Here is a 41,014-nt window from a genome sequence, read left to right on the forward strand (position 1 = left end):
GACTAGACATGATTGTAAATGCTATTCAAAAAATTGGATTTTATAGCAATGATTTCTCCTTGTGTCTCAAAATATTCAATAAAACTACTAAGGAACTTAAAATATGAAAAAATTATCGTGTACAGAGGTAATTAGCATAACTAGATAGAAAATGATAAAATAAACAAGGTAGAGTGGACTTTTTTAAGGGCTTTGAACTTAGCTATGATAAATGTAACAAAAACATATTTGCCAGATATTGAAAAATATAAACAATATATTGATCAAATATATAGTCGTGGACAAATTACTAATAATGGGCCTCTTGTTAAGGGATTGGAGCAGCGTTTAGCCGATTATCTAGGAGTTAAAAATATTGTTCTAGTTTCTAATGGGACAGTTGCTTTAGAAGTGGCTTATAGGGCTTTAGATGTTAAGGGATTTGCTATTACGACGCCGTTTTCTTTTGTTGCTACAACTAGTTCTTTAGTTGCTAATGGTGTTAAGCCAATATTTGTTGATATTGATAAGACGACATTTAATATTGATGTAAATAAAATAGTAGGTCAAATAACACCAAATACATCAGCGATAGTTGCTACACAGGTGTTTGGTAACCCATGTGATATTGAGTCGATTGATAGGATTGCTAGAGAGTATAATTTGAAAGTGGTATACGATGCGGCACATGCTTTTGATGTCAAATATAAAGGTGAGAGTGTTCTTAACTTTGGAGACATATCAACCTTAAGCTTTCACGCTACTAAGCTTTTTCATACTATTGAAGGAGGGGCGCTTGTAACAAATGATGATGAAGTTGCTGAGAGAGCAAGATTTTTGATAAACTTTGGCATCAAAAATGCTGAGGAGATTCCTCATTTAGGTACTAATGCAAAGATGAATGAATTTGAGGCAGCTATGGGGTTGTGTGTGTTGGATGATATAGATATTATTTACAACTCTAGAAAGAACATTGCAGAAAGGTATAAAGCAGAATTAAAAGATCTAGTTCAGTTCCAAAAGTTTAACCACTATGCTACGGAGAATTATAGCTATTTCCCAGTATTATTTAAATCAGAAGAGAGTCTTAAGAAGGTACAAAGTGCTTTGAATGAGAAGAGTATTTTTCCTAGAAGATATTTTTTCCCTTCATTAGATACCCTTAGCTATATTGAACCAAAACAGTATATGCCAATATCTAGAGATATATCAAGACGAATAATGTGTTTACCAATTTATTATGGACTCGAAGAAAATGTTCAAGAGCAAATAATATCAACTATTAAGGGAAATTTATGAAAGTTGCAATAATGCAGCCTTATTTTTTTCCATATATTGGCTATTGGCAATTGATCAATATGGTAGATATTTTTGTGATATATGATGATGTCAATTTTATTAAGAAGGGTTATGTCAATAGAAATAATATTTTACTTAATAATAAGCGATATAGAATTACTTTAGAGCTTTTGGGGGCTAGCCAAAATAAGCTTATTAATGAAATTTCTTTGGGCAGTAATGGATCTAATATACTGAAAACAATTAAGCAAGCGTATTCTAAAGCTCCGTATTTTAGTAATGTTTATGATTTATTGGAAAAAATAATGACCAATGAAGAAAAAAATCTAGGTTTGTTTTTAGAAAAATTGATTAAAAATGTATCTAGTTATATTGGTATAGATACTAAGTTTATAAGATCTAGCGATCTTCGCAAGGATAATGATCTTAGAGGGCAAGATAAGATATTGCAGATTTGTCAGCTATTCGATGCAGATACTTATATAAATGCAATTGGTGGTAAAGAGCTTTATGATAAACAATCATTTTTTGATAAAGATATAAGTCTAAGTTTTATAGAGTCTGAAATTGTTGAGTATCCGCAATTTGGTAATGAGTTCTGTGCATATCTTTCAATTGTAGATGTTTTGATGTTTAATAGTGTTAGTGAAATTAAAAAAATGCTTAATAACTATAAACTTGTATAAGAGAGAATTATGGCTAAAGTTATAATCTTTGGGGTTGGTCAGATAGCTGAGATAGCCCATTTTTATTTGACTAATGATAGTGAACATGAAGTAGTTGCTTTTACAGTAGACAGAGAGTTTCTGTCTATAAAGGACTTTCATGATTTGCCAGTAATAGCTTACGAAGAATTATTGGAGAGATATCCACCTAGTGATTTTAAGCTTTTTATTCCTATTAGTTATAAAAAAGTAAATAAGCTTAGAGCAGAAAGATTTTATGATGCTAAAGCAAAAGGCTATGAATGTGTAAGTTATATAAGCTCGAGAGCAGTCTATTATAATACTCCAGTAGGAGAGAATTGCTTTATATTAGAGGATAATGTTATTCAACCCTTTACGGAGATTGGAGATAACTGCATTTTATGGAGTGGTAATCATATCGGACATCATAGTAGGGTGGGGAATCACTGCTTTATAGCTTCTCATGTTGTTGTATCTGGTAGTGTAACAGTTGGTGATTATAGTTTTATTGGCGTGAACTCAACTGTTAGAGATAATGTGATACTGGGAGATAGTAATGTAATAGGTGCTGGTTCGGTTATTCTCTCTGATACTAATACTAATTCTGTATACTCTCCAAAAGAAACTGAGAAATCAAGAGTTCCTAGTAATAGATTAAGGGGAATATGATGAAGTGGCAGAAAAAAGGATTAATTTATGCTCCAAAAGGTGAATATTCGTGGAATCAGTCACATGCTTCTGTGCCAACGGTATACAAGGTAAATGAAAATATATTACGTGTATATTTTGCTACAAGAGATACCAAAAATATGACTAATATATCGTATATTGAAGTGAATGCTGATAATCCCAATCAAATACTATATATACATGATAAACCGGTTATTGTTCCAGGTAATGCTGGGATGTTTGATGATTGTGGTGCAATGCCATCTCATGTTATTGATGTTGGAGATGAGGTATGGATGTATTATCTCGGGTGGAATGTTAGAAATACTATTGCTTATCATAATTCGATTGGGCTTGCGATTAGTCAAGATGGAGGTGTTACGTTTAAAAAATTATCTGAGGGTCCTCTTTTTGATAGAAATTATATTGAGCCTTATTACAGCGCAGTTCCATATATTTTAAGAGAAAATGGTATTTGGAAGATGTGGTATCTTTCAAATACAAAGTGGGTTGAGTATGAAGGTAAAAGTGAACCTTTTTATCATATTAAATATGCTGAGTCGCATAATGGTATAGATTGGAAAAGGGAAGGTAGGGTAGCTATTGATTATAAAGATGAAGCTGAGTGCGGTATAGTTAGGGCATGTGTGCTTAAGGATGATGAAGTCTATAAAATGTGGTATGCTCATAGAAATTTACATAACTATCGCACAGACAAAAATAGTAGTTATCGTATAGGCTATGCTGAGTCATCTAATGGTATTGACTGGAGTAGGAAAGATAGTGAAGTGGGAATAGATGTTAGTGATGCTGGATGGGATAGTGAGATGATAGAATATCCATTTGTCTATGATCACAATGGCAAGAGATATATGTTTTATAATGGTAATACTTTTGGTAAGACAGGTTTTGGATATGCTGTTTTGGATGATAGTGAATATTAGTTATATAGATTGTATCTTGTTATAATGCTTTTTTAAATGATAAATATATAAATGTGCGTAGCTACTGGCTTTATTATTGCATCGGAATTGTTTGGGGTAGTTTATGGTAAAAATAGAAAAAGATATTATGAAAGACTGGAGTGAAGATGCTAAACCTTTGTTAAGCGTGTATTGTGCAACTTATAATCATGAGAAATATATTAGTCAGGCAATTGATAGTTTCTTGATGCAAGAAACAGACTTTCCATTTGAAATAATTATAAACGATGATTGTTCAAAAGATAACACAGCTAAAATAGTTTCTGAATATTATGCTAAATACCCAAATATTATTAGACCTATATTTCAAACTGAAAATCAGAATAGTATAGGTCTAACTCCATTTGTTGATATAATGATGCCTATATCAAAAGGTAGATATATTGCGACTTGTGAAGGTGATGATTATTGGACGGATCCTTTGAAGTTACAAAAGCAGGTTGATTTTCTTGAGAGCCACCCGAACTTTATGGGTTGTGTGCATGCGACTAGGATAGTAGAAGAATATGAAGAGACACTTGATATAATACCACACAATGCTCACAAAGCTGATGTTTTTACTTTTGAAAACTACTCAAAAGCCGAGTGTTACTTCCATACAAGCTCTTGTGTATACAGATATGAAAGTAAGTATAAATCACAAGTAGATGAATATTTTAAATATGCCTGTGGAGATTGGTATTTCTCAATGGTATTTTCGAGTTTTGGTCCAATAAAATACATTGATGAGGTAATGTCTGTATATAGGATTCATGGCCAAGGTATGTGGAGTACAAAAGCTAAAGATGATAAAGAATTTGCTAATATATTGTTATGTATTAAAGCCGCGGATGTTTTCCCTGAAAAATATCAGCAAAATTTCTATGAAATAATTTTGAATTCTATTAAATGTAATAGTATGAATGTAGATAAGCTTTCAGAATTTTTAATGGGGCATCTTAATTCTGAAAATATACAAAAAATAATGAGAGTTTTACTAAAAGCTATTGGTGATATGCAGTCTAATATTAGCAAGCATATAAGTACTATTAAGGAGTGTAATGATTATATAAAAGTACTAGAGAAGTCTCTAGATTATGAAAAATCAATAACGTTGTATAAGCATATGAAATTAGTACTGCGTAAGTTTTATAATAAGATTGTGAGAAAAGTATAGTTTATTATTGCTGATGTCGTAGTCTTTAATCTGAGTGTGTGATTTCTCTGGAAGGTAGTTTGATGATAGAGTTATTAAAATTTAAAGTTTACGGGGATGATAGAGGTTCTCTTGTATCATTAGAAGAAAATAAGAACATCCCTTTTGTGGTTAGAAGAGTATATTACATTTTTGATACAAAGTCGGATGTTCGTAGAGGATTTCATGCTCACAGAGATTTAGAGCAAGTTTTGATATGTGTGTCTGGTAATTGTAAGGTTTTGGTTGACGATGGTAGCTCTAAGAGAAATATTCTACTTGATAGCCCTGATAAAGGTTTGATGATATCTGGATTAATCTGGAGAGAGATGTATGACTTTTCTCCTAACTGTGTGCTTATGGTTTTGGCAAGTGAATTGTATGATGAAAATGATTATATTAGGAATTATGATAAATTTTTAAAAGAGGTTGCTCATGAAAAAGACTAAAAAACTTGTTATAGTTGGAGTGGGTGAAACGGCTTTAATTGCATACCAATATTTTAATTATGATTCTGAATATGAGGTTGTTGCATTTAGTGTTAACCAGCAATATATTTCTGAAAAAACGATGTGTAATTTGCCTGTGATTCCCTTTGAAGAATTAGAGCAAGTATATTCTCCTGAAGAATTCGAAGTCTATGTTGCTATTAGTTCTAGCAAATTAAATAGAAATAGGACTAAAATCTATGATGAAGTTAAAGAAAGAGGGTATGTTTGTGCAAGTTATATAAGTTCTAGATCTTTCGTGTGGAGAAATGTTGAAATTGGTCAAAACTGTTTTATATTTGAAAATAATACATTACAACCATTTGTTAAAGTGGGTGATAATGTAACTATTTGGAGTGGTAATCATATTGGTCATAATACTATTATAAAAAACAATTGTTTTATATCTTCTCATTGTGTTATTTCGGGATTCTGTGAAATAGGTGATAGTAGCTTTCTCGGAGTAAACTGTACTATTGAAAATAATATTAAAGTTGCAAAAGATAACTTCATCGGAGCTAGAACTCTTATACAGAAAGATACCCCTGAAAAAGCATTTTATCAAGAGAAACAAACAGATTTGTCTAAAGTGGATAGTCATAGATTATTTAGGATTAAGGAATAAAAAACTATTATGAAATGGGAAAAAAAAGGGTTGATTTATACACCCCCTAAAGATAACAGTTGGAGAGATAATTCAGCATTAACACCTACAGCATATTTGTTAAATGATGAGGTTATTAGAATATATGTGAGTTTTAGAGATACTAAAGGAGTGGGAAGAATAGGATTCGTAGATGTTGAAGCAAAGAATCCATCAAAAATAATACAGATTTCTAATAAGCCAGTGCTTGATGTTGGACAACGAGGTATGTTTGATGATAATGGGATGATCCTTGGTGATTTAATTAATGTGGATAATAAAATTTATATGTATTATGTTGGATTTCAAAAAGTTGAGAACGTTAAGTTTTTAGCATATTCAGGCTTAGCAATTAGTCATGATAATGGAGAATCTTTTATAAGATATCAGCAAACTCCTATACTTGATAGAACTCAGGAAGCTCTTTATATTAGGGCAATACATTCTGTAATATATGAGGATGAAAAATTTAGAGTTTGGTATGCAACAGGTAGTGGTTGGGAGAATATAAATGGGGTCGATTATCCACAATATGATATAAACCATATTGAGTCTGATAATGGTATTGACTTTTCTAATCAAGGAATTAAATGTATTGAGAATAATAATCAAAATAAAGAATATAGAATTGGTAGACCAAGAGTATATAAGTATAAAGACAAATATATAATGAATTTTACATATGGAACAACTGATGGTAGATATACAACTGGTCAGGCAGAATCTTTAGATGGTGTAAGCTGGCTTAGAGACGATTATAAAAGAGGTATAGATTTATCAGAAGATGGGTGGGATTCTGTACATTTAAGTTATCCATCTGTTATAAAAACTAATTATGGAACATATATGTTTTATAATGGTAATAATATGGGGCTTGATGGTTTTGGTTACGCAAAGTTAGTAGAGAATTAAATGAAATTGATTAGATATACTACAGACAAAAAAAAAGATTGGGATCTATTTGTAGCTAATGCAAAAAATAGCCATTTTATGTTTTATAGAGATTATATGGACTATCACTCTGATAGATTTAAAGACTTTTCCTTAATGTTTTATGATGAAAAAGGAAAAGTATTAGGACTACTTCCAGCAAATATTAAGGATGATGTTTTGTATTCTCACCAAGGCTTAACATTTGGAGGTTTTTTAATAGATACAAATTTAAAAACAAAAAGTATGTTAGAGCTTTTTGATGTTTTAAAAGAATATCTTCTGAAGCAACGCATTAAAAAAATTATCTATAAATGTATTCCATATATATATAGTGGTTTGCCAGCGGAAGAGGATCGTTATGCTCTTTATATTAATGAAGCGAGTCTTATTAGGCGAGATGTAACAACGACAATCTTGCTGGATAATAAGATTAAGTACCAAGAGCAAAGAAAGAGAGCTATAAAAAAAGCTTTTAAAAATGGACTCATCATTGAAGAATCAGCTGATTATAATTCTTACTGGAGTATACTTAGAGATGCATTGAAACATCAACATGATGCAACGCCTGTACATAATGAGGATGAGATTAAAAGATTAGCACAACTATTTCCAAATAATATAAAATTATTTGTAGTAAAAGAAAGTGAAAAGATTTTAGCAGGAACAGTTATATTTGAAAATTCAGATATAGTCCATACCCAATATCTTGCTAGTTCTGAGCAAGGTCGAAAAGTAGGTGCTTTAGATTTTGTCCTAGACTATTTGATTTCTAATAAGTATAAAGATAAGAAATATTTTGATTTTGGTATTTCAAATGAGGATAATGGAAAATACTTAAATGAAGGTCTTATTGCTCAAAAAGAAGGTTTTGGTGCAAGAGCTGTTGTACATGATTTTTACGAGATAAGGGTTTGAAAGATGATCAAATTTCTTGATTTACAAAAAATAAATAATTTATATCAGCAAGAATTAAAAGATGCTTGTGCTAGAGTTATTGATAGCGGATGGTATATTCGTGGTAGTGAATGTGAAAAGTTTGAAGAAGAGTTCGCTAATTATTGTGGTACTAGGTACGCTATTGGGGTTGCAAATGGCTTAGATGCTCTTGTATTAATTATTAGGGCATATAAAGAGTTAGGAGTTTTTAAAACTGGAGATGAGATTGTAGTTCCAGCTAATACTTATATTGCAAGTATTTTAGCTATATCTGCTAATAATCTAGTACCTGTGTTAGTAGAACCTAACATAGATGATTATCTATTAGATGCAGATAAAATTGAATCAGCTATCACAGCTAAGACAGTAGCTGTAATGCCAGTACATCTATATGGCCAAACTTGTCAGATGGACAAGATAAGTACTATAGCAAAGAAACATAATCTTAAAGTGATAGAAGACTCTGCTCAATCCCATGGCGCATATTTTGCTGATAAGATATCAGGCAATCTCGGAGATGCTAGCGGTTTTAGTTTTTATCCCGGTAAAAATCTAGGTGCACTAGGAGATGCAGGGGCTGTGACAACTAATGATAAAGAATTAGCAAATACTTTATCAGCTCTAGCAAACTATGGTAGTCATGAGAAGTACAAGAATCTATATAAGGGTACAAATAGTCGTCTTGATGAAATTCAAGCAGCTATGCTAAGAGTTAAATTAAAATATCTTGATATAGATATACAAGTTAGAAGAGAGATTGCGGGGTATTATATATCTAATATTAAAAATGATAAAATCATCCTACCAATTCAAAACTCTCAATTAAATATTCAAAACTACCAAAACCATGTTTGGCATGTGTTTGTAGTTAGAACAGCAAATAGAGATAAATTACAAAAATATCTACTAGATAATAACATTCAAACAGTTATTCATTACCCTATAGCTCCACATCATCAAGAGGCATATAAAGAGTTGTTAAATGATAGTTATCCTATTAGTGAGCAGATTCATGAGCAGATACTAAGTTTACCAATTGGACAACATTTAAGCCAAAATGATATAAAAGAAATAGTGAGAGTTATTAATGAGTATAAATAATCCTTTAGTCTCAGTTGTCGTACCTGCGTATAATCATGAGAAATATATTGCTTACACTATTGATTCAATTGTTAAGCAAACATATAAAAATATTGAGTTGATAGTAATAAATGATGGTTCTTCTGACCAAACGGCTGATGTTCTTAGAAAAGAACTAGACAAAGTTTCCTATAGATTCTTTAATGTATTGTTTATTGACAATAAAGATAATCAAGGCGTAGTTAAATCATTAAATGAGGCACTTTCTCATGTGCAGGGAGAGTATGTATCTTTTTGTTCATCTGATGATACATTATTGCCAAATAATCTGGAAGAGCTAGTTAAATTTTTGTCTAAGAATGATGATTATGTGTTAGCAGTTGGTGATAATGAAATTATTGATGGTCAAAACATTCGTTGCTATTGGGATATTGAACAAAAAAATGTATACAATGCTACAGATTCCGTATATAAGACATTTGCTAGTCTGTTGAGACATAATCGAAAAGACGTAGATTTCTTGTCAACCAACTTTGGTAAATATCAAACTTTTTTAATTGGGAACTATATACCTAACGGATTTGTTATCAGGAAGCAGGTTCTTTACGATAAGATGGGAGGATATCCAACTAATTGTCGACTTGAGGATTTAGGATTGCATTTATATTTGTCGAGATACGGAAAGTATAAATTTATTGACCAGCCATTAGCCCAGTATCGCTGGCATGATGAGAATACATCGCATAAAAGTGAAAAAATGCTTAGAGATACTATTGACACATTAAATACGCAATGGGACTATGCAAATAAAAAACTTGGATTTGAATTTCTATCTAAATTGTTTATCAAGCATCCGCTTTACAAGGATTTGTTATATGAGCTATGCAGATTATTCCCTGCAGAAGCAGCTTGTGAGATTAGGAAGTATAGCTTTATGATAGAGGATAAGAATATCAATCTGGAGGAGTGTAACTCAATACTATCAAGGTGTGAGATGGATTTAGAAAATTATAAAGCTGAAGTTAATAGTATATATAATTCTTTAGGTTGGAAGTTGATGAGACCATTCCGTATATTAGGTAACGTCATTATTAGTAAAAAGAATTTTTAGATCGTTAATGTTATGCTTTATCTATATATAGGAGATATAAGAAATATAATTAAAAGTACTAAAGCTTAATAAGTTATTTTAGTCATTATTCTAATCTGCTGTTATATATAGATTATGAAAAATTAAAATATTGGTATGGTTATAAAAGGCAAGTTAATAAAATGAAAATGGCATCGTTGTTTCCAGTAGGAAGTACTAGAAGAGAGGTTGTTAGTAAAATATATCGTAAGTTTAGGCCGAGAAGTGAGTCTGAGCTTATTAGACAGGGGTTTTTAGCAGGATCAAAAGCATTTGATGAAAGTAAAGAAACTATAATACTAGTCTCGCATCAGTCGTCAGCGACTGGAGCACCTCTTTTAGGACTTAATATAGGTATGTCTCTAAGTGAGAAGTTTAATCTTATCCATTATGTGATGGACAAAGCTGAAATACATGATGATTTTAAAAAAGATTGTGCCTTACTGATTGAAGAGTTAGGTGAGAGCACTAAAAGTACATCATTAAAAATTTTAAAAGAAGTTAGCAGAGATTTTTCAATAAAAGCTGTTATTGGTAATTCAGTAACAACTTATTCGGTTTTAAGTAGTGCTAGTGACCTAAAGCTACCAACCTTATCGTTAATTCATGAATTTGCAGGTTATGTTGAATCAGCAAAGATAATGTTAGATACAATTATTGAGGCAGATAGAGTTATAGTTCCGGCTGAAATTATCAAAGCTTCAATAATGGAGCAGTTAGCCAAGGCTGCTATGATTTTTAATGAACCGTCAAATATTGTTATACAACCTCAAGGTAAACTTCCATACATACCTAGTAGCTATGGTAGTCCAGATAGTGTCGAGCAGATATTGAAGAAGATAGGTGTTCAAGATAGGAACGATTATAAAATAATTGTTGCGGCAGGTTCTGTTCATATTAGGAAAGGTGTGGATTTGTTCATATATCTTTCAAAATACATAAAGAAATACTATGATGGTAAATGTAAGTTTGTTTGGGTTGGGAGTGGACTTAAGGAATCAGATTGTTCATTTTCATTTTTATTAAAAAGAGAAGTTAAGAGTTTGGGGCTAGAAGATGACTTTGTATTTTTAGGTCATCAACAAAATTTAGATAGTATTTTATCTATAGCAGATATGTTTTGTTTAACCTCTAGAATGGATCCTTTTCCAAATGTTGTAGTTGATGCTCTTGAGGCTAATGTTCCTGTTGCATGTTTTAGAGGGGCGTCTGGATCTGTAGAATTTCTTGAGAAACATAACGCAAAGGCAATAATTGTAGATTATTTAGATACTCACCAGCTTGGGTATGAGATTGCTAAATACCTTAAAAAAGCTACGGTTGTGGATACTCATAACTCAGAAATAGTTAAGCAACATCTTGATTTTGGTAAATATGTTGATTTTTTAATTGAGCAGATAGATATTTGCGAAAAATATAATGCTGAAAATCAGAATATTTTAGCAAATATTGAAAAATCAAAATATTTTGATCGTGAATATATTAAGCTTTCTGAGTTAGAAGATAACTATGAGTTTTGTTATGTTCAGTCTGTTTATCACTACATACTAAGTCAACGTAAAGGATTATATCGTTTGACTCCAAATCCATGTGCTGGCTTTTCAACCTATAAATGGGCACTAGAAAATGATTCTTACAATAAAGTTCCATTCTATGAAGCTATAAAAAATAATGTTCATTCTACACATGAGTGCCATAAGACGCCTTTTAATTTTGAGACAAAATATAGTGGCAAGTTTGCAGTGCATTTACATCTGTATTATGTTGATTTAGCTGAGGAATTTAATCAATATTTTAAGAATCTACCTACAGGATATGATCTGTATATTACAACTGTTGGGGATGAAGATATTTTGACTATTAAAGAAATGTTTAGAGATAGCGGTGCTAATAATATAGAAGTTATAAAGGTTGAAAATATTGGTCGTGATGTTGCGCCAATGATATTTGATCTTAAAAAAATAATATTTAATCGTAAATATGATGTTATTGGCCATTTCCATAGTAAGAAATCTGTAGGTGTTGCAAATAATTTAGGAGATAGATGGAGAAAGTATCTATTAGATAATCTAGTAGGTTCTCAAACCATAGCAAACTCTGTTCTAAGTTTGTTTGAAAATGAGAAAGTGGGTCTTGTTTTTGCTGAGGATAGGCATTTTATGGATATGGGAGATAATAAGTCATATATCGATGAGTTAGGTGCTATGCTAGGACTACCAGAAGTAAATGAGACTCCGTTGTTCCCATTAGGAAATATATTTTGGGCTAGGGTTGATGCTATTAAAGACATGTTTGAGTTGGAAAAGGATATAGTGATACAGCCAGAGCCTCTTCCATATGATGGCAGTTTCATGCATGCGTTAGAGAGAATGACGCCAGCTGTTGTAAATAAGAATGGCTATAAGTATGTAACAGTTTATAAGGATGGTACATCGTGGTAGTCGGAGGAGGTCAGTTAGCTCAAGCATTTCATAATTACCGAGACAATGATAGTGTCGTTATTTTTGCTAGTGGGGTTTCTAACTCTAACTGTACTGAGCAAAGAGAATTTGATAGAGAAAGAAAACTTCTCGAAACTATAATCAAAGATAATTCTGATAAAAAGTTTGTATATTTTAGTAGTTGTGCATTATCGGCTGAAGATTATCCTAAAAACTCATATTATACTCATAAAATACAGATGGAAAGCATTATAAAGAAGCTTTCAAATAAATATTTTATCATTAGGCTTCCGCAACTATTTGGAAATTTAAAATTACATAATACTCTAATAAATTATATTTATCATGCTATTAAAAGTAATAATATAATGAGTGTATATTCAGATGCATATAGATATGTTATTGAGATAGAGGATGTCAGGACGTTTGTTGATTCATATTTGGCAAATGGTGCTCTATGTTCTACTATTGATCTTGCTAATCCATATAGATATAAGATTTTAGAGATTATAGAAACTTTTGAAAGTCTTCTTAACAAAAAGGCTAACACTGTAATTATACAGAAACAAGATAAATATATTTTAGACCTCAGTAAGCTTAATAGGTATATCCAGGAAAATAATATTAATATAGAGTTTGGAGAAGATTATCTAAAAAACAAACTTTATGAAAAAATAAAAAAGATAAATGGCGTATAGAGTAATACTAGCGAGTTATTTAATCTTATTGTATTTATGATTATAATGTCTAGCATATATTTATCTAAGTTTTATAAGTAATGTCTAAATTAAGAAGTGAGAGTCAAATATTATCACATTGGCAAAATAATAAACCAATATTGAGTGTTTGTTGCACTGCATATAATCAAGAGAAATATATTGAAAAGGCTTTAGAAGGTTTTTTATCTCAACAAACAGATTTTCCATTTGAAATAATCATAAGTGATGATTGCTCGACTGATAGAACTACAGAAATACTTAATAGTTATCTTGAGCAATATCCAAATATTATTAGATTAGTTTATCAACAACAAAATCAATACTCAAAAGGGGCTTTGCCTATAAGAGACTTTATTTTACCCGTCGTCAGAGGTAAATATATAGCATTGTGTGAAGGAGATGATTATTGGACAGATTCTACTAAATTACAGCAGCAAGTTGATTTTTTGGAGCATAATCCTGAATTTATGGGTTGTGGTCATAATACAAGATTTTTAATTAATGGAGAGTTGACTGATAGATTATTTGTAGATTCTAGTAATAAGAAAGATAGTTATAAATTTGATGATTTTATTGATTCCGCCTACTTGCATACAACATCTTTAGTTTTTAGATATGATGCACATAAAAGTCAGATTAATGAATACCTTGCTAAATACTCATCTGTTAAACGTAATGATGTATATATGTTGTTGGTATTTTCAAAATTTGGCTCAATAAAATATATAGATAAAATCATGTCTGTATATAGAATGAATGATGGTGGTATATGGAGTGGCGCGGATGAGCAAGCACAGCTAATTATGTTTTTGCATGGTTGTGTAGATTTTAGCTATATATTTGGTGAGGAGTACAGAGATAAATTTCTTTACTCATTCGCTAATACATTAAGTGAAAGTATAGGTGCTACTACACCAAATTTTATGTCAGAAGTATTAAAAGAATTCTCAATAAGAGATTTTGAAGTTATTGTAGAGAGTTTTGCAAGATTTAAAAAAAGAGATAATGAGACTATTAGAGAATGTAGTGAGTATATTGAGTTTCTTGAAAAGCAAGTTAATGATAATAGTATCAAATCACTGATTATAAAGTTTGTTAAAGTAAGTGGGCTTTACAATATTTTTGAGAAGCTAAAGAGATAAGATAGATAATTATTTTAAAAATGAAATGAAACAATTATTTTATGTAGTATTATTATTTATAAGTGCAACTTTGAGATTAATACATTGAGTCATATAAAGTACAGAAAAGATATAGATGGTTTAAGAGCATTAGCAGTATTGTCAGTAATATTTTTTCATTTGGATATAAGCTTTTTTAAATCAGGCTTTTTGGGTGTAGACATTTTTTTTGTAATATCAGGATATCTTATAACTTCAATAATTATCAGAGATCTTCAAGAAGGACGTTTTTCTCTTAAAAATTTTTACTTAAGGAGAGCTAGAAGGATTCTACCAGCATTAATCGCAGTTCTAGTATTTTCTAGCTTCTTCGCGTGGTTGGTGCTGTTACCAGCAGAGCTAAGACAGTATGCTAAAACAATGGTGAGTGCATTAGCATCGGTCTCTAATATATACTTTTATAACTCTTTATCATTTGGCTATTTTGCTTCAGATGCATCTATAATTCCTTTATTACATACATGGTCACTAGGCATTGAGGAGCAGTTTTATTTCTTTTGGCCAGTAATGTTGATATTTGTATTTAACCTTGGCATCTCATGGAAGCAAAACGAAAGCTTCGGTGTAAAATCTAAAATGTTAGTAGCTACTCTGCTACTTTTTTCATTTTCTTTGTATTTTTTTTTCTATAAAAGTGCTCAATCATATTATTACTTCCCTACCACAAGAGCATTTGAGCTTTTAGTAGGTTGTTTAGTTTCTGTTTATAGTTTAAACAGAAAGCCTATACAAACTAGTTTTTTTGCGAATATGTTGAGCGTGATAGCTCTAATACTTATGCTAGTGCCAATATTGTTTATAGATGTTCAATATCCAAGTTGTTGGATGTTGGTAGTTTGTATTGGCGCTGCTTTATATATTTATGCTGGCTTTTCTGCTATAGAATTACCATTGGTAAATAAATTTTTTTCAATTAATATTGTTGTAGCTATAGGGCTCATATCTTATTCTTTATATCTATGGCATTGGCCAATTATTGCGTATGTCAACTATTTGAGTATAGAGAAAACTACAGTTGTAAAAATAGTCATATTGTTATTAAGTTTTGTTTTATCTATTTTTTCATATTATCTTGTTGAGAAACCATTAAGATTTAAATATAAATTTTCTATATTAAAAACTCTTGGCTTATTATGGTTATTGCCTATGATTGTCGCTATTGCTTTTGCATTAAGCACTAAATATATTCCAAATTTTGGATTTAATAAAGCAATAGGAGACTTTAAAATTGTTTCTCAGCATGAAGATGGATCTTTTGTTTATGAATATCCAGAGTGGCAATCAAAGCATAAGCTTAAGTATGACAGTATTTGGCAAGATCAAGGATATAAGAATACAGCCGAGCTTAGCTCTTTGATTAAACATCACTATGATGTTGTAATATTTGGTGACTCGCATGCAAAAGTTGCAGCACCAATGATAAGTAAATGGACAGCTGATTTGAATATGACTATGCTTGTGGCCGGTGGAACTCAGCTAGCTGTTTATAATATGATCCAAGATAAGAAAGTCGAAAAGTATATCGAAGTATTGTTGGATAAGACACAACCTAAGTATTTTGTACTAGCAGGCTGGTGGAATTCATATACTGTTCATGCCAAGCTTCCAAAAGATAACAAAGCTTTATTTTTTATGGACAGAATAGTAAGTATGCTTGAAAAGAGAAATATTCAGCCTGTTATTTTGTTGGATTGGCCTTCGCTTAAAGGAATGACTCCTGCTTGTGGAATGACAAGAGTTGATAAATGGCTGGGAATAGATGGATGTGGTAGGCCTTTGTCTGATATTCTAGCATCACAAAATATTGAGCTTAACTATATAGGTTCATTACAAGAAAAATATAAAAACTTGATAGTGATAGACCCTAAAAAAGTTATATGCAAAAATGGCTATTGCTCTAATCAGATTGATGGTGTAATACTTTATCTTGATGGTATGCAGATGGATTATTATGGACTTAATAATGCGCACCTAAATGATTATGGCTCTTATATGATTGGAGATATATATCTAAAAAGATATGGTAATCCACTGTCATAGTAAGTTATCTAATAAGATTTAGAAATGCTGTGTAGTTAATTAAATCTTTCTCTTTATGTAAGTTTTGATATAATCTTATAATTATATGTCTGAGATAAAAAATAAAAGGTATTGCTGAAGGGTATGAGATATTTGAAAGAGTTTTATAGGTTTGTAAAGCATTTAATAAATAATAGAAAGCTCATAATGATTTTGGCTTACAATGATTTTAAAGAAGAATTTCTAGGATCGTACCTGGGTATTGCTTGGGCTGTGATTAGACCAGTTATGTTTATATTCGTAATATGGATTGTTTTTACATATGGTATTAAGCCCGGAGGAAGTGGAGGTAGCTCAGCAATAATATTATCTCTGCTAACGGGTATGATTCCATGGTTCTTTTTTTCTGAAGCATTGACAAAAAGTTGTGAAGCCATAATTGCAAATGAATTTTTAGTAAAAAAAGTTGCATTTAGTGTGAATATATTACCACTGGTAAGTATATTGTCATGCTTTATAATTCACATGGTGTTAGTATTTGTTATGATGTTTGTGTTTATTTTGTATGGTCATTTTCCAAGTTTGTATTGGTTGCAGCTACCATATTATTTTTTATGTAGTATGTTGCTATTATTGGGTTTAGGGTGGTTAGCTTCTGCTATAAGAGTTTTTGTAAAAGATACTACAGAAATAGTTGGATTAATTACTCAATTTGGATTTTGGTTTACACCAGTTTTTTGGTCTCCTGATGTAATTCCTGAGAAGTTTAGGTTTATTATAGATTTTAATCCTATGGCCTATATTATTCAAGGGTTCCGTAATACATTTGTTGATGGTGTATGGTTTTGGCAAGACTCAAGACAGACAGTAATATTTTTAGTAATGATGATTTTTATACTTTTGGGTGGAGCTATAGTTTTTAAAAGACTAGCTCCTCACTATGGAGACGTTATTTAAATGAAAAAAGATATTGTAATAAAATTACAAAATGTGTCGAAGAACTATAAAATTTATGATTCTGCTAGAGATCGTGTCAAAGAAGCTTTCAGTATTACAAGGAAAAAATACTATAAGAATTTTTGTGCCATCAAAAATGTAAATTTAGAAATCAAAAAAGGTGAGGTTTTAGGCATATTTGGATTAAATGGTGCTGGTAAGTCAACTTTGTTGAAAATGATTGCAGGTGTTGTTACACCATCTTCAGGAAGAGTTAATGTTAGTGGTAATATAAATGCTATGTTAGAGCTTGGGGGTAGTATAAATCCAGAGTTGACAGGTGAGCAGAATATTAGATTTAGTATGGATTTAAATAAGGTAGCAGAGTCTGATAGAGAAAAGATTATCAAAGAAATTGTTGATTTTGCTGAAATTGGTAATTACATTAGTCAACCAGTAAAAAATTATAGTAGTGGTATGCAGGCTAGGTTAGGCTTTGGTATAGCTACAGCAGTGAAGCCAGAGATACTAATTGTTGATGAAGTCTTGGCTGTTGGTGATGCAATTTTTCAAAATAAATGTTTCGTTAAGATTAGACAGTTGTTAAAAGGTGGTACTACAGTTATTTTTGTATCTCATAATGTTGGGCTTATGATAGAGTTTTGTAGTAGAACAATTTTTTTACATGATAAGGAGATACTTCTTGATGGAGAGCCTAGGGAAGTTGCTAATTACTATCAAAAGGCACTGTTTAGCCCTGATAAAGAAAGAGTCATAAGAGAAATTAAAGCATTGAATGGAAATGTGCAGGAGGGTGTATCATTGTATGATGATCACAATGCTGAAAAAGAAAATCATGGAGATTTGTCATTGAACAATGATTCTAATACTGAAGAAAATGATGTATTAATTAACAATATTTGTGTTTGGAATGATGCTAAGGGTGGGAATGCAAGCTTTTTAGAGACTGGATCAGATTATACTGTTGATGTTGATGTAGTTTTTAAAAGAAACTATAAAAAAGTTAAGATTGATTTTTCTGTTCAGGATATCACTGGTAAAAAGTTGTCAATTTTCAATTCTTACTCAGAAGATAATGTAATAACAAATATAAATGTTTCAGATAGGTATAGTATTACTAACCAGTTTAAGTGTAGTTTGCTTAATGGCCAATACTCTATTGAGGTTAACTTTTTAGATATAAGTGATGAGCGCTATGATGATTCTTTAAAAATATCTAATAACAAATTTAAGTTTGATGTTGGTGTTATAGGTAAGGAGAATGTTATTAAAGTTAAGAAACTTTAATATATAATCTTGTTTCTAATAAAAAGAGTAAAAAAATGAAATTTTCTATAGTAACAGTATCATATAATTCTGAGAAATATATTGAAGAAACTATCTTGAGTGTAATCACTCAAAGAGGTGATTTTGATATTGAATATATTCTTGTGGATGGTAAATCAAAAGATAGCACTTGTGATATTATCCAAAAGTATGTAGATAAGCATAACAAAGGTGAGCTTGATATTTATTGTAATAGTCTCGATATCAAGTTTATATGTGAGAAAGATGATGGCATGTATGATGCTTTATCAAAGGGGTTGTCGATAGTAACTGGTGATATAGTTGCATATATAAATTCGGATGATTTTTATCTACCAAATGCCTTTAAAGCGATAGCTGCTGAGATGAAGAAACACGGCGAAAAAGCACAGTGGATAAATGCTAAAAATACCTGGTACAACAAGGATGGTATTATTGAAAACTCTATGCTGCCTCTAGTACCATCAAGAAAAAGAATTCTAAAAGGTATCCATGGTACGAGTTTGCCATCGATACAACAAGAGTCAACTTTCTGGACAAAAGCATTACAAGATAAAATGGATATGAAAAAGTTTGCTGAGTATAAACTTGCAGGTGACTTTTTTATGTGGCACGAGTTTGCAAAACATGCAAACTTACATATATGTAATAGTAATGTTTCGGGCTTTAGACATCATGAAACTAACAAAAGCCATGATCTAAGCGGTTATATGAATGAGTTTTATGATATTGTTGGCGGCAAACCAAGAAAGAATATTTTTGATCTGTGGCATATTTTTATATATAAGTTTTATGTCAAATATACTTCAGATAATATGATTAGAAGACACAATGAGTATGTTAGAATATTCAGACATATAGGCTACAAGCTTAGTGAAAAACTAGGTAAGAAAAGTTGCTAATATATCTTAGGAGCTATCCTTGTTAAATTCTCAAACTCAAAAAGCTAATTATCCTTGGGTTACAGTTATAACAGTTGTATATAATGCCAAAGAGCTTCTAGAAGAAACTATTTTAAGTGTATTAAACCAGACATATTCAAATATTGAGTATATTATAGTTGATGGTGGTTCTACTGATGGTACGCTTGATGTTATCAAAAAATATCAAGATAAAATTACTAAGTATATCAGCGAGCCAGATCAAGGTATTTACGATGCTATGAACAAAGGTATTGCACTAGCTAAAGGACAATGGTTAAACTTTATGAATGCAGGGGATAGCTTTTATTCTAATGATGTTTTACAGAAGGTATTTGAGCGCAAATTTTCTCAAGATATATCGGTTATATATGGTGATACTGATGTTGGTCATAAAATCTTAAAGTATAAATCTGACTTGAACCTACAAGATATGGAGCTAGGAATGATGTTGAGCCATCAATCTACTTTTTATAGGCTAGATAAAGCAATAAAATACAATCTTAAATACAAGATATGTGCAGATCAAGATTTTACAATGCAGTACTTTAAGCTTGGTAAAAAATCTAAATATCTAGATATGACTATTTCTAAGTATGATCTTGATGGTATATCATCACAAAATTTGAATAAGATTCTCAAAGAAAAATTTCAAATAAATAAATCTTATAATCTTTCGTATCTGCCTGTAATCAAGAGTTACATTATTTCTTTGTTAGTTAAGCTGCGAAGCTACTTTAGGGGTTACTAAAAGCTAGTATTGTTATATCATATAGTTAGATATAGATTTAAATAAAGGCAAGATAAATATCATGTATGATTATGTCATAGTCACTCACATCCCAGCTTTTTATAAGGTTAACTTGTATAATCAGTTAGCTAAGAAGCTAAATATCTTTGTTGTTTTCTTAGCCTCGAATACAAATGAAAAAAGAGCAGATGATTTTGTTGGTTTAGATAATGTATCTTTTGAGTATCAGGTTTTATTCTCAGGCAACTTACAACAGCGAAACTCTTCAGCAAATATCAAAAGATTAAGAAGTATTTTAAAAAGTATTCAATATAAAAGAATGTTAGTAAGTGGTTGGGATTTGCGTGAGTTTTGGTATGTTATATTTGCTAATCGTAAAAACAAAAATTGTCTAGCTCTTGAGTCAACTATTAATGAAAGTAAGGCTACAGGAATACAAGCATTAATAAAAAAAATATTTCTATCGCGAATAGCTACAGTTTTTGCATCTGGTACTCTTCATCGAGAATTATTACTAAAACTTGGATATCGTGGTGATATAAGAATTACAAAAGGTGTTGGTATTATCAATAAACCAAGCTTCAATAAAGAAGTAAGAGAATATCACAAAAAATTTCTTTATGTTGGAAGATTATCCGCGATTAAAAATTTAAAAATATTAGTTCAGGTATTTAATAGCCTAAAAGATTATAGTCTAACTATAATCGGAGAGGGCGAGCAGAGAGAGTATTTACAAAAAAATGCTAATGATAACATTGTGTTTAAATCAGCTATTGAGAATAAGAAACTTAAAAATGAATTTCTTAGTCATGATGTTTTTGTGCTACCTAGCTTGGTTGAACCATGGGGATTAGTAGTTGAGGAGGCGTTTTATTTCGGTTTGCCTGTGATTATTAGCCAAAACTGTGGAGCTAGAGATATTGTCAAAGATAATATAAATGGTTATTGGATAGACCCACAAAATATTGAAGGACTAATTTCATTAATCCGAGCAATTAACTCAGATAAATATCATGAGCTTATCACTGGTGTGGAGAAATTCTCTCTAAATGCAAAGGATATTGAGCAAGTTGAGGCTTATTTATGAAAATTTTGATTGTCCATAACCGCTATCAGTCAAATAATATTGGTGGTGAAGATATAGTTTATGATAATGAGTTAAAGTCTTTGCGAGAATTACATGGCGAAGATAATGTTTTAGCATATCAGGTTTCTAATGATCATATTAGCAAATTTAGCTTATTATTTGGGATATGGTTTTCACGCAAGCACTATAGAAATATTAAAAAAATAGTTAGAGATAACAATATTGATATAGTCCATGTGCATAATTTTTTTCCATTGTTGACACCAAGTGTTTTTAAGGCTGCAAAAAAATCTGGTGCTAAAGTGGTTCATACACTTCACAATTACAGACTATGGTGTATATCTGGTATTTTGTATAGAGATGGCTTTGGTGCATGTGAATTATGTACCAAAAGTAAATTGCCTATTTTTGGTATAAAAAATAAGTGCTACAGGAAATCGCGATTACAAAGCTTAGTTGCTCAGGTCGCATTTAGTTTTTATAAGCTCTTCAAAATGTTTAAGAATATTGATTATTATTTCGTGTTGACTGATTTTCAAAGGCAAAAGGTCAAAGAACTTGGTATTTCAAACCATAAAATTATCCTCAAACCAAATAGTATCTCTTTGGCTGTAGATCAGCATACTCAAAAGACTAAACAAAACTATATTTATGTAGGTAGGCTTGAAGAATCCAAAGGCATATTTGAGCTTCTTGATACATGGAGTTCCCTAGATGATAAGTTTGTGTTGACAGTGGTTGGCGATAGTCCCGATAGTGATGAGATAATTAATAAATACTCATCTAAAAATATTATTTTTAAGGGGAAATGTACTAGGGAAGAGACGCTATCTTTGATTTCACAATCGAAGTATCTAATCCAACCAGCGCTACTGTATGAAACATTTGGCTTGACGATAATAGAGGCTATGAGCTTTGGCGTTCCTGTTATTGGTTTTGATATTGGTACGCGTAGAGATTTTATCAAAAATAGAGAAAATGGCTTCATAACTACAAAAAATGACTTACAAAGAACTATACAAAACTCTTACGACTATAGTAACTATGAGCTAATGAGTCAAAATGCAAAAAATACTGCAAAGCAATATCAAAATGACTATATAATAGCTAAGCAGTTAGAGATTTATAAAAATATTTTAGAAGGTTGATAGTTTGAAAGTATCGATAATTACAGTTTGTTACAATTCTGCAGAGACTATTGAAAAGACAATTCAGTCAGTAATTTCACAAAGCTATCAGGATATTGAATATATAATAGTTGATGGTGGTAGTTATGATGGCACTTTGGATATATTAGCAAAGTATCAGTCTAAATTATCAAAAGTGGTGAGCGAATCAGATGATGGTATCTATGATGCTATGAATAAAGGTATCGCTTTAGCAACTGGGGATATTATTGGTATCTTAAATAGTGATGATTGCTATAGTAATAGTGATGTTATAGACAGTATTGTGAGCGCATTTAGGCAAAATGATAAAGATATGCTTTTTGCGGATTTAAAATTTGTTAATGAAAATAATAAAATTCTGCGCTATTACTCAGCTAAGCGTTTTACTCCAAATAGATTGAAGTTTGGAATTATGCCACCGCATCCGACACTTTTTGTCAAAAAAGCTATTTATCAGAAATATGGAGTCTACCGTTTAGATTTTAAGATTGCTGCCGATTATGAGATTTTTGTGAGATTCTTGCTTGTAAATAGACTTTCGTATACATATTTAAATAAATGTATAATTAATATGTTGGTAGGTGGGGTTAGTACTAGTAATTTGCAGAGTAAAAAGATTATTAACCAAGAAACGATTAAAGCTCTAGAGCTAAATGGTATCAAGGCAAATTATTTGTGTATTTCGACTAAGTATGTCACCAAAATACTAGAAATACTGAAAGGTCGACTGTTAAACTATTATAAGAAAAACTAAATTTATAAGTATATAAGATTATTTCGGGAGATTTGTGTGGAAAAAGTAGTTATAAAAGATGTTATTAACTCTAGTGGTGTGAAGTTCGGTACTAGTGGGGTTAGAGGCTTGGTTGTAGCAATGACTGATAAAATTTGTTGGCTATATACTAAGGCTTTTATTCAATTTTTGGAGCATAAGTATTCAATAACCAAAGGTACAAAGGTTGCTATAGCTCATGATCTACGTGATAGTAGCCCTAGAATAACTAAAGCTGTGATTAAGGCCGTCAAAGATAGTGGCTATGAGCCAGTGTACTGTGGAGAGATCCCATCTCCAGCTGTGATGCTATATGGCATAACTAATCAAATACCATCAGTTATGGTTACAGGTAGTCATATTCCAGAAGATAGAAATGGTATCAAGTTTAATACTCCTTATGGTGAAGTTCTCAAAGAAGATGAGGAAATGATTGTCAACCAAGTGATTACGGTTGAAGATACTACTTTTGATGTAAATGGGATGTTTTTGCAAAAAATAGAATTACCAAAAATTTGTAATCAAGCACATGTACAGTATGTGGATAGATATTTGGATTTCTTTCCACAAAATTGCTTGTCAGGTAAGACTATTGGATTGTATGAGCATTCATCTGTAGGGCGTAGGATAGTCAAAGAAATTCTTGAAAAGTTAGGTGCTAAAGTTATCTTGCTAGGATTCTCAGAAAGATTTGTATCTGTAGATACCGAAGCAATTCGTCAAGAAGATGTGAAGCTTGCAAAGCAGTGGGCTAGCGAGTATGAGATTGATAGTATCGTATCAACAGATGGTGATGCTGATAGACCTCTAGTTAGTGATGAGTATGGTAATTGGCTAAAAGGCGATATTCTAGGTGTATTGACAGCTAAATATCTCCAAGCTGATGTTATTGCTACTCCTGTTAGTAGTAATACTGTAGCAGAAAAGATAGGTTATTTTAGTAATGTAATTAGAACTAAAATTGGTTCGCCGTATGTAATTGCTGCAATGAATGAGTTACTTGCTAATAATCAAAGTGCTGTAGTTGGATATGAGGCAAATGGCGGATTTCTATTAGCTAGTGATATATCAAGAGATGACAAAGTCCTAAAAGCATTGGCTACAAGAGATGCTGTGATACCTATGCTTGCTGTGATGATGCTATCTATTGATGCTAATAAAACAGTTTCAGAACTTTTAGTCGATTTACCGTCTCGATATACAGCAAGTAGTAAGATTGATGATTTTGCCACTGAGAAAAGCCAAGAGATTCTGAAATCAATATTAGCAGGTGAATCAGATCTTTTAGATAAAGTTATATCTGAGCATTTTGATGGTAAAAATAGCATTGAAAATATCGATACTACAGATGGTGTTAGAGTAACTTTGACTAATCAAGATATTGTCCATCTTAGACCGTCAGGTAATGCACCAGAGTTAAGATGTTATACAGAAGCTACTACTGAAGAATCAGCTAAGAAACTTAATCAGTGCTGTGTTGATTTGATTAATAATATTCACTAAATCTAACTTAATAATACTAAATTTCTATCTGAATTTAATCCTGTCGAATTAGATTTCTAAGAACGATAAAAAGATAAAATAGGTTGATAGATAAAAAAATGACCTATGTTTAAATAGCTCCTCTTTTCATAGTCTCGAAGAACTCTTCATTAGTTAATGAACCTTTCATTTTTTCTGTTAGGAACTCCATAGCTTGAACATCTTCCATACCACCAAGAATCTTACGTAGTACCCAAAGTTTTTGTAGTTCTTCTGGAGTTGTAAGAAGCTCTTCTCTACGCGTACCAGATCTATCAAAACTAATAGCAGGGAATACACGACGCTCTGCAATCTTACGATCAAGATGAAGTTCCATGTTACCAGTACCTTTAAATTCCTCAAAGATAACCTCATCCATCTTAGAGCCAGTCTCTACAAGAGCTGTTGCAATGATTGTCAAGCTACCACCTTCAGCAGTATTACGCGCAGCACCAAAGAATCTCTTAGGCTTTTGCAGAGCATTCGCCTCTACACCACCAGATAGTACACGCCCAGAAGCTGGTGATACAGTGTTATAAGCACGTGCAAGTCTTGTGATTGAGTCAAGTAGAATTACTACATCTTGTTTGTGTTCAACCAGTCTTTTTGCTTTTTCGATCACAATTTCAGCTAACTGGACATGACGAGCTGCTGGCTCATCGAAAGTAGATGCTACTACTTCACCACGCACTGAGCGTTGCATTTCTGTAACTTCCTCAGGACGCTCATCGATCAGTAGCATGATTAGATTACATTCAGGATGGTTCTTAGCAATTGATGTTGCGATATTTTGCATCATAATTGTTTTACCAGTTTTTGGAGGGGCAACAATTAGACCACGCTGACCTTTACCAAATGGAGCAGCTAAGTCGATGACTCTTGCTGTAATATCTTCATTTGAACCATTCCCTATTTCCATAGTTAGCCTTTCTTTAGCATACTCAGGAGTTAAGTTTTCAAATAAGATTTTTTTCCTAGCTAATTCTGGTGAATCAAAGTTAACACTGTCAATATGCTTTACTGCAAAGTATTTTTCATTATCACGAGGCGGACGAATCTTGCCAACAATGCTATCACCAGTTCTTAGGTTTAGTTTTCTGATAAAAGCAGGTGAAACATAGATATCATCAGGAGATGCAAAATATGAGCTATCAGAAGATCTCAAGAAGCCGTAGCCATCTTGTAGAACCTCTAAGATGCCTTCACCATATATATCTTCACCCTTATCTGCATGATATTTAAGAATTGAGAAGATAAGTTCTTGTTTTCTTGCACGAAGTGATTCAAGATCTAGACTTTGAGCTATATCCATTAGCTCATTAACAGATTTATACTTTAATTCATTTAAGTTCATTTGATTCTCTATTTATAAAAAAATAATACTGATCTAACTAATTATAGATATTTGTCTACGATTGAGATTAATTGAGTTTTTTGTACTACACCAACTTTAGTTTCTTTATTTTCGCCATCTTTGAAAACCATAAGAGTTGGTACACCACGCACACCGAATTTCATTGCTGTTTCTTCGTTGTCATCGATATTTATTTTGCATACTTTAACTTTGTCGCCATAATGCTCAGCAACTTGCTCTAATATTGGAGAAAGCATCTTACAAGGACCACACCAAGGAGCCCAAAAATCTAATAATACTGGAGTATCACTATTTAATACTTCGCTTTCGAACTGGCTATCTAATATATCGATACATTTTGACATGCTTTGATTTTCCTTTAAGTTTTTGATTCTAAAACTGATTAAGCAGACGCTTCTGCTGTATTTTTGATAATTTTATAAGAAGTTAAACTAATAGCTAGTTATTATAAACAAAAAAACTTCTTAGACAAATTTTTTTAGCTATTTTACAGATATTTTTTTATAATGGGGATAGTTATAAAAATAAGCTTTTGTTTTATATGTCAAAGATAGTCGCAACGGTAGATTTAGGTTCAAATAGTTTTCATATGTTGATAAGTGAAATCAAGCCTGACGGTGAGGTTGTTACATTATCAAAACAAAAGCAAAAAGTTCAGCTAAGAGCAGGTCTTAATAATAACCTAACAATTAGTAAAGATACTCAAGAAAGAGCTATTGAGTGCTTGGGGTTTTTTGCTCAAGAAATTCAAAAATATAAAGTTGAGCATGTAAAAGCAGTAGGTACATATACTCTTAGAAAGGCTAAAAATAATATAAAAGGTTTTAAAAAGAAATTAGATAAAGCCTTAGGGGCTAAAATTAAGATTATTTCTGGTCCGGAAGAGGCACGTCTGGTGTATGTTGGGGCTAGAGATAATCATGATGCAAAGCAAAAAACATTAGTTATAGATATCGGAGGAGGTTCCACCGAGTTTGTAATTGGAAGAGGTGATAAGATATTAATTGCTCGTAGTTTAGATATGGGCTGTGTAGGTATGCAAAAAGATCACTTTAGTAATGAGAAGCTTGATTTTGCTAACTTTTACGCAGCTACTGATAGGGCTAGAGAAATTCTCTTACCTGTTTTGCGCAAGTACAAAAAAGTTGGTTGGAGTAGTGTATTAGGCTCTTCTGGGACAATTACATCAGTTGTTGGTGTTTGCCAAGAAATTACAGGAGGCTCTACTATAACTAAGGATTTTCTTAATGATTTGATTACAATGATGATGGATAAACGAGAGGTTGAGCATATTCGTTTTGAGGGCTTGAGAGAAGATAGAGAGAGCGTTTTGGCTGGTGGTGTGGCGATTTTGTATGCTATTTTTGACTGCCTTGGAATTTCTGAAATGAAGTTGTCTAATGGTGCAGTGCGTGAAGGTATGCTTTATGAGCTTGTTAAGCGTAAGTACAAAATTGTTATAGATTAGACAATAAAAAGATTTAGTTAAAATCAAAAAAGGATTTATTTATATGAAGTATGTTCCATTGGCAGCTCGATTAAGACCTCAGAGTATTGAGGAGGTGATAGGTCAGGAGCATATATTATCAAAAAATGGATCATTAAGAAAAATTTTGGCTGGAGATGGGGTTTGCTCGCTGATACTATGTGGAAAACCAGGTGTTGGTAAAACTACCTTAGCTAAAATTATAGCTAGTTCTAAACAGTTAGAGTTTTTTGAGCTATCTGCAGTTGATTCTGGTGTTAAAGATGTTAAAAAATTAATCGCAGATAATCAACATTTAGGTAGTTTTGTATTATTTTTAGATGAAATTCATCGATTTAATAAATCACAGCAGGATTTACTTTTACCTTATGTTGAGTCTGGCAAAATTATTTTAATTGGAGCAACTACTGAAAATCCAACATATTACTTAAATAATGCTCTAGTTTCGCGAGTATTTATTTTACGATTGAAAAGGCTGAGTATCTCAGATACCCGTAAGCTTATTCAAAGAGCTATAACTAAGGATGAATCATTGGCAAAACATTCTTTTGAAATTGATGATGATTTATACAATGCTATACACAACTATAGTGAAGGTGATTGTCGTAAAATTTTAAATTTGCTTGAGAGGATGTTTTTGATTAGTGATAGAACTAGCAATATTCATCTTGATAGCGATCTTTTTGATCAAGCAGTAGGCGAGGCATCAAGAGATTTTCACCGTGAGGGTAAAGAGTTCTATGAGCAACTATCAGCCTTTCACAAGTCTGTCAGAGGTACTGATCCTGATGCGGCTATATTTTGGCTGAGTGTAATGTTAGATAATGGGGCTGATCCTCTAGTTATCGCAAGAAGAATGCTCTGTATAGCATCTGAAGATATCGGTAATGCTGATCCTCAAGCTTTGAGAGTCGCCATAGATGCTTGGAATGCTTATGAAAAGTTAGGTATGCCAGAGGGGAGGTTGGTTTTGTCGCAGGCAGCTATATATTTAACAGTAGCACCCAAAAGTAATGCTTGCTACAAGGCGCTAGCAGATGCCCAACAGATTGTTAAAAGTTTGGGCAATATTGAAGTTCCTCAGCATCTAAAGAACTACAAAGATAGTAACTACTTATATCCACATAATTATCCGAACGCCTATGTGGTGCAGCAATACTTGCCAAAAAATATTAGTCAAGCTTTTTATAATCCTACGAATGCTGGTTTTGAATCTAAGATAAAAATGAAGCTAGAGAGCATAAACAAAATCAAGAAGTTATAATTAAGCTATTAAAATTTTGTATTTGTATGCTATAATCTTTGGAATTAAATTATATCTAATAAAATTATAACTAGGTTTTATACTGCTATGGCATTGGAAAATTTACTACATCCTACTAATATTAAAATTGATGAATATGCAAAAAATGCTACTAAGTTTTCTTTTGAGGCTCTAGAAAGAGGCGTTGGTTATACACTTGGTTATGCGCTTAAACAGACTATGCTGTATTCTATCTATGGTGCATGTGTTACTAGTGTGAAAATTAATGATGGTAAGATTACTTCTCTTGAGGATGTAATTCCTTGTGATGAGACTGTTGCAGATATCATTTTGAATGTGAAAGCTTTACCTGTGACTTTAGCAGATGATATTGAGTCTGGAACTATTACTTTTGAATTATCAGGTTCAGAAGAAGAAGTTTTTTCAGAAGAGGCTAAACTATCTGAAGGTTTAACAATTACAGAAGAAGTATTTATATGTAGCTATAATGGTTGCAAGAAACTCAAGATTGAAGCTAAAGTAGAGAAGGGTGTTGGCTATAGACAAGCTGAAGAAAACTTCAAGGATGGAGAATTTCTTCTGGATGCTACTTTTTCTCCGGTATCTTTCTGTGAGTATGAGATTAAAGATGCTCGTGTAGGTAGACGTACAGATTTGGATAAGCTTGAGCTTAATATTAAGACAAATGGTAATATTAACTGTGAAGAAGCTCTAAGACTAGCAGCAACAAAAATTCAAAATCAATTGAGAAATATAGTTGATGTTGAAGAAATAAACAAAGGGATTTTTGTAGAAGATCCTACTAAAGATATAAACCCTGTTTTACTGAAGCATGTTGAGGAGTTAAACCTTACAGCTAGATCTTCAAACTGCCTAAAAGCAGTTAATATTAGATTAATCGGTGAACTTGTACAAAAAACAGAAAATGAGCTTCTTAAAGCACCAAACTTTGGTAAGAAGTCATTGACAGAGATCAAAGACAAATTGTCTGAACTTGGTTTATCTTTAGGTACAATGATTGATAATTGGCCTGAAGATCTGTAATATATAACTAGCTACTCTTGCCGGAGTGGTGAAATTGGTAGACGCGCCGGATTCAAAATCCGGTTCTGGCAACAGAGTGCCGGTTCGAGTCCGGCCTCCGGCACCATCTTATTATAAGTAATCAACTTGTACTCTCATAATGTTCCTATCTCATAAATTTTATATACAAAAGAGAATTAGTGTATGAAAAAACCTAACTTTAATATTGTAGTAATTGCGATCATAACTATTATGGGTATGGATCTTATTGATACAACTGTTATGAATAACATCTTACCTAAGATAGCAGAAAGCCTTCATACTACACCTGAATTTCTAAAGACGGGTATTAGTATTTATATGATTGTTATGGGGATGTTTCTGCCTCTTAGTTCATGGATGGCTGAGAAGATTGGCTTTAGATATACATTAATGTTTGCAGCATCTGGTTTTGGATTATTTTCATTGCTATCTGGATTAGCGATGACTGATACTCAGCTTTTTGCATTCAGAGCAATTCAGGGCTTATTTGCAGCATTTTCAGCGCCTGTAGCAATGCTTGCTTACTTAAAGCTTTCGGAGAATATGCTTGAGGGAACGGCTTCATTATCTAACTATACTTTGATAATGGCTATATCAGGACAGATTATAGGAGGTATTTTTGCATCTATATCACCAGAGTCATGGCGTTTGGCATTTGTGATGCAAGTGCCATTTGCCTGCTTTGCAGTTGTAGCGATATACAAATATTTCCCCAAACAAATATCAAATAATCAAAAGCAGAGAATCGACTTTGTTGGTCTTTGTCTGTTAGGTTTTTCAATATCAGCACTTTTTGTACTAAGTGAGATTCTCTTAAAAGAGATTGACTTGTCAATTAAGATATATATTGCGATATGTGTAGTTGTATCGATATCTTTATATGCGATTACATACAAAAAAATTAGAAATCCAATAATTGATTTAAGTATCTTTAGTAATAAAAATTTTACGATAGCCTTTGTTTCAAATTTTTTGTGTAGACTAACAACTTACTGGGTGTTTTTTGCTTGGCCTGTTGTCTTATATCATCTTAGCCATTTGAATACTATATACATATCTATTATGTCCGTATGTTTGATGATTGGTACTATTTTTTCTAAAAAAACTGCTAAACATATAGTTTATTTCTATGGTTATAGAATATGTATGGTGTTAGGTTTGCTCGGAGTATCTTCAGTGATGTTACTCTCAATTTTGTTTGATATTCACTATAATTATATTACATTCTGTGCAGTCGCTATGGGGTATGGATTTGTGTTAGGTTTATATCAGACATCATCAAATGCAGTAATGTATACTGTAGCGGATAAAAATAAGTTAGATAGTGTCAATACACTCAAAAGTTCAGGAAATATGATTTCATCGGCATTTGCCCTAACTATATTTACTATAACCTATGACTTATATTATAGATATGATATTAGTCATCATTGGTTAGATAGATTCCTAAATGTCTTTACGCAAACATATTATCATGTGATTGTTACAGCAGCATTAGCTCAGATTATTTTAGTAGTATGGATAATTTTGAGAATGGATAATATAAAGGAGAATACACTTTGATTCTCTTATTTCTTCTTCGCTTTGATGTGAACAACAGAAGTTGGATTGTGGAGTAATTTACCGTTTTTTACGCCTCTAATTGTGCCTACAGCCGCTGTAGTCCATGCAAATAATAGAACAACAAAAGAGCTTATTGCTGCAAACTGAAAGAAGGTTAAACCTGTATGTAGAGATAGTTGTGTAGTACCTGTAACACATGTACCAACCGGGAATGTAAATGCCCACCATGTCAATGCAAATGGCATTTTTCTTTGTAATGCTCTTAAGGTAAGCAAAGTAGCTATGAAGAACCACAGCATAGCAAACCCCCAAACTGGTACACCATAAAGAATAGCCATGACATTCATACCTGTCGCAATAGGCTCACTAACTGTAAACACAGCCGCGGTGCCCAAACATCCTGCAGCTGTAATTGATTGACCTAATGGACCTAGTATAATCCATAATGTCGGGACTCTTGCACTACCTGAAGTACCAGAGTGAGCTAAACGATTCCAAATTAGAGTTATAATAATAAGTGAAGCTATCAGACTAAGACCAAAGCAAGCATACATACCATAGAGCAATGTTTGCTGTGCTTCGCCATGTTGCATATATTTAAGGAACATTGAGCCAATAGTTGCCGATACCATTGGTGGGACAACAGGCATTAGCCAGCCACCAAATGCAGCATCTGCATGTACCTCATTGTATGTAAATAAACGATATGGGATAACAACAGCAGTAATAATACCACTAATAGTACCAATCCAAAAAAGTGGCCATGCAATATCTAGAGCTAACTGTTGACCAAAAAGGTTAGGTCCTAGTAGCAATGTACCACCAGCTATGGTCAAAAAAGCCATAGGGGGAGCACCAAAAAATTGCGACATTACTGGATCATTGAATTGACGTTTGATAATTTGTGGTTTAGTTATTGTTTGGTAACTTTTAAAAATAGTCATAAAGATAAGCATAGCAAATGCAATAAGCCAAATAATAGTTGCAAAACCTGTTAAACTCTTCCCAATAAGAGGTAGTCCGACAGCAGCATTTGCGATAATGCCAGTACCCATTACTGAGGCAAACCAGTTGGGCCCCATTTCTTTTTGTAACTCAATTTGTTTATCTGTAGACATAACTCTCCTAATATTAATTAAAAATCAGCTAATTTTGTTTTTAGTGATATGATAATAGTTTTAAAAGTTAAAATGTGTAATCCAAATTTAAAAATCTCTTTTAATTAACTGTTAAATTACTATTTAATTGTAGTCTTATATCTATAAATTTACAATTTAAAAGTCTCTTGTGATTGGTCTTGATCATAAAACAAATATAGCTTGTCAGATGTGTTTGATTAGGTGTGGGAATAAGATAGAGCCTGGAAAATAAGAAGTAAGATGTCTCTTTTATCTTTAAATTGTTATAATACATCACATCATTTGATAAATTATAAAACTGTTTTATGATAATAGATTCGCATTGTCATCTAAATTATTTGAAACTAGAAAACATAAGCCTCGAGCAGGTTATTAATAATGCAAAAAGTGCTGGTGTTGAAAAAATTGTTTCAATAGCTGTTGCATGGGATGAAATTGCTGATATAGAGAGAATTACAGAAAATTTTAATAATATTTACCATTCTGTAGGAGTTCATCCTAGTGAGCTTGATACATATCAGCCAACTGTGGATGATATAATAGCGCGTTCGCTACATGATAAATGTGTTGCTATCGGTGAGACTGGTTTAGACTACTACTATAATGGTAGTGACACTAGAGAAGCTCAAGTAGAAAAGTTTGTAAATCACATGCAAGCAGCAAATGAAGTAAATAAACCAGTCATAATACATACTAGATCTGCAAAAGAAGATACCTTGGATATACTAAAAAGCGAAAACGTAGAGAAGTGTGGAGGTATACTGCATTGTTTTACGGAAGATTATGATATGGCTAGAAAAGCTATTGATATGGGTATGTATATATCATTTTCTGGTATCTTAACCTTCAAAAATGCAAAGGATATTCAAGAAACTGCCAAAAGGTTGCCATTAGATAGAATATTGATTGAAACGGATGCACCTTATCTAACCCCAGTACCTTTGCGCGGTAAACCAAACTATCCAGAGTATGTTAAATATGTGGCTCAGTTTTTGGCGGATCTTAAAGAAATATCTTATGATGTGGTTGCTAAGCAAACCTACAAAAATACCTGTGAGATTTTTAAATTTTAGTTTTGTAAATTCTTTTAAGGCGCACTTTTGTGTTACTATGAATTAATACCTTATAGTTTTTTATTTTTTATGAATAGATTTTTTTGTTGCTTTCTGATTTTACTGTTGAGTTTAGGGTATCTTCAGGCAAATACACTTAATAAAGATGGGCAGCTAAATCAAAAAATATCACAGATTAATTTATTTGCAGAGTCTATTTATAACTCCAAAGAATCTAACAATGAGCAAACACTATCGTATCAAAGAAGTAAGCTTCTTAAAGACAGATCTTTTATAAGTAAGCATATTGCTGAACTAAATACTCGACTTGAAAGAGTTGATAGTATTCTGAGATTTATTGATGGCAAATATCAAAATGAGCAGTTTTCGGAGTTTATAAATGAGAGAGTTGAAAATAACAAATACCTAAATGTTAAGCTAAAAGAGTATACTCGAAAGAGGGCGTTGATATTAAACGAGCTAGTACTTTTGAAAGAGGTACATCTGAACATAGAAAATGCCCTAAAACATATATCAAGTATAAGAACATATTTGCGCAATCAATTTAGGTTTGAAAAGAATAATGTTCTTTGGAAGCCACAAGCATGGTATTTTGCATTTCATACATTCTGGGATAATATTTCTCAAGTAATTAAAGATATTGTGTTTTTCCTTATTCTATTGGGAATGTATTTTTTTTCAAAGACAGTTTTCTCTCTCGATAAGTGTTTGTTTCAGAACCCTAAATTGAAGACAAAAAAGAAACTATTTAAGGCAACTCGTAAGCTTAATGGTATTTATTTCTTACTTTTTAGTGCAGTGTTGTATCCGTTGGTTGTTCTTGGTATAGGGCATTTATTTAGGTATTTAGAAATAATTTCATCGGATACTTATTATGTTATGACCATAGTATCCCAAGTTGTTGGTATTTATGCTTTTTTGATATTTATTTTAGAAAATTTTGCACAGATCTGCATATCTAAGTTATTAAAGACTTTGTTTATAATTGCTTATTCTACTTTTGGTATGATTATGTACATATTCAGATCAAACTTAGTCAGCTTTACAAGAGGTAGCTTGACGTCAATACTCTCTAGAGAGGAAGCATTAATTTTGGTCTTCTTTTTTATGTTGGTAATGTTGATACCAATAGTATGTATTTTTATAAAACTAGGTAAGGTTACAACTTCTAATAAGTCAGATATAAGAGTGGTACATTTAGTTAAATACTTCATGTTGGGAACATTGTTGTTTAGTATCTTAATGATGACTCTTGGAGGTTATCCAAATTTTGGGATGTCTGCAGGGTTTGATATGTATCAGATTTTATATGGATCATTGTATATTTATGTTTTTTATAAAGTTTCTGTAATTATTGTTGATATGTTGATGTGTAATAAAACTAGAGTAGTAGTTATTCGTAGTCTTGCTGAGACAGCTATTGGCGGGGTTAAGCGAGCTGGAGTAAGGTATTGGATAAAAAATTTAATATTTATTCTCTCTATAGTAATGTTTTTGATTATTTTGCCTTTATGTTTAAATATCCAGTCTGAGAGATTAGAAGATATATGGAATACTTTTTTTTATGAAGGTGGTGATATTTTAGGATTACAATTAATTCCACTTATTACACTAATGAAGTCAATATTAGTCATTATAGTTGCATTTTTTATCTATAGGTTTATTATTCTAGTCGCTAATAAAAGAGTATTTCCATATACAAACATGGACCTGGGGACTCGTGAAGCAATTTTATCGATTATTAAATACATTTTTGTAGTTATTGCAATTTTCTTGTTTATCAAGTCTTTAGGAATAAGTAATACAGCTATTACATTTATTATTTCTGGTTTGTCAGTTGGTCTCGGTTTTGCCATGCAAGATTTAGTTAAAAATTTCTTTGCAGGTTTGGTTATGCTTATCGAAAGACCTGTAAAAATAGGCGACTGGGTTAATGTTAATAATGAGATCGGAGTTGTTAAAAAAATTAGTATTAGAGCGACAGAGGTTTTGACTTTTGATAATAATTCATTGATAGTTCCTAATAATGTCATGATAACTAATGTGGTTTCTAATGAGACATTAGATCCTACATCTAGATTAGTCTTACCTTTAAGAATTTCTTATGCTCAACCCCCCCCAAAGAGTTATAGAAGTTTGTAAACAAGTTGTGGAATTAGAAAAAAGAATATTTAAAACCCCAGCTCCTGAATTTTTACTAACCAGCTATGATGAGTATAGTATGGAGATAGCAGTTAGAGCATATTGTCTTAGAACTGTGAAGATATATTTATTGAGTGATTTGAGGCTTAAGATACTAGATGCTTTAAAAGATAATAATATAAGGATTGAGTATCCTAAGCTTGATATATACATAAAAGATGCTGATAAATAAGGTTGTTTAGTCGATAAAAAAATATAAAAACTTAGGATCATAAATATAAAATTTGATGAAAAAAGATAGTGATAAACTTAATTTGTATAATATTGACCCCATAATCTCTGAAAAAGAGGTTTTTATAGATCTCTTTAAAGATAATAGTATTCATATAGAAAAGATTGTATCTTATGGACAGGTTACGCCTATAGATGAACCGTATATCCAGAGTCATGATGAGTGGGTTGTTGTTCTTAAGGGTATGGCAAAGCTTAGGTTAGATAATAATGATTATATTTTGGATGAAGGAGAGCATTTATTTATCCCTAAAAATACTAAGCATTGGGTTACATATACAGAAAATCCGACCGTTTGGCTCGCGTTACACTTATTAATATAGTAGGATGAATTTATTTATTGAGAAAAGATTTTACTCGCTTTACTGAATCCTCTATTTGAGGAGGTATTATGCCAGTGAAATTAATTTGTATATTTTCCTTAGCTAATTCTTCTTTTAATGTTTTGATAAAAATACCATTACCGGCTACTTCTTGGTCGTCAGCCCAAGTAGTTTCAACACCACATGTTGGAGACATATTTACACCAAGAATCCCAACAATTTCAAAATTATACGCTTTATACTGTTTTAACTGGAGTATTACGTGTTTAGCTAAATCTATACAAAGTTGTTTTTGATTTGCCATAAGTTTTGAAACTCTTGTCTTTTCACTCTTAATATCATCAGTAGTAGTATCTTTAACACACTGTCTATCAATCCCTAGTCCTAATAACTCTGGACAAGGCATCTGTACAATCCCAACTCCAGAATTTATTATTTCTCCCATTACTAAAGGAAGTGCGCCAGGTCCTAGATGCGAGATGATCTAATTTTACATTTTGATTTAATAAGCAGTGTGACATGAAGAGTATTCTTTTGCTTCTGTTATCTGTATCAAACATAGATATTAACCCCTTAGAAAAATTGTGAGAGTAAGTTGGTCTAATTTGTATTTATTTAGCAGTATTGCAACCAAATATATTGTAATATTGAGTTAGTCTATCTTATATGATTATAGTTTGTAAATGGTTGAATTTTTTTCCGAGCATTTTTATATTTTATGTTTATTTGTTGTATTTATGGGTTTTTTGGCAAGTTTCATTGATGCTATAGCTGGAGGTGGGGGGTTGATAAGTATACCAGCTCTAAGTATGACAGGTTTGCCAATTGTAACAGTACTAGGTACAAATAAGTTTCAAGCTAGTATTGGTACAGCCATGGCGGTGTTGAAATATTATAAAAGTGGTTTGATTAACATCAAAACAGTTCTAAGAGGACTTATTGCAGGATTTGTTGGTGCTTGTTTGGGCACTATATTAACCTTGGTTATTCATAATGATTTTATGAATACTTTGGTTCCGATTCTTTTGATAGTTGTTTTTATCTTTAGTATTTTGAATAAAAACTTAGGTGTTAATCAAGGTAAAAAAAGAATGACAGAGGTGACTTTTTTTACAATATTTGGTTTTATACTGGGTGCTTATGATGGCTTTTTTGGTCCCGGAACAGGTAATTTTTGGATTATCTCTATAGTTTATTTTCTTGGTTATACATTTTTACAGGCATCAGGATACGCAAAGGTTCTTAATCTAAAAAGTAATCTATTTTCTCTAACTGTATTTGCTTTATCTGGTCAGGTAAATATAGCATTTGGATTGTTAATGGCTATTGGTAGTTTCTTTGGTGGGATTGTTGGTTCGAAAATGGTTATACTTAAAGGTTCAAAATTAGTGCGACCAATATTTATAACTGTTGTTGGAGCTAGTATTTTGCTAATGATTAAAAGTAACTATCTTTCTTAATCAAGTTCATTATTATATCTATTTAAATAAATCTTAATGTTAAAGGACTTTTTGCAATGCTATAATATGCAGATATTTTTCTAAATAATTAATTATTATGGATAGTCAAAACGCATTAGAAATAAAAAATCTTACCAAAGTTTATAAGGGCGGTTTAAAGGCAGTTGATGATATTAGTTTTGAGGTGAAAAAAGGAGATTTCTTTGCTCTTTTAGGACCTAACGGTGCTGGTAAATCAACAACTCTAGGGATGATATCATCACTTGTAAACAAAACTTCTGGGCAAATAAAAATTTTTGGATATGATATTGATAAGGATTATATCCAAGCGAGAAAGCATCTAGGTGTGATGGCTCAAGAGATTAATCTAAATATCTTTGAGAAGCCAATGGATATCCTTGTTACCCAAGCAGGCTTTTTTGGCATCTCTAAAAAAGAAGCGATCCCTTATGCAGAAGAGTTACTAAAAAAAGTAGACCTTTATGATAAAAGAAATACGCAGGTTAGATTTCTATCTGGAGGTATGAAAAGAAGATTAATGGTTGTTCGAGCTCTTATACATAAACCTAAGCTTCTTATACTTGATGAGCCAACGGCTGGTGTTGATGTCGAGCTTAGAAATTCGCTGTGGGAGATGATTTCAGAGTTTCACAAAGAAGGTTTGACAATTATTCTTACAACACATTATTTAGAAGAAGCTGAGTCAATGTGTAAACATATAGCACTAATTCATAAAGGTAAATTATGTGTCAATACAGATATGAAGACTTTTTTAAAGTCAGCCGATAAGCATACTTATATTTTTGATCTTAAAGAAAAGTGTCAGCATGATTTGAAACTAGATCTTGGTGAAGTCAAGCGAATAGATGATTATACAATTGAAGTTGAAGTTACTAAGGGGGTTGTACTTAATAATATATTTGCAGAATTAACGAGCAAATATAGTTTAGATGTTTTAGATGTGCGATCAAAAGAGGCAAAATTAGAGAAGCTATTTATAGAAGTAGCAAGAAATAAGTAGGTGAATTTATGAGTTTAAGAGATTTTTGGATAACATATATCACAATTTTGGATCGTGAGTGTAAAAGAGTTTTTAGAATTTGGCCACAAACATTACTACCGTCAGTTATAACGATAATTTTATATTTTTTGATATTTGGTAAGGTTGTAGGCTCACGTATAGGTATGATGGATGACGGTATTACTTATATGCAGTATATTACACCTGGCTTGATAATAATGGCAGTGATTCAGAACTCTTACGGTAATGTAGTAAGTTCTTTTTTTGGAATTCGCTTTAGTAAAGCTATAGAAGAACTATTAGTATCGCCTGTTAGTAATCATGTGATTGTGCTTGGATATATTTCTGGTGGAATCTTTAGAGGCTTTTTGGTTGGTATATTTGTTAGTATTGCAGCATTCTTGTTAGGTGGTTTCAGTGCTATACATAATTTACCTCTTGTCTTGGCTGGGTTTGTTTTTTGTGGAGCATTATTTTCACTTGGTGGACTGATAAATGCAATATTTTCACAAAAGTTTGATGATACTACGATATTCCCTACATTTATTCTGACTCCACTAATATATCTAGGAGGAGTATTCTATAACATAAACAATCTTACAGGATTTTGGCACTTCATCTCATCATGTAACCCATTATTTTATATAGTTGATTTTGTGAGATTTGGATTTTTGGGAGTTTCTACAGTTAATCCATATTATGCATTTGGAGCAATAGTGATTTTTACATTTATTTTGTATTATGCTTGTTGGTATTTGTTAGATAAAGGTATTAGATTAAAAGCTTAAAAGAGAATTATTTTTCAGATCTGTGCACTTCACGCACTATATATAACGGACGATGTTTTGTTTCTATAAATATTCTGCCAATATAACTTCCTAACATTCCTATACCAATCATCTGTAATCCACTAAAGAATAGTATAAAAGTTATTAGAGATGGGTAGCCGGGAACATCTATACCAAAAATAAGAGATTTTAATATAAAGAATGAGCCGTACAAAAAGCTCATAAAAGCAACAAAAACACCAATATAAGACCATATTTCTAATGGTGCACGGCTGAAGCTTGTAATACCATCTATAGAGAATTTAAATAGTTTCCAGTAGTTCCATTTAGTCTGTCCAGCAACTCTTTCTTCTCTAGCATGGTAGACAATTTTTTCTTTGAAGCCTATCCATGTAAGAAGACCTTTGTTAAATCGTACCTTTTCCTTTAGCTCAAGAAAAGCATTAATTGCAGCTCTATTTAACAGTCTATAGTCTCCGGCGTTAGGAGTAAGTTTAGTTTCACTGATCTTGTTCATTACAGTATAGAAAAGTCCTGCTGTATGCTTCTTCGTTGAAGTATCTGTATCACGATTTTCTCTAACTGCAGTTACAACCTCATAGCCATTTAGCCAATGCTCAACCATCTCTAGGATAAGCTCAGGTGGATCTTGTAGATCTGCATCAATAGAAATAGCAGCATCACCTTTACAGTTGGCAAAACCGGCGAATAATGCAGCTTCTTTACCAAAGTTACGGGATAAATCAACGATAGCAATTTCTGGAATGCTTTTTTGTTTTTCTAGAAGAAGCTCTAAGGTGTTATCATTACTTCCATCATTTATAAATACTAGTTCATAATTAGTTGGCAGTTGATTTAAAATTGGCATTAATCTATTAAAAAGGTGATCAATACCTTCTGATTCATCTTTTACAGGTATAATTATACTCGTAAGTTTATTCACTTTGTCCATCTGTTCAATCGAAATTTACTAATCTTATACTTTATTTTAAATATATTAACAGATTTGAGCAACTTATATTTGATGGCTATTGTACGTTAACCTATTAGTATTATAAAAAGACTGTTGATTTAATCTTTCATTAAACTTATGAACTTTTGTAAAATATAGATATCGTAGATATTTATATTTTTAGTAGTTATGGATTTTTTCTTTTTAGGTTTAGAAGAATCATTAGGTAAT

General features: G+C 31.9%; 39 protein-coding genes and 1 tRNA gene. 35 read left to right on the top strand and 5 right to left on the bottom strand.

Annotated elements, in window-relative coordinates; translation table 11 throughout:
• Positions 1-204: 204 nt before the first annotated feature.
• The 23 genes from F3D57_RS06535 (at position 205) to F3D57_RS06645 (ending at position 24,823) form a co-directional block, all read left to right on the top strand.
• Entirely contained in the window at positions 205-1,278 is a 1,074-nt protein-coding gene (locus F3D57_RS06535) for a DegT/DnrJ/EryC1/StrS family aminotransferase (protein ID WP_150465637.1), read from the top strand.
• Positions 1,275-1,964, top strand: coding sequence for a WbqC family protein (locus F3D57_RS06540; protein WP_150465638.1), 690 nt, complete (start codon positions 1,275-1,277; stop codon positions 1,962-1,964). The genes F3D57_RS06535 and F3D57_RS06540 overlap by 4 nt, the downstream gene beginning before the upstream one ends.
• A 9-nt stretch (positions 1,965-1,973) precedes the next feature.
• Complete coding sequence (locus F3D57_RS06545; RefSeq protein WP_150465639.1) at positions 1,974-2,633, top strand: acetyltransferase; 660 nt, start codon at positions 1,974-1,976, stop codon at positions 2,631-2,633.
• Positions 2,633-3,577: a hypothetical protein gene (locus F3D57_RS06550; RefSeq protein WP_150465640.1), complete on the top strand. Its 945-nt coding sequence runs from the start codon at positions 2,633-2,635 to the stop codon at positions 3,575-3,577. Before F3D57_RS06545 ends, F3D57_RS06550 begins: the two co-directional genes overlap by 1 nt.
• Positions 3,578-3,680: 103 nt before the next feature.
• On the top strand, positions 3,681-4,772 hold the full coding sequence (locus F3D57_RS06555) for a glycosyltransferase family 2 protein (RefSeq protein ID WP_150465641.1): 1,092 nt from the start codon (positions 3,681-3,683) through the stop codon (positions 4,770-4,772).
• Between the two features lie 62 nt (positions 4,773-4,834).
• Positions 4,835-5,239, top strand: a complete 405-nt coding sequence (locus tag F3D57_RS06560; protein WP_150465642.1) for a sugar 3,4-ketoisomerase — start codon at positions 4,835-4,837, stop codon at positions 5,237-5,239.
• Positions 5,226-5,903, top strand: coding sequence for an acetyltransferase (locus F3D57_RS06565; protein ID WP_150465643.1), 678 nt, complete (start codon positions 5,226-5,228; stop codon positions 5,901-5,903). The genes F3D57_RS06560 and F3D57_RS06565 overlap by 14 nt, the downstream gene beginning before the upstream one ends.
• 9 nt (positions 5,904-5,912) lie before the next feature.
• The gene (locus F3D57_RS06570; RefSeq protein ID WP_191092364.1) at positions 5,913-6,833 is read left to right on the top strand and encodes a hypothetical protein; all 921 of its coding nucleotides are present in this window, start codon (positions 5,913-5,915) and stop codon (positions 6,831-6,833) included.
• On the top strand, positions 6,834-7,769 hold the full coding sequence (locus tag F3D57_RS06575) for a GNAT family N-acetyltransferase (protein WP_150465644.1): 936 nt from the start codon (positions 6,834-6,836) through the stop codon (positions 7,767-7,769).
• Positions 7,770-7,772: 3 nt separating this feature from the next.
• On the top strand, positions 7,773-8,891 hold the full coding sequence (locus F3D57_RS06580) for a DegT/DnrJ/EryC1/StrS family aminotransferase (RefSeq protein ID WP_150465645.1): 1,119 nt from the start codon (positions 7,773-7,775) through the stop codon (positions 8,889-8,891).
• Entirely contained in the window at positions 8,878-9,981 is a 1,104-nt protein-coding gene (locus F3D57_RS06585) for a glycosyltransferase family 2 protein (RefSeq protein WP_150465646.1), read from the top strand. Before F3D57_RS06580 ends, F3D57_RS06585 begins: the two co-directional genes overlap by 14 nt.
• 161 nt (positions 9,982-10,142) lie before the next feature.
• Positions 10,143-12,440 (top strand): rhamnan synthesis F family protein, encoded by a 2,298-nt coding sequence (locus F3D57_RS06590; RefSeq protein WP_150465647.1) that lies wholly within the window; start codon positions 10,143-10,145, stop codon positions 12,438-12,440.
• Positions 12,434-13,138 carry an NAD(P)-dependent oxidoreductase gene (locus F3D57_RS06595; protein WP_150465648.1) on the top strand — a complete coding sequence of 235 codons (705 nt, stop codon included), beginning with the start codon at positions 12,434-12,436 and terminating at the stop codon, positions 13,136-13,138. The genes F3D57_RS06590 and F3D57_RS06595 overlap by 7 nt, the downstream gene beginning before the upstream one ends.
• Before the next feature lie 80 nt (positions 13,139-13,218).
• Positions 13,219-14,301, top strand: coding sequence for a glycosyltransferase family 2 protein (locus tag F3D57_RS06600; RefSeq protein ID WP_150465649.1), 1,083 nt, complete (start codon positions 13,219-13,221; stop codon positions 14,299-14,301).
• A gap of 84 nt (positions 14,302-14,385) precedes the next feature.
• Positions 14,386-16,380 carry an acyltransferase family protein gene (locus tag F3D57_RS06605; protein ID WP_191092365.1) on the top strand — a complete coding sequence of 665 codons (1,995 nt, stop codon included), beginning with the start codon at positions 14,386-14,388 and terminating at the stop codon, positions 16,378-16,380.
• Between the two features lie 123 nt (positions 16,381-16,503).
• Positions 16,504-17,316: an ABC transporter permease gene (locus F3D57_RS06610; protein ID WP_150465651.1), complete on the top strand. Its 813-nt coding sequence runs from the start codon at positions 16,504-16,506 to the stop codon at positions 17,314-17,316.
• Positions 17,317-18,603: an ABC transporter ATP-binding protein gene (locus F3D57_RS06615; RefSeq protein WP_150465652.1), complete on the top strand. Its 1,287-nt coding sequence runs from the start codon at positions 17,317-17,319 to the stop codon at positions 18,601-18,603.
• 35 nt (positions 18,604-18,638) lie between these two features.
• Complete coding sequence (locus F3D57_RS06620) at positions 18,639-19,523, top strand: glycosyltransferase (protein ID WP_150465653.1); 885 nt, start codon at positions 18,639-18,641, stop codon at positions 19,521-19,523.
• Between the two features lie 19 nt (positions 19,524-19,542).
• A complete protein-coding gene (locus F3D57_RS06625) occupies positions 19,543-20,292 on the top strand; it encodes a glycosyltransferase family 2 protein (protein WP_150465654.1) in 750 nt (249 codons plus the stop codon).
• Between the two features lie 61 nt (positions 20,293-20,353).
• The gene (locus tag F3D57_RS06630; RefSeq protein WP_150465655.1) at positions 20,354-21,379 is read left to right on the top strand and encodes a glycosyltransferase; all 1,026 of its coding nucleotides are present in this window, start codon (positions 20,354-20,356) and stop codon (positions 21,377-21,379) included.
• Positions 21,376-22,527 (top strand): glycosyltransferase family 4 protein, encoded by a 1,152-nt coding sequence (locus tag F3D57_RS06635; protein WP_150465656.1) that lies wholly within the window; start codon positions 21,376-21,378, stop codon positions 22,525-22,527. Before F3D57_RS06630 ends, F3D57_RS06635 begins: the two co-directional genes overlap by 4 nt.
• A gap of 4 nt (positions 22,528-22,531) precedes the next feature.
• Complete coding sequence (locus F3D57_RS06640) at positions 22,532-23,302, top strand: glycosyltransferase family 2 protein (protein ID WP_150465657.1); 771 nt, start codon at positions 22,532-22,534, stop codon at positions 23,300-23,302.
• A gap of 36 nt (positions 23,303-23,338) precedes the next feature.
• Positions 23,339-24,823, top strand: coding sequence for a phosphomannomutase (locus tag F3D57_RS06645; RefSeq protein ID WP_150465658.1), 1,485 nt, complete (start codon positions 23,339-23,341; stop codon positions 24,821-24,823).
• Between the two features lie 109 nt (positions 24,824-24,932).
• Here the strand turns inward: F3D57_RS06645 and rho are convergent, their stop codons facing one another.
• Together rho and trxA are read right to left on the bottom strand one after the other, a co-directional pair.
• Positions 24,933-26,195 (bottom strand): transcription termination factor Rho, encoded by a 1,263-nt coding sequence (gene rho / locus F3D57_RS06650; RefSeq protein WP_004287296.1) that lies wholly within the window; start codon positions 26,193-26,195, stop codon positions 24,933-24,935.
• Positions 26,196-26,236: 41 nt separating this feature from the next.
• A complete protein-coding gene (gene trxA / locus F3D57_RS06655; RefSeq protein WP_004287297.1) occupies positions 26,237-26,560 on the bottom strand; it encodes a thioredoxin in 324 nt (107 codons plus the stop codon).
• A gap of 197 nt (positions 26,561-26,757) precedes the next feature.
• Between trxA and F3D57_RS06660 the strand changes: the two genes are divergently transcribed.
• From F3D57_RS06660 to F3D57_RS06680, 5 genes are all read left to right on the top strand, one after another.
• Entirely contained in the window at positions 26,758-27,684 is a 927-nt protein-coding gene (locus F3D57_RS06660; protein ID WP_150465659.1) for a Ppx/GppA phosphatase family protein, read from the top strand.
• A 43-nt stretch (positions 27,685-27,727) separates the two neighbouring features.
• Positions 27,728-28,966, top strand: coding sequence for an AAA family ATPase (locus F3D57_RS06665; protein WP_146420688.1), 1,239 nt, complete (start codon positions 27,728-27,730; stop codon positions 28,964-28,966).
• Between the two features lie 87 nt (positions 28,967-29,053).
• Positions 29,054-30,010 (top strand): DNA-directed RNA polymerase subunit alpha, encoded by a 957-nt coding sequence (locus tag F3D57_RS06670; RefSeq protein WP_150465660.1) that lies wholly within the window; start codon positions 29,054-29,056, stop codon positions 30,008-30,010.
• Positions 30,011-30,029: 19 nt separating this feature from the next.
• Positions 30,030-30,116: transfer RNA gene (locus tag F3D57_RS06675), tRNA-Leu, on the top strand.
• 77 nt (positions 30,117-30,193) lie between these two features.
• Complete coding sequence (locus tag F3D57_RS06680) at positions 30,194-31,594, top strand: MFS transporter (RefSeq protein WP_150465661.1); 1,401 nt, start codon at positions 30,194-30,196, stop codon at positions 31,592-31,594.
• A gap of 5 nt (positions 31,595-31,599) precedes the next feature.
• Here the strand turns inward: F3D57_RS06680 and F3D57_RS06685 are convergent, their stop codons facing one another.
• The gene (locus tag F3D57_RS06685) at positions 31,600-32,712 is read right to left on the bottom strand and encodes a TDT family transporter (RefSeq protein ID WP_146420685.1); all 1,113 of its coding nucleotides are present in this window, start codon (positions 32,710-32,712) and stop codon (positions 31,600-31,602) included.
• Positions 32,713-33,038: 326 nt separating this feature from the next.
• Between F3D57_RS06685 and F3D57_RS06690 the strand changes: the two genes are divergently transcribed.
• From F3D57_RS06690 to F3D57_RS06705, 4 genes are all read left to right on the top strand, one after another.
• Complete coding sequence (locus tag F3D57_RS06690) at positions 33,039-33,806, top strand: TatD family hydrolase (RefSeq protein ID WP_150465662.1); 768 nt, start codon at positions 33,039-33,041, stop codon at positions 33,804-33,806.
• A 69-nt stretch (positions 33,807-33,875) separates the two neighbouring features.
• On the top strand, positions 33,876-35,948 hold the full coding sequence (locus F3D57_RS06695) for a mechanosensitive ion channel family protein (protein ID WP_150465663.1): 2,073 nt from the start codon (positions 33,876-33,878) through the stop codon (positions 35,946-35,948).
• A 7-nt stretch (positions 35,949-35,955) separates the two neighbouring features.
• Entirely contained in the window at positions 35,956-36,180 is a 225-nt protein-coding gene (locus F3D57_RS06700) for a hypothetical protein (RefSeq protein WP_191092366.1), read from the top strand.
• Between the two features lie 55 nt (positions 36,181-36,235).
• Positions 36,236-36,562, top strand: coding sequence for a cupin domain-containing protein (locus tag F3D57_RS06705; protein ID WP_150465665.1), 327 nt, complete (start codon positions 36,236-36,238; stop codon positions 36,560-36,562).
• A 10-nt stretch (positions 36,563-36,572) separates the two neighbouring features.
• Here the strand turns inward: F3D57_RS06705 and F3D57_RS06710 are convergent, their stop codons facing one another.
• Positions 36,573-37,007 carry a hypothetical protein gene (locus F3D57_RS06710; RefSeq protein ID WP_224728161.1) on the bottom strand — a complete coding sequence of 145 codons (435 nt, stop codon included), beginning with the start codon at positions 37,005-37,007 and terminating at the stop codon, positions 36,573-36,575.
• A gap of 238 nt (positions 37,008-37,245) precedes the next feature.
• Here F3D57_RS06710 and F3D57_RS06715 point away from each other — a divergent pair, with 238 nt between their 5' ends.
• The 3 genes from F3D57_RS06715 (at position 37,246) to F3D57_RS06725 (ending at position 39,831) form a co-directional block, all read left to right on the top strand.
• Entirely contained in the window at positions 37,246-38,022 is a 777-nt protein-coding gene (locus F3D57_RS06715; protein WP_150465666.1) for a TSUP family transporter, read from the top strand.
• Between the two features lie 97 nt (positions 38,023-38,119).
• Positions 38,120-39,043, top strand: a complete 924-nt coding sequence (locus F3D57_RS06720; protein WP_150464524.1) for an ABC transporter ATP-binding protein — start codon at positions 38,120-38,122, stop codon at positions 39,041-39,043.
• Positions 39,044-39,051: 8 nt separating this feature from the next.
• Positions 39,052-39,831: an ABC transporter permease gene (locus F3D57_RS06725; RefSeq protein ID WP_013922682.1), complete on the top strand. Its 780-nt coding sequence runs from the start codon at positions 39,052-39,054 to the stop codon at positions 39,829-39,831.
• 7 nt (positions 39,832-39,838) lie between these two features.
• On the opposite strand, the gene F3D57_RS06730 is transcribed toward F3D57_RS06725, so the two are convergent.
• Positions 39,839-40,783, bottom strand: a complete 945-nt coding sequence (locus F3D57_RS06730; protein WP_013922683.1) for a glycosyltransferase family 2 protein — start codon at positions 40,781-40,783, stop codon at positions 39,839-39,841.
• Positions 40,784-41,014 lie beyond the last annotated feature (231 nt).

Origin of the sequence: Francisella sp. SYW-2 (assembly GCF_008711475.1) — a bacterium.
Classification (GTDB): Bacteria; Pseudomonadota; Gammaproteobacteria; order Francisellales; family Francisellaceae; genus Francisella; species Francisella salimarina.

Excerpts from the sequence above, each read along its gene's own strand:
- F3D57_RS06535 (WP_150465637.1), top strand. The coding sequence starts at position 205 with ATGATAAATGTAACAAAAACATATTTGCCAGATATTGAAAAATATAAA.
- F3D57_RS06540 (WP_150465638.1), top strand. The coding sequence starts at position 1,275 with ATGAAAGTTGCAATAATGCAGCCTTATTTTTTTCCATATATTGGCTAT.
- F3D57_RS06545 (WP_150465639.1), top strand. The coding sequence starts at position 1,974 with ATGGCTAAAGTTATAATCTTTGGGGTTGGTCAGATAGCTGAGATAGCC.
- F3D57_RS06550 (WP_150465640.1), top strand. The coding sequence starts at position 2,633 with ATGAAGTGGCAGAAAAAAGGATTAATTTATGCTCCAAAAGGTGAATAT.
- F3D57_RS06555 (WP_150465641.1), top strand. The coding sequence starts at position 3,681 with ATGGTAAAAATAGAAAAAGATATTATGAAAGACTGGAGTGAAGATGCT.
- F3D57_RS06560 (WP_150465642.1), top strand. The coding sequence starts at position 4,835 with ATGATAGAGTTATTAAAATTTAAAGTTTACGGGGATGATAGAGGTTCT.
- F3D57_RS06565 (WP_150465643.1), top strand. The coding sequence starts at position 5,226 with ATGAAAAAGACTAAAAAACTTGTTATAGTTGGAGTGGGTGAAACGGCT.
- F3D57_RS06570 (WP_191092364.1), top strand. The coding sequence starts at position 5,913 with ATGAAATGGGAAAAAAAAGGGTTGATTTATACACCCCCTAAAGATAAC.
- F3D57_RS06575 (WP_150465644.1), top strand. The coding sequence starts at position 6,834 with ATGAAATTGATTAGATATACTACAGACAAAAAAAAAGATTGGGATCTA.
- F3D57_RS06580 (WP_150465645.1), top strand. The coding sequence starts at position 7,773 with ATGATCAAATTTCTTGATTTACAAAAAATAAATAATTTATATCAGCAA.
- F3D57_RS06585 (WP_150465646.1), top strand. The coding sequence starts at position 8,878 with ATGAGTATAAATAATCCTTTAGTCTCAGTTGTCGTACCTGCGTATAAT.
- F3D57_RS06590 (WP_150465647.1), top strand. The coding sequence starts at position 10,143 with ATGAAAATGGCATCGTTGTTTCCAGTAGGAAGTACTAGAAGAGAGGTT.
- F3D57_RS06600 (WP_150465649.1), top strand. The coding sequence starts at position 13,219 with ATGTCTAAATTAAGAAGTGAGAGTCAAATATTATCACATTGGCAAAAT.
- F3D57_RS06610 (WP_150465651.1), top strand. The coding sequence starts at position 16,504 with ATGAGATATTTGAAAGAGTTTTATAGGTTTGTAAAGCATTTAATAAAT.
- F3D57_RS06615 (WP_150465652.1), top strand. The coding sequence starts at position 17,317 with ATGAAAAAAGATATTGTAATAAAATTACAAAATGTGTCGAAGAACTAT.
- F3D57_RS06620 (WP_150465653.1), top strand. The coding sequence starts at position 18,639 with ATGAAATTTTCTATAGTAACAGTATCATATAATTCTGAGAAATATATT.
- F3D57_RS06630 (WP_150465655.1), top strand. The coding sequence starts at position 20,354 with ATGTATGATTATGTCATAGTCACTCACATCCCAGCTTTTTATAAGGTT.
- F3D57_RS06635 (WP_150465656.1), top strand. The coding sequence starts at position 21,376 with ATGAAAATTTTGATTGTCCATAACCGCTATCAGTCAAATAATATTGGT.
- rho (WP_004287296.1), bottom strand. The coding sequence starts at position 26,195 with ATGAACTTAAATGAATTAAAGTATAAATCTGTTAATGAGCTAATGGAT.
- trxA (WP_004287297.1), bottom strand. The coding sequence starts at position 26,560 with ATGTCAAAATGTATCGATATATTAGATAGCCAGTTCGAAAGCGAAGTA.
- F3D57_RS06660 (WP_150465659.1), top strand. The coding sequence starts at position 26,758 with ATGTCAAAGATAGTCGCAACGGTAGATTTAGGTTCAAATAGTTTTCAT.
- F3D57_RS06665 (WP_146420688.1), top strand. The coding sequence starts at position 27,728 with ATGAAGTATGTTCCATTGGCAGCTCGATTAAGACCTCAGAGTATTGAG.
- F3D57_RS06670 (WP_150465660.1), top strand. The coding sequence starts at position 29,054 with ATGGCATTGGAAAATTTACTACATCCTACTAATATTAAAATTGATGAA.
- F3D57_RS06680 (WP_150465661.1), top strand. The coding sequence starts at position 30,194 with ATGAAAAAACCTAACTTTAATATTGTAGTAATTGCGATCATAACTATT.
- F3D57_RS06685 (WP_146420685.1), bottom strand. The coding sequence starts at position 32,712 with ATGTCTACAGATAAACAAATTGAGTTACAAAAAGAAATGGGGCCCAAC.
- F3D57_RS06690 (WP_150465662.1), top strand. The coding sequence starts at position 33,039 with ATGATAATAGATTCGCATTGTCATCTAAATTATTTGAAACTAGAAAAC.
- F3D57_RS06695 (WP_150465663.1), top strand. The coding sequence starts at position 33,876 with ATGAATAGATTTTTTTGTTGCTTTCTGATTTTACTGTTGAGTTTAGGG.
- F3D57_RS06705 (WP_150465665.1), top strand. The coding sequence starts at position 36,236 with ATGAAAAAAGATAGTGATAAACTTAATTTGTATAATATTGACCCCATA.
- F3D57_RS06710 (WP_224728161.1), bottom strand. The coding sequence starts at position 37,007 with ATGGGAGAAATAATAAATTCTGGAGTTGGGATTGTACAGATGCCTTGT.
- F3D57_RS06715 (WP_150465666.1), top strand. The coding sequence starts at position 37,246 with ATGGTTGAATTTTTTTCCGAGCATTTTTATATTTTATGTTTATTTGTT.
- F3D57_RS06720 (WP_150464524.1), top strand. The coding sequence starts at position 38,120 with ATGGATAGTCAAAACGCATTAGAAATAAAAAATCTTACCAAAGTTTAT.
- F3D57_RS06725 (WP_013922682.1), top strand. The coding sequence starts at position 39,052 with ATGAGTTTAAGAGATTTTTGGATAACATATATCACAATTTTGGATCGT.
- F3D57_RS06730 (WP_013922683.1), bottom strand. The coding sequence starts at position 40,783 with ATGGACAAAGTGAATAAACTTACGAGTATAATTATACCTGTAAAAGAT.